We start from the raw sequence: 43,991 nt of genomic DNA on the forward strand, positions 1-43,991 counted from the left end.
ATACCCCCCCCGCGGGCCCGCGTGTGACAGGGGGGGGGGGTTTCCCTGCAAAGGGGGGGGGCCCCTACAAATACCCCGGCCCCCACGCCTTTGTCGAGCCGCTACGCGTTGACCGCGTCCTCCGCCTCGCTCGCGTCCTGCGCCCCCTCCTCCGCCGCGTCCTCGGACGCGGACCGCGGGGAAGGGATCTCGGCCGCGAGGCGCGACTCCATGCGCACCCGCCGCTCGTCGGCCTTCGTGCACAGGTCGTCGATCGCCCCGTTGAAGCGGGCCATCGACGGCGGGTCGGACGGGCCGAGCAGGTGCTCCTTCAGCGCGGCACGGGCCGCCGTGAACTGGTCCTTCTCGGGACGGCGTACCGACTCCAGGAGCGCCGCCACACCCTCCGCGCCCGGCGCCAGCACCACACCCGCCGACACCGTCGGGAACCCCGTGCGGAACGCCGCCTCGGTCATCCCCGACGTGTTCGCCACCGCGTACGGCTTCTCGCTCGACAGCCAGTCGGAGACGACCGACGAGACGTCGCTGACCAGCAGGTCCGCCTGGTTGAAGCACGCGAAGATACCCGGCCGCGCGTCCGTGATGATCTGGTGCTCCCACTCCGGGAAGGACGCCCAGTACGCCTTCTCCCAGGCCAGCGTGGCCTCGGCGATGGCGGCCTCACGGTCGCCCCGGGGCGCGCCCTGGAGCAGCATGCGCTCCATTTCGTCGGCGCTGTTGCGGAAGTCGGTGGACGTCAGCTTGTCCAGCTCGGCCGTGCGGCGCGTCAGTTCGGCCGCGGCACCGGCGTCGGGACGGGCGCCGGAGCGCAGCGCGGCGGCCTCGCGGATCATCGCCTTGATGCGTTCGTTCGCGGCGCCCGCGCGCAGGTCGACGGAGCCGGTCATCGGGTGCGGCTTGTAGAGGAGCCGTACACCCTCGTCGGCCAGGAGCTGCCGGACGATGTTCTCGCCGGCCAGGACCACGGACGTGTTGCCGGGGTTGCCGTCCCAGCCCTCCCACGTGGGGGCGTACAGCACGGTCGTGAACGCGCCCGTCGGCGCCCCCGAGTAGGGGCGGATCGGTGCGAGCTGCGGGCGGCCGACCTCGACGATGTCCTTGTCCTCGACGCCGACCTCGGCCAGCGCGTACCGCTCGCGGGCCGCGGGACCGGCCACCCACACCTCGTCGTACGCCTTCGCGTACGGGTTGCAGGAGGAGAGCTTGTCGCTCTCGCCGTGGTTGATGAAGGCGTGCTTGACGGTGGGGATGCGCAGGACCTGCGAGGTCTTCGCGGCGTTCGCCGGGTGGAGCATCATCTTCAGCGTCGAGTTCTCCAGCGAGAACATCGTCGAGACCTTCGGGAAGCAGATCACCGGTACGTCGGTGGCGTCGATCTTCTGCACCATGAACCGCTCGCGCAGCACGATCAGCGGCTTCGCGTCGACCGCGGAGACCGTGGAGAGCCACATGTTCGCCTGGTACGCGGAGGTCGTGCCGCCGGAGAAGTACATGGCGACCGTCGGCCGGTAGTCGGCCAGCCACGCGTCCAGCCACTCCATGACCTTCTGCTCGCTCAGGGCGCGCTTCTTCGGCAGCAGCCAGGTGGCGAGCCATGCCGTGCCGCCGCCGATCAGCACGAGGGCGACACCGAGGCCGATGGCGCCCCACAGGGCGTCCTCGGTGGCTGCGGTGACCATCAGGCCGATCGTGGTCGGGACGGAGAAGGTGAGCAGCCGGTGACCGGGGCGCCGGGCCAGGATGCGCGGCGGCGCGGTGGTCAGGCGCAGCGCGGACGCGTCGATGTTCCGGGTGACGATCGGCAGCGTACGGGTGCGGCGGACCATGACGGCGGCGGCCTGGCAGGCGAAGTGCAGGGCGTAGAAGACGCACAGCCCGACCATCAGCGGCGCCTGCTCGTGCGTCGGGCTGATGCCGTCGATCCGCAGGAGCCCCACCAGGATGATCATGTCGCGCAGCAGCTGCCGGACCGTGGCGTCGAAGCGGACCTTGCCGAGCAGCGAGAGCAGCCCGGGGTCCCGGTACTGCAGGAACACGTCGAGGGCGAGGCCGGCGGCGCTCGCGGCGACGAACACCGGGACGTTCGGCAGCAGAGCGGAGACGATCTGAGCCGTGAAGAGCGCGAACATCGAGAGCAGCGCGGAGAGCTGCACGATGCGGCGGGTGGCGAGTCCGGCGGAGGGCACGGAATGGGCTCCTGCGAGGGGTGCGGCGGATGGGGGGAGGCGTGGAGGTCGGGCCTCGCCGTACCTCCCTGAAGCTCGTACGGGAGAGGCCGATCCCTGACCGTATGACCTCTGCGGGTCGCCTAGCAATCTTGCGTGAGAACTATCACCGGATTTGGGTTTAAAACGACGAGAAGCTGTGACGCTCCCTTCCCGCTCTCGGCGCGCGCCCCCGCCGGCCCGCCTCCCCGCGTCCGCCCCTCGAAACACGGGGGCGTCGGCCGCCCCCCGTCCCGTAGATTGCACGAACCGGACAGGTCGCGGGTCGGGCCATGGGAATGTTGGGAACATCGGGGTGCAGCGTGTCAGCGGCTAGGCGGGCGGCAAGCAGGCAGGGCGTCGTGGACGCCCGCAGGATCGTCGTCAAGGTGGGCTCCTCGTCCCTGACCACCGCGGCCGGAGGCCTCGACGCCGACCGCGTGGACGCCCTCGTCGACGTACTCGCCAAGAGCCGCGGCGGCGGCGAGCACGAGGTCGTCCTCGTCTCGTCCGGCGCCATCGCCGCCGGTCTCGCCCCGCTGGGCCTGCGCCGCCGCCCCAAGGACCTGGCCCGCCAGCAGGCCGCCGCCAGCGTCGGCCAGGGCCTTCTGGTCGCCCGCTACACCGCCTCCTTCGCCCGGTACGGCGTCCGGGTCGGCCAGGTGCTGCTCACCTCCGACGACATGAGCCGCCGCGCCCACCACCGCAACGCCTCCCGCACCCTCGACAAGCTCCTCGCGATGGGCGCCCTGCCGGTCGTCAACGAGAACGACACCGTCGCCACGGACGAGATCCGCTTCGGCGACAACGACCGCCTCGCGGCCCTCGTCGCCCATCTCGTCCGCGCGGACCTGCTCGTCCTGCTCTCCGACGTGGACGGCGTGTACGACGGCGACCCCAGCCGACCCGGTACGTCGCGGATAGCGGAAGTACGCACTCCGGCCGACCTCGCCCACGTCGACATCGGCAGTACGGGCAAGGCGGGCGTCGGCACCGGAGGCATGGTCACCAAGGTCGAGGCGGCCCGGATCGCCGCCGCGGCCGGCATCCCGGTGGTGCTGACGAGCGCCGTGCACGCCGCGGACGCCCTCGCCGGACGGGACACCGGCACGTACTTCCACGCCACCGGCCGCCGCTCCGCCGACCGGCTGCTCTGGCTCCAGCACGCGTCGACCCCGCAGGGCGCCCTCGTCCTGGACGACGGGGCCGTGCGCGCGGTCGTCGAGCGGCGCACGTCCCTGCTGCCCGCGGGCATCGCGGCCGTCGAGGGCGACTTCACCGCCGGTGACCCCGTCGAACTGCGCGACGGCACGGGGCGGGCGGTCGCCCGGGGCCTGGTCAACTTCGACGCCAAGGAGATCCCCCAGCTGATCGGGCGCTCCACGCACGACCTGGCCCGCGAGCTGGGCCCCGCGTACGAACGCGAGGTCGTGCACCGGGACGACCTGGTGCTGCTGAATCAGTGAACGGGACGGCCCGAAGGGGTCCGCGGGGGCCCGGAGGGGCCCGGAGCGGTGTTCACCGGACGTCCACCGGCGTACGCCCGGCGCTCCGCACGTCAACAGGGCCCCGGCCGAAAAGGGTGGGGAACGGTGGACAAAGCCCCTGCCCGGAGGTGGACCTTCGGTAAAAGTGCCACGCGGCGCCTTCCCACCTGCTCAACTTTGTCTCAGGGAGACCCCCTCAGTCCGATCAGTCGACAGTCCGAGCGGACCCACTGCGTGAAGGAGGCCGTCGTGAGACGAGTGCGCCCTGGGGCGGCGGCGTCCCGCAGTCTTGGCGGCTCGCGCGCGGCCGGCGAGGAGCGTGCGCTCACCAGCGTCGCCGCCGGTGAGATGTACGAGGCGGAGGAGCCGCAGGACCTGCCGCGGCTGTGGCACGTCACGCTCAGCGTCTCGGGCGGCGAGGCCCCGCTGAAAGAGGTCAGGCGCGGCCTGGAACAGCTCGCCCACGACCACCCCTTTCTGCTGACCAGCCGGTACGCCAACGACCATGCGGAGATCCGCTACTGGGAGGAGGCCCGCGACCTGCACGACGCTGCCGCGGTCGCGCTGCGGCTGTGGGGCGAGCACCGCCAGACCGCGAAGCTGCCGCCGTGGGAGATCGTCGGCCTGGAGGTCATCGACCGCGAGACCTACCACCAGCGGATCGCGGAGGGCTACGGGCCGCTGCCGGCCACCCCGGTCGGCGTCCACCCGTTCTGACCGCGGTGGCGCCTGCCCCCTTGGCCCCAGCCCCCGTGGCCGCTGCCTCTGTGGTTCCTGGGGCACACGCTTTCTACGGCCATTTCGGGACCTGTCTCGCGGTGTGGGACAACGGCTGAACAGCTCTCGCGGGCGCACTACCCTGCGGGTTATGACCACGCTCTCGCCGTACGACTCGATGTCCCCGGTCACCCAGGCCGCCTACCGTGCCAAGGGCGCCGCCGCCGACCTCGCTCCGCTGCCGCGCGCGGAGAAGGACGACGCGCTGCTCGCGATCGCGGACGCCCTCGAAGTGCGTACGAGCGACGTCGTCGAGGCCAACGCCAAGGACATCGAGCGCGCCCGCGCGGCCGGCACCAGCGAGACCGTCATCGACCGGCTCACGCTCACCCCCGAGCGGATCCGCGCCATCGCCTCCGACGTACGCGACGTGGTGGCGCTGCCCGACCCGGTCGGCGAGGTCGTCCGCGGCTCGACCCTCCCGAACGGCATCGACCTGCGCCAGGTCCGCGTCCCGCTCGGCGTCGTCGGCATCATCTACGAGGCCCGCCCGAACGTGACGGTCGACGCCGCCGCCCTGTGCCTGAAGTCCGGCAACGCGGTGCTGCTGCGCGGCTCGTCCTCGGCGTACGAGTCCAACTCCGCCCTCGTCCGCGTCCTGCGCGACGCCGTCGGCGGCTCGGGCCTGCCCGCCGACGCCGTCCAGCTCGTACCGGGCGACAGCCGCGAGTCCGTACGGGAGCTGATGCGCGCCCGGGGCCTCGTCGACGTGCTCATCCCGCGCGGCGGCGCCTCGTTGATCCGCACGGTCGTCCAGGAGTCCACCGTCCCGGTCATCGAGACCGGCACCGGCAACTGCCATGTCTACGTCGACGCGCACGCCGACCTCGACATGGCGATCGACATCCTCATCAACTCCAAGGCGCAGCGGCCCAGCGTCTGCAACGCCGCCGAGACGCTCCTCGTCCACCAGGACATCGCGCCCCGGTTCCTGCCGCTCGCCCTCGACGCCCTCGCGGAGGCCGGCGTCACCGTGCACGGCGACGAGCGCGTCCTCGCGTACGGCCAGGGCTCCAAGGCCACCGTCGTCGAGGCGACGACCGAGGACTGGGAGACCGAGTACCTGTCGTACGACATCGCGGCGGCCGTCGTCGACTCGCTGGAGCGGGCCGTCGACCACATCCGGCTGTGGACCTCCGGGCACACCGAGGCGATCGTCACCACCTCGCAGCAGGCGGCCCGCCGCTTCACCCAGCTGGTCGATTCGACGACGGTGGCCGTGAACGCGTCCACGCGCTTCACCGACGGCGGCCAGTTCGGCTTCGGCGCCGAGATCGGCATCTCCACGCAGAAGCTGCACGCGCGGGGGCCCATGGGCCTGCCGGAGCTGACGAGCACCAAGTACATCGTCACGGGCGACGGACACATCCGGCGCTGACCGCGTCCGGCGCCGGGCACCTCGGACCGCCCCGGCGCCGGCCGTCTCGCCAGCCGGGAGAATTTCCTTACGGTCTGCCCAAATTGACCACCCCGGTCTACTCTGGATCCGTGCCGGAGGACGTGGGGGGCACGCCGTTCCCTGACGGCTGGGAGCCCGACGACGACCGTGACCGCGGAGGTGCGGACGAAGAGTTCGCCTCCGTGGTCTTCGACGAGGCCTTCGTGCGGGCGGCGACCGTGCACGAGCCGACCGCCGTGGAGCGCCTCCTGGCCGCCGCGCAGGCGAGAGCGGAGGCCTCCGAGGCCGAGGCCCGCCGAGCGCGCACCCGGGGCCTGCGAGGGGACGACGAGCTCTACGAGGACGGGTTCGGCCCCGACGGACCGGGTGATTTCGGCCACGACCCCGATCTGGACGACCTCGACGACCGTGACGTCCTGCACGGCCGCTACGGCCACCCCGGCGCCTATGGCAAGCAGGCCCGCTGGCATCGCCCCGTGGCCTGGATGCTCGCCCTCGTGATGGGCATCGGCATGGTCGCGCTGGCGTTCGCGGCGGTCTACCGGGGAGCCTCGTCGAGCAGCGGGGACCAGGTCCCGCCACCCGCCTCCACCGGCCTCGAACAGGGCGGCGGTGTGGGCCCCTCGGCCTCCGCCGACTACTCGCCGCCGGCCGCCTCGGCGGTGCCTCGCACGCCGTGACGGTTCTGGCCGGGACAAGGGCCGGAACAGGTTTGAAACGGCTCTCCCGCAGCGTGCCGGGCTGCTCCGGGAGCTGATGGCGAATGTGGTGAGAACCTGTCAGAACTTGTCGTGTAGCAGGGCGTTTACCTGAGGTCCAGGAGACCTACTCTGAAAGTATGGGCAGTCCTGGAGACCCACCGGAGGGGACATCCGAGGGTGTACCCGGCGGTGGCGAGGAGGAGTACCGGTCCGTCGTCTTCGACGAATCGTTCGTCCGCGCTGCCCGCCTCCAGGAGTTCTCCGCGCAGGAGCGGATCGGCGACCACACCCCGGCCGTCCGCCGCCGCCCCCCGATGCGACGGGGTCTCTCCCGGCAGGCCCTGGTCCTCGTCGTCCTGATCGCCGTGGCGTTCGGCACGGCGATCTACATGGGCGTACGCCATCCGTACCAGACCCCCGTCGCGAAGCATCCCGAACCACTGCGCATGACGGTGATCCCGCTCGCGCCGCAGAGCCGCGTGCCCGGTTCGGCCGATGTGGAGGACCTGTACGCGCACAGCCCCGCCGACCAGTTCCCTATAGGCGCCGACGGCATCACGCTGCCCGCCTCGCGGCGCACCGCGCACTTCTCCGACAGCCAGATCGTCACCGCGCTGACCACGGCGAAGGACTACCTCGTCGAGTCAGCGCTCGACCCGGACGTCCTCACCGGGGGTGCCAGCCGGTCGGTGCGGATCCTGCTCGACCCGCAGCAGCTCGACCAGTTCGACCAGAGCTTCCGCAGCCCCACCGCGGACGGGCGGCACGCGCCCACCGGGTGGCTGGTGCGCTTCGACCCGGCGCAGGCCGAGCTGGCCGACACGAAGATCCGGGTGCAGGGCACGCTGGCCGCGGCGGAGACGGACTCCGACACGCTCGAGGTCAGCGCCGACCACACGTTCGTGTACGCGCTGCGGCCCACCGGGTCCGACGAGAAGGCCGCGGCCTCGCTGTTCACCGTCCGGCGTGAGCTGCACTTCCGGTTCGACCGGGACGATCTGCGGATGCACCAGGCCGAACTGCTCGTCTCCTACGTCCAGGCCGGGCCGCTGGCCTGTGCGGAGGACGCGACGAACCAGTTGCATCCGCTGCTGGCGGGGGAGACGGCCAAGGCCGGCGGGCCCGCCGGGACGGATCCGTTCGCCACGGGGAGTGCCACGTCGTTGTGCGGGTCGTTGGCGGCCAGCGCGCAACCCAAGCTGTGAGCTCCGCTGATCGGGGTGCGTGGTGAGCTGCGGGTCCGGTGGGGGCTTGTCGCGCCGTTCCCCGCGCCCCTGAGGGGGTGGGGGTGCGGTGGTGTTGTGACCTGTTGGCCCGGTGGGGGCTGGGTGCGCCGTTCCCCGCGCCCCTGACGGGCGGGGCGGCGGGGCGGCGTTTTGACCTGCGGGTTCGTCAGGTGTTGTCTGCCGGCGGGGTGTCCTCCGGGTCGTCCGTGCGTGGGCGGTCCTTCGTGGTGCTGCTCGTGCTGCTGCCGGTCGCGAAGCCGCCGAAGCCGCGTCGTACCCGGCCGCCGAGGTCGCCCGCGCCGCCCGCGATGTCGCTGACCAGCTTCATCAGCGGGTCCTTGGAGTTCTTCACGTCCGTGGCGTAGCTGGCCGCCGACTGGCGGAAGGAGTCCGTGACCGACGTGTCGCCGTCCTCGTCGCGCCGCGGGTAGTGGCCGTCCATGATCCGCTGGTGGTCGCGGGACTCCGCCCACTTCTTCAGCTCGGCCGCCCGGACCGTGGTGAAGGGGTGGGAGCGGGGCATCACGTTCAGGATCTTGAGCACGGAGTCGCGGAGGTCGCCGCCGGCCTCGTACTCCTCGGCCTGGGCGAGGAACGCGTCCACGTTCATCTCGTGCAGGTGGTTGCCGCCCGCGATCTTCATCAGGCCGCGCATCGAGGCCTGCAGGTCCTGGCCGACCAGCAGTCCCGCCCGGTCGGCGGACAGCTCGGACTTGCGGAACCACTCGCGCAGGGCGGTCACGATCGCCATGATCGCGAGGTTGCCGAGGGGGATCCACGCCACGCGCAGGGCGAGGCTGGTGAGGAAGAGCAGGATCGTGCGGTAGACGGAGTGGCCGGACAGCGCGTGGCCCACCTCGTGGCCGATGACCGCCCGCATCTCCTCCTCGTCGAGCAGCTCGACGAGTCCGGTGGTGACGACGATGATCGGCTCGTCCAGGCCGATGCACATCGCGTTCGGCTGGGGGTCCTGGTTCACGTACATCGGCGGGACCTTGTCGAGGTCCAGGATGTAGCACGCGTCGCGCAGCATCACGTTCAGGTGGGCGAACTGGGCGTCCGAGACACGCACCGAGTCCGACAGGAACAGCAGCCGCAGGCTGCGCTCCGGGAGCAGGCCGCTGAGCGCTTTGAAGACCGTGTCGAAGCCGGTGAGCTTGCGCAGGGCGACCAGGGCCGAGCGGTCCGCGGGGTGCTCGTACGCCCGGGAGGAGATTCCCTCGAAGCGCCTGCGCTGCCTGCTCGGTACGTTCTCGTGGCTTTCTTCTGGCATGTGGTCCCCCATGCGTTTGGTTGCCTTCTGTGCCCCCAAGGCGGGGACCAGCCTAGGCGGAGATACCTTGGACGGGCAGTACAGCGAAGGAGCAGTACGTCAAGGAGTAGTACGTCATGGAGCATTCCCCCGGATCGTGGCTCGTCGAGGCCGCGAGTGCCGCCCAGGAGCAAGGGGCGGGCAATCTCCTCCGCATCGTGCTGATCGTGATGGTCGTCGGATGTGGGCTGGCCGCCTGGTTCCTTTTGCGCGGCTACAAACGGGACGACTGAGACCCCGCGGAAGGTTCCCGGCCCGCCGGAGCCGAACTCCCCAACGGCGGAGTCGGAGTGATGGCGCGGAGGCCCGCCGCTTACGATGTGCGGAAGTCTTTATCCCGCCCTCCCCCACTCTCGACTGCGCTCGGGCGGGGGGACCCCCATGGATAGGTCCTGCTGAAGATGAGCTTCCACAGCACCGCTGCCCAGTTGGTCACACTTGCCGCCGAGGGCGAGGAGCACGGTGGCAACCACGAGAGCCTGAACCCCCTGTTCGTCGGCGGTGGAGCCTTTCTCGTCCTCCTGCTGCTGCTGTGGATCACCACCCGCTTCAACCGGGACCGCTGACGGCCGCGCGACAGAGCCCGTCGTCCGGGCCGGTAGGGTCTGCACGCATGGGAGAGCAGGACATGCCTACCGGTCCGGCGGGCGTCGTGGCACACGACGCACGGCGTGGCACGGGTAACGGACCGTCGAACCCGGGCAAGCGCCGCCTCGGTGTCATGGGCGGAACGTTCGACCCGATCCACCACGGACACCTCGTGGCCGCCAGTGAGGTCGCCGCGCGGTTCCACCTCGACGAGGTGGTGTTCGTACCGACCGGACAGCCGTGGCAGAAGACCGACCGCAAGGTCTCGCCAGCCGAGGACCGCTATCTGATGACGGTCATCTCGACGGCCGAGAACCCGCAGTTCTCCGTGAGCCGCATCGACATCGACCGCGGTGGTCCCACCTACACCACGGACACGCTGCGCGACCTGCGCATGCTCAACCCCGACACGGATCTGTTCTTCATCACCGGCGCCGACGCGCTCGGCCAGATCCTCACCTGGCGCGACCACGACGAACTGTTCTCCCTCGCGCACTTCATCGGGGTCACCCGGCCCGGCCACATACTGACCGACACCGGTCTGCCCGAGGGCGGTGTCTCGCTGGTCGAGGTCCCCGCGCTCGCCATCTCGTCCACGGACTGCCGGGTCCGGGTCGCGAAGGGTGACCCGGTCTGGTACCTGGTGCCGGACGGTGTCGTGCGCTACATCGACAAGCGTGAGCTGTACCGCGGCGAGTGAGCCGAGAGGGGCACCGGTGAACGACCGATACGACGCTGGGTACGGAGGCGACCAGTACGAACTCGTCGGCTACGACGAGTTCGGGCAGCCCGTGTACCGGCAGGTACCGCAGCCGGGGCAGTCTCCGCAGCACCCTCAGTACTCTCCGCAACAGGACGAGTACGGCTCGTACGACCCCTACGGCGGACAGGCGCAGGGACAGACGCAGGGCCAGGTTCCGGGGCAGGCGCCCGCGCAGGACTACGGGCAGCAGGACTACAGCCAGGACTACGGGCAGCAGCAGGGGTACGGGCAGGGCTACGGCTACGACCCGTACGCGACGGGTCAGCAGACAGGACATCACGCAGGGCAGCAGGCGGCGCCCGTGGTGTCGTACGACACCGGTCAGCAGCAACCTGTGGCGCCCCATGACACAGGCCGGCAGCAGCCCCAGATGGCCGAGCAGACCGCCTACATCCCGCAGCAGGCGGGCCCCGCGAAGGACGCGGCCCCCGCCCCCGTACCGCCGGAGGGCGACGAGGGGGCGGGCGAACCCGACTACCGCACCGAGCAGTTCGCGTTCGTCGAGGAGCAGCCCGAGCAGTCCGAGGACGTCATCGACTGGCTCAAGTTCACCGAGAACCGCACCGAGCGGCGCGAGGAGGCCAAGCGCCGCGCGCGCGGCCGGGTGGTCGCCCTCGTCGTCGTCCTCGCGATGGTCGTGGTGGGCGGGGCGGGCTACCTCTGGTTCGCCGGGAAGCTGCCCGGGTCCTCGTCGGAGGCGAAGGGCGGCACGACCACCGCCGCGGGCGCCCAGAAGCGCGACGTGATCGTCGTCCATCTGCACAACACCAAGGGCAGCGGCACCTCGACGGCCCTCCTTGTCAACAACACCACCACGAAGCAGGGCACCACGGTCCTGCTGCCCAACTCCCTCGCCCTGACGGACGACGACGGCGGCGCGACCACCCTCTCCAAGTCGGTCGACGACGACGGTTCCTCGGGGACGCGCGACGAGCTCGACACCGTGCTCGGCACGGACATCGAGGGCACCTGGCGCCTGGACACCCCGTACCTCAACAACCTGGTCGAGCTCGTCGGCAACATCGACATCGACACCGACGCGGACGTGCCGGACCCCGAGGCGAAGAAGAAGGGCGAGGCACCCCTCGTCAAGAAGGGCGAGCAGCAGACGCTCAGCGGCAAGATGGCCGTCGCGTACGCCACGTACCGCGCCTCCGGGGAGTCGCAGAACGCGCAGCTGCAGCGGTTCGGGCAGGTCATGCAGGGCGTGCTGCGCAAGCTGTCGTCCGACGAGCAGGCCGCCACGACCACCGTGCAGACGCTCGCGCAGATCCTCGACCCCTCGCTCACCGACAAGGACCTGGGCGCGTTCCTCGCCAAGCTCGCGGACCGCGCCAAGGAGGGTGACTTCAAGACCGCCCTGCTGCCCGTCCAGACGGACGGCCGGCTCAGCACGCAGGCGAGCGACAGCGTGGTCAAGGACGTCCTCGGCGGTGCCGCCAGGAGCCCCGAGGAGGGCGCCGCCGTCCAGGTCGGCATCCGCAACGCCACGGCCGACAAGGACGCCACCGAGAAGGCCAGGGTCGTGCTGCTCAACGGCGGCTACACCTTCGTCGACGGCGGTACGGCCGACGTCGCGCAGGCGGTGTCCGAGATCACATACGCCGACGCCGCCAAGAAGGAGGACGCGACGGAGGTCGCCAAGACACTCGGCCTGCCGACGACCTCCGTGAAGAAGGGCAAGGCCACCTCGAACGCGGACGTCTCGGTGGTGCTGGGCCAGGACTACAAGGTGGGCGAGTAGTCCCCGTCCCCACGGGCTCGCGGGCCCGTGGGCCCGTGGGGACGCGTTCCCCGGGCCCGCGGGATGATCCATTCGACGGGTGGGGTGCCGTCGGCGGTCCGTGAGACCCTTGGGGTATGACCCCCCGGGGTTCCTGACCGCCTACGGAAAGCCTTGTAGTGACCGCCACTGACCGTTCTGTCGAGCTCATCACCACCGCCGCGCAGGCGGCCGCCGACAAGCTCGCGCACGACATCATCGCGTACGACGTCAGCGACGTGCTGTCGATCACGGACGCCTTCCTGCTGGCCTCCGCGCCCAACGACCGCCAGGTCAAGTCGATCGTCGACGAGATCGAGGAGCGCCTGAACAAGGAGCTCGGCACGAAGCCGGTGCGCCGTGAGGGCGACCGCGACGCCCGCTGGATCCTGCTGGACTACGTCGACATCGTCGTGCACGTCCAGCACAGCGAGGAGCGCGTGTTCTACGCGCTGGAGCGGCTCTGGAAGGACTGCCCCGAGCTGGACCTGCCCGCCGACGCCAAGGCCACGCGGGGCAAGGCCGCCGAGCACGCCGAGCTCCAGGACGCGGAGGACGCCGCAGAGCTGCGCGGAGAACTTCGATGACCGCCGGCACGGAACGTGCGGCGACGGACGACGAGCCGCTGTCCGACGACAAGCCGCTGTCCGACGCCGGACGCAGGGCGGGCCGGGGCCGCCGCGTCATCCTGTGGCGCCACGGCCAGACGCTGTGGAACGTGGAGCGCCGCTTCCAGGGCACCACGGACGTCGAGCTGACCGAGACCGGTGTGGGCCAGGCCCGCCGCGCCGCCCGGCTGCTCGCGTCCCTGAAGCCCGACGCGATCGTCGCCTCGGACCTGAAGCGGGCGGCGAACACCGCGGCCGAGCTGTCCGCGCTCACCGGCCTCGACGTGACGCACGACGAGGGCCTGCGCGAGACCTACGCGGGCCTCTGGCAGGGCCTGACGCACGAGGAGATCATCGCGCGGTACGGCGACCAGTACGCGGGCTGGAAGCGCGGCGAGCCGGTCCGCAGGGGCGGCGGCGAACTGGAGACCGAGGTCGCCGACCGGGCGGCCCCCGTGGTGCTCCGGCACGCCGAGAAGCTGCCCGACGACGGCACCCTCGTGGTCGTCAGCCACGGCGGCACCATCCGCACCACCATCGGCCGCCTCCTCGGTCTGGAGTCGCAGCACTGGGAAAGCCTCGGCGGCCTCTCCAACTGCTGCTGGTCCGTCCTCGGCGAGGGCGCCCGCGGCTGGCGCCTCCTGGAGCACAACGCGGGAACCCTGCCGGAGCCGGTACTGGGCGACGACGACTAGAACCTCCGGCCGGCACGCGTGGGTCCGCCCGCGCAGGCCGGAGGATCTTGTGCCGGTGCCCCTCGGCACCGGATTTCACTTTCCGGCTGGTCGCAGGCTAAAGTTTCTCTTGTTCCGCCGCCGGGAAAGCGGCCGGGACACCGCAAGGGGCTATAGCTCAGTTGGTAGAGCGCCTGCATGGCATGCAGGAGGTCAGGAGTTCAATTCTCCTTAGCTCCACAGGTAGACGATCCCGTCCCCGTCAGGGGGCGGGATCTTTCGTTGACCTGTCTTCGCAGCGTGTTGAGTCACTTGGGCCTTCCCGGGCGTATAGCTCTTCGAACGCACTACTCGTCGTTTGCGCTGGCCGCGCCCACTGCGGCAGGTGCCGTGTCCGGACTGGTACGAAGGCGTCGCTGACCGTATTGCTCCGGCCGTGGCAGAATCAAACGGCCGGAAGGGGGCGCGACCCGACGGGAGGGAGTGGCGATGCCTGCGAGCATCCTCGGGAAGGTCGACGACCTTTCCGAATCCGAGGTGGTACGGGACCCGATCACGCGCCTCGACCGCCCTTCCTGCCCTTCGGCCCACGTTGCCCAAGTCCTCGGCGACAACGGAGGAGTTCCCTACGTGTGCACGGCCTGCGGCCACAGCTGGAGCTGATCGATGGGTGCGCACAGGCGAAAGTGCGATTGGTGCGGCAGTGGCACGCCGATCGTCCGCGACATGGAACCGGTCAACCACGACTACCAGTACTGGTGCGAGGAATGCGCACGGGCGCTGATCATAAAAGGCGACCCCATCGAGACGTACCGCGAGCTGGAGGGCGAGCCGATCTACGGCCGGCTCCTCGACGAGCACTGCACGCTCAAGCGCTTCTACTCGTTCGCCACGGCCTGATCCGACCGGGGCGTCCCCGGCCCGGGCCGCGGCCGGGAAACGATTTGGTGGTGCGCGGAGGGACCGGTAATGTTGGCGTCGCCGCCGGGGAGACCCGGTGGGACACCGCAAGGGGCTATAGCTCAGTTGGTAGAGCGCCTGCATGGCATGCAGGAGGTCAGGAGTTCAATTCTCCTTAGCTCCACAGCAGATGAAGCGGGCCATCCGATCAGGATGGCCCGCTTCTTTGTGTAGTGATGCCTCCGCGGACCGGCGTACAGAGGTCTGCGGGTGCGGCGGCCCGGGCTGCCGGGCCGCCGGTGGGTCAGGTCGTCAGCGGCCGCGGCCCAGTGCGCGACGGCCGCCCCCGCCGCCCTCGCGTACCGCGGGCAGGTTCTGCCGGGGGGCCGCTCCGCGGGTGTCCTCCTCCAGGCGCAGGGCGAGCGCCGGGCAGCGTCGTACGGCCCGCAGCGCCTTCGCCTCCGCGTACCGGGGCACGCCCGCCTGCGCGACCGTCGGGAAGCCGTCGGCGCCCAGCTGGAAGACCTCCGGGAGGATGTCCGCGCACAGGCCGTGCCCGCGGCAGAGCGTCCAGTCGACGTAGATCTTCTGGCGGCTGGCGCCCTGCTCCTCCTCGGGCTGCGCGGCGCCCGGGATGCCGGTGGGCAGCTGGCCGCCCTCGAAGAGCGGCAGAACGCCCTCCACGGGCCGTCCGCAGCCGTTGCCGAGGACATGGGCGGCCAGGTCGTCCGTGAAGGCCTTGATGGTCGACTCCAGGAACATCGCGGAGCCGTCCGGATGCGAGCAAGCACCGCGCCGCTTCACGGCGTTGGCGACCTGCTTGAGCGCCTCCAGGGCGGCCGGACCGCCGCCGTTGAGGATGTCTTCCATGCCGCGGGCCGCCGCCGGCAGGCCGAGGTAGCAGGGGCCGCACTGGCCGGCGCTCTCCTCGGCCAGCCACTGGGCCACGCGCAGCGACTCGCCCAGCGGGCAGGTCGACTGGCTGATCGGGAGGATCGCGCCGGCGCCGAGGGCGCCGCCCACCGCGGCCAGCGAGTCGCGCGAGACGATCGCCTCGTTGACCGTCGCGGAGTCCAGCCACTTGCCGTGGTATCCGCCGGTCAGCACACCCTGCGGGACGGGCGGGGCACCGGCCAGCTGCAGGATGTAGCGCAGCGGAACACCGGTCGGGGCCTCGATCACCATGGGCCGGGCGACCGCCCCGGAGACGGTGAGCATGACGGTGCCGGGCTCGTCGTACAGGCCGGTGTTGCCGTAGCGCTCCGCGCCGATGCGGGCACCGATCGCCAGCTGGGCGAAGGTCTCGGCGTTCGACAGCAGCGTGGGAGCGCCGCCGACGCCGTTCTGCGAGGCGCTGGTCTTGCGGCCCGGCGGGATCGCGGGGCCGCCGTCGATGGAGCGGACCAGGGAGGCGGCCGCTCCGGTCACCATCCGCACCGGGTTGCGCTGCACCCGCGCGCGGATGGTTGCGTTGCGCCGGTTGGTCAGCCCGCGCTCGGCGAGCGCCGCCTCCATCGACCGCTGGCAGGATTCACGTGTCACTCCGATGACCAGGGTGCGGGCGCCCAGGGCCTCCGCGACCAGCAGGGCACCGTCCAGGATCAGATGCGGGGCACGGTTGATCATCACCGTGTCCTTGCGGCAGGCGGGCTCGTCCTCGCTGCCGTTGACGACGACCACAGGGCGTACGCCCCGGCGGATCGCCGCCTCGGCGACCGACCGGAGCTTCTTGTGGAACGGGAAGCCCGCGCCGCCACGGCCCTTCAGGTTGATCCGTTCGGAGAGCTGCGCGAGTTGCTCCCCGCCCATGGGCTCAAGCGGCCCGTGCACCTTCAGGTGCATGGGCAGGTCGAGTCTCTCGACGAGATCGAAACCGGAGGTGAGCTGGGGAAGGCCCACCACTCGGACTTCGGGGACGTCGGGAAGGGCCTCGTTCACTAAAAGCCTCCGGAAGGCGCGTTCCAGGGTTCGCCGTTGCTCGGTGCCTCGTAGGAACCGGGCAGCGTTTCAGTGGCGGGACCGCTGTTGTACGTGTCATTCGGGTTGTACGTACCGAGGGGGTCGTTCGTCTCACCGGTGTTGTACAAGTCACTTCCGCCGTACGAGGCGCCCGGCGGAGGAGTGTCGTACGAAACGGGAGTGAACGTGCCCGTGTCGTAGTTGGGCCCGTCGGTGCGCGGCGGGGCCTCGTAGAGCGGCGGCGAGGGGGACGGCCAGCGGGGACCGCCGCTGTCGTCGGTGCGGGGCATCGCCTGCGTGGGCTGCATGTCCATCGGGACCTGCATGGGCCGGGTCGGGTCGACGGCCAGCGGGTCCTGCGCGCGTGGGCTGGACGTGGCCCGGTAGGCGGCCGCGAAGCCGCCGGTGTCGGTGAGCGACCCGGTGTCGGTGAAGGACCCGGAGTCCGGGAAGCCGGCGCGCTGGGGAGAGGCGCTCCGCTGCTGGGGGACCGGCTGGTCGGGGAAGCCGGGCCGGCCGCCGCCGCGCGGAGCCTCGCGCGAGGGCTCCTGGGCACGGCGTGCCGGGGGCTCCTCGCGGAAGCCCCTGTTGTTGCCGTTGTCGAGCAGGGCCAGGACGCGCTTGGCGAACTTGCGCTTGAACGACAGGGGGGCCGCGCGAAGGGCCAGCGCTCCCATCACGGCGACCAGGGCGAGGCTGTAGAGGATCACGAAGACCGGCTTCGCCTCGCGGCCCGCGAACAGGCCGTGGACCAGGGCCGCGCACCAGGCGGGGTAGGCCAGCATGTGCACCGCGCGCCAGCGGGCGGCGACCTCCGCGGGGGACGCGAACCTGCTGCGCAGCGCGCCCGTGAGAGCGGTGAAGATCATCAGGAGGCCGGCCAGGGAACCGAATCCGATGAGCTGGCCGGTGCCGGTGACACCCAGGCCGAAGGGGACGAAGACCGCGATCGCGTCGACGTGGTCGAGGAAGAGCTTCACCGTGACGTGCAGCACCAGGAAGCCGACCGAACTGACCGCGGTCGTCCGGTGCACGGCCTGGGCTATCAGCCGCTGGCGGGTGTTGAGGAAGACCCGGTCGGTGGCGACCAGTCCCCAGAGGACCGAGCAGGTCAGGGCGACGAGGGACAGCACGCCCGCGCCGAAGTTGATGAAGTCGCGGAACGCGTCACCTCCGACCACGACGCTGACGGGTATGAGCAGCAGAACGGCAGCCATCACTCCGCCCTGGACCGAGCGACTCGGCCGGGAGAGCGTGCTGTTGTTGCGGCGAGAGTTCATGGGGCAACTCCGAACAGTTCGGGAAAGCGGTCCCGCTGCCGCACTCTAGGTCGACGCATACCGAGGAGTACGAGGTTTGAGTTATATCGCTGTTATCAAAGGGCGGCGAGGGAGTTGTGATGTCCCTTAGCGGCCCTTACGCGAAGTAACCTTTGACCTTTGTCCAGCGTTTGCCGGTGCGGCGCGGGGAGCGACACTCAGTGCCGGAGCGTAGCCGAAAGCGCGTCGCGCCCCGCTCGGCCGCTGCGGTACCCTGACGCCATGCGTGCCGTACGCCTTCTGCTTAGTGAGCCGCGCTGATCACACCCGGTCGTCGGAAATCCGCGACCGGCATCGGCGCGGCGCCCCCTCCTGTGCGAGGGGTTTTTTCATTTCCTGAGCCGCTGGCAGAGACGATCGATGGAGCTTTGAGGATCATGAGCGAGACGAACACCGCTGCCTCCGAGGTGGCAGCGCCGCACCGCTACACGGCCGCCATGGCCGAGCAGATCGAGGCACGCTGGCAGGACGTATGGGACGCCGAGAACACGTATGCGGCGCCCAACCCGAAGGGTGATCTGGCCGGCGACCCCGAGCTGGCGGCCAGGCCCAAGAAGTTCATCATGGACATGTTCCCGTACCCCTCCGGTTCGGGCCTGCACGTCGGCCACCCGCTGGGCTACATCGCCACCGATGTCTACGCCCGCTACCAGCGCATGACCGGCCACAACGTCCTGCACACGCTGGGCTTCGACGCCTTCGGCCTGCCCGCCGAGCAGTACGCCGTGCAGACCGGCACGCACCCGCGGGTGTCCACCGAGGCCAACATGGCGAACATGAAGGTCCAGCTGCGCCGCCTGGGCCTGGGCCACGACCAGCGCCGGTCCTTCGCGACGATCGACCCGGAGTACTACAAGTGGACCCAGTGGATCTTCCTGCAGATCTTCAACTCCTGGTACGACACCGAGGCCGGCCGGGCCCGTCCGATCGCCGAACTGGTGGCGAAGTTCGAGAGCGGTGAACGCGCGCTGCCCGGCGCACGTATCTGGAGTGAGCTGTCTCACGCCGAACGGGCCGACGTCCTGGGCGACCACCGCCTGGCGTACGCCTCCGAGGCGCCCGTCAACTGGTGTCCCGGCCTGGGCACCGTCCTGGCGAACGAGGAGGTGACCGCGGACGGCCGCTCCGAGCGCGGCAACTTCCCCGTCTTCAAGGCCAAGCTGCGCCAGTGGAACATGCGCATCACCGCGTACGCCGACCGGCTGCTGGACGACCTGGACGCGCTGGACTGGCCCGAGGCCATCAAGCTGCAGCAGCGCAACTGGATCGGCCGCTCCGAGGGCGCACGCGTCGACTTCCCCATCGACGGCGACGCCATCTCCGTCTTCACCACCCGCCCGGACACCCTGTTCGGCGCGACCTACATGGTGCTGGCCCCCGAGCACCCGCTGGTCGAGAAGTTCACCCCGGCCGCCTGGCCCGAGGGCACCCACGACGTCTGGACGGGCGGCCACGCCACCCCGTCCGAGGCCGTCGCCGCCTACCGCGCGCAGGCCGCCTCCAAGTCGGACGTCGAGCGGCAGGCCGAGGCCAAGGACAAGACGGGCGTCTTCACCGGCTCGTACGCGACCAATCCGGTCAACGGCGAGCAGATCCCCGTCTTCATCGCCGACTACGTACTGATGGGCTACGGCACCGGCGCGATCATGGCGGTCCCCGCGGGCGACCAGCGAGACTTCGAGTTCGCGCGCGCCTTCGAGCTGCCGATCCGCTGCGTGATCGAGCCCACCGACGGCCGGGGCACCGACACGTCGACGTGGGACGGCGCCTTCGGCTCGCACGACGCGAAGATCATCAACTCCGCGAACGGCGACATCTCGCTGGACGGCCTGGGCGTCACCGAGGCCAAGGCGCGCATCACCGAGTGGCTGGAGGGCAAGGACGTCGGCCGCGGCACCGTCAACTTCCGGCTGCGCGACTGGCTGTTCAGCCGCCAGCGCTACTGGGGCGAGCCCTTCCCGATCGTCTACGACGAGGACGGCATCGCCCACCCGCTGCCCGAGTCGATGCTGCCCCTGGAGCTGCCGGAGGTCGAGGACTACTCGCCGCGCACCTTCGACCCCGACGACGCGAACACGTCCCCGGAGACCCCGCTGTCCCGCAACGAGGACTGGGTCGACGTGGAGCTGGACCTGGGTGACGGCCGCGGTACGCGCGCGTACCGCCGCGAGACCAACACCATGCCCAACTGGGCCGGTTCCTGCTGGTACGAGCTGCGCTACCTGGACCCGCACAACTCCGAGAAGCTGGTCGACCCGGAGGTCGAGCAGTACTGGATGGGCCCGCGCGAGGGCCAGCCGCACGGCGGCGTCGACCTGTACGTCGGCGGCGCCGAGCACGCCGTGCTGCACCTGCTGTACGCGCGCTTCTGGTCCAAGGTGCTGTTCGACCTGGGGCACGTCTCCTCCGCGGAGCCGTTCCACAAGCTGTACAACCAGGGCATGATCCAGGCCTTCGTGTACCGCGACAGCCGTGGCATCGCCGTACCGGCCGCCGAGGTGGAGGAGCGCGACGGCGCCTACTACTTCGAGGGCGAGAAGGTCTCCCGGCTGCTGGGCAAGATGGGCAAGTCCCTGAAGAACGCGGTCACTCCGGACGAGATCTGCGCCGAGTACGGGGCGGACACCCTGCGCCTGTACGAGATGGCGATGGGCCCCCTGGACGTGTCGCGGCCGTGGGACACGCGCGCGGTGGTGGGCCAGTTCAGGCTGCTGCAGCGGCTGTGGCGCAACGTGATCGACGAGACCACCGGTGACGTCACCGTCGTCGACGTCCCGGACGCCGACATCGACGCGGACACGCTGCGTGCCCTGCACAAGGCGATCGACGGCGTGCGCCAGGACCTGGAGGGCCTGCGCTTCAACACCGCCATCGCCAAGGTCACCGAGCTGAACAACCACCTGACGAAGGCGGGCGGCCCCATCCCGCGGAGCGTGGCCGATTCGCTGGTGCTGCTGGTCGCGCCGCTGGCCCCGCACATCGCCGAGGAACTGTGGCGCAAGCTGGGCCACACCGACTCGGTCGTCCACCGGGACTTCCCGGTCGCCGACCCGGCGTACGCCGTCGACGAGAGCGTGACCTGCGTCGTGCAGATCAAGGGCAAGGTCAAGGCACGCCTGGAGGTCTCCCCGTCGATCTCGGACGAGGAGCTGGAGAAGGTGGCGCTGGCCGACGACAAGGTGGTCGCGGCGCTGGACGGGGCGGGCATCCGCAAGGTGATCGTGCGGGCGCCGAAGCTGGTGAACATCGTTCCGGCGTAGGTGACGGAACGTCGTTCCGCGGTGTTCCGGGGTAATTCGGCGTAGGTGACGTCCGGGCGGCGGCCGGTGGTGTGCGGCTCGGGGTCTTCCCCTACGGGCAGGTTGGGGGTTCCGCTGGAACCCTCGGCCTGCTTTTTCCGTTTACGGTGAAAGAGCCCACAAGTGCGTGGAAGAGCCCGCATGCACTGGACGCAGCACCCGAGAGGACCGTCATGGAAGCCGTGGTCGCCATCGTGGCGCTGATCTTCTTGCTGTTCGTGACACTGGGCATCTACGCCACGGTGAAGGTGGTCGGCGCCGCGAAGCGGGGCGTGGACCGCACCGTCGCACAGGCCCGCCGCACGGTGGAGGACTCCACGCTCAAGGCGAAGACCTTCGCCCAGCCGGGTTCCCTCGGGCAGCTCGCCCAACTGCGTCTCTCCCTGCGCACATCGATGCGGGCCACCCAGGAAGCGCTGCAGGCGGGCGTGAGCGAGGACGAGTCGCTGAAGGAGTCACTCGCGCTCTTCGACCGGCTCAGTGCGCACGGCCATGAGCTGGACGGCGAGTTGAAGCGGCTGGAGCGCGAACCGGACAGGGCGCGCCTCGCCGAGCGGCTGCCCGCGCTGCGGGAGCGCACCGAGCAGATAACGAAATCGGCCGACGCGCTGCGCTGGGCGGCGCGCGACCGCGCCCAGCGGTTCGGTGGCGACGACCTGGAGTCGCTGAGCACGCAGATCGACATGGAGGCGGGCGCGCTACGGCACTGGACGACGGAACCGTCGCCCACGCGGACGACGGGTCCTGCGACCGGATCCGGCTCGTCGGCCACCTCGTCGACGGGCTCTTCGGCCGGTTCGTCCGCCGGTTCCCCGACCGGCCCGTCTCCCCGGCCGGCGACGGAGCCCGCGTCCGCGCCGCCGTGGCCGGAGGCACCGAGCGCCGCCGCCGACCAGCAGACCTGGCCGGACAACGCCGAAGCACGCCGGGCCGAGGAGCCCACCCGGGCCGCGATCGACGCACCCAGGCAGCGGGCCGCCTACCCTTGGGAGAAGAAGCCCCGCCCGGAGAGCACGACTTGATACCGCCGGTCCGGCAGCGGGCGGCAGGGGCCGGGCTGCCTTCCACGTCCACTGACAGGTAATCTCCAGCTCATGTCCCGCCATGTCGCGATCGTCACCGATTCAACGGCCTACCTGCCGCCGCGGACGATGGAGCGCCACGGCATCACCGCGGTGCCCCTGACCGTGGTCCTCGGCGACCAGGCGCTCGAAGAGGGCACCGAGATCTCGGCCCGCTCCCTCGCCCTTGCCCTGCAGAAGCGGCGGTCCGTCACGACCTCCCGGCCCAGCCCCGAGGTCTTCGCCGAGACCTACCGCCGCGTCGCCGAGTCCGGCGCCACCGGCATCGTCTCGCTGCACCTGTCCTCCGAGTTCTCGGGCACCTACGACGCCGCGGTCCTCGCCGCACGCGAGGCGCCCGTGCCCGTGCGGGTGGTGGACACCGGGATGGTCGCCATGGCCCTCGGCTTCTGCGCCCTGGCCGCCGCCGAGTCCGCGGAGGCGGGCGGCACGGTCGACGAAGCGGTCACGGCCGCGGAGAAACGGGCCGCGGGCACGTACGCGTACTTCTACGTCGACACCCTCGACTATCTCCGCAGGGGCGGCCGGATCGGGGCGGCGCAGGCGCTGCTCGGCTCCGCGCTGGCCGTCAAACCACTGCTCGAACTGGACGGCGGGCGCATCGAGCTGCGGGAGAAGGTGCGCACCGCCACCAAGGCGATCGCCCGTCTCGAAGAGATCGTGGCCGACCGGGCCGGGAGCGCCCAGGTCGACATCGCCGTCCACCATCTCGCCGCCCCCGACCGCGCCTCGGCGCTCGCGGAACGGCTGAGGGTACGGGTTCCCGGGCTGGCCGACCTGCATGTGAGCGAGGTCGGAGCGGTGATCGGGGCGCACACGGGGCCGGGGCTGCTGGGGGCGGTCGTCTCGCCCCGGTGAGGGGCGGCCCGGCGGCCCGGCGGTCCGGAGCGGCTGAGCGGACCCTGACGGGTGACGGAGTTGTCCACAACCGGGTGGTAATCCCCGGGAATTGAGCAAGATCATCGGGGATGTGGCTTCGTGCCGGATTCTCGTGCCATGCCACTTCGATCTGTTTCACGGACCACGACATCCGCCAGTGGACCGGGCCGCGGCCCGGCCTCCGACGTCCGTACGCGACACCGCCGCCGGCCCCACCGGGCCCGGTCCCGGCGCCGAGAGGCCTCGGCGCAGACGCTGCGCCTGCGCGCGGAGACACTCTTCGCGCCTGAACGGGGCAGGACGCGCGGGGAGTTGCGGCACGGGCCGCCGGGGGAGTGGAGGGACGGGGGCCCTCGGGGGCACGAGGAGTCCCCACCGCCGGTTGGCCGACATGACACTTCGCCGGGTGTGGGGTTGCGGCAGGGGCCGTCGGCGGAGTGGAGTGGCGGCGCCCTTCAGGGGCGCGAGGAACTGCGCGACCAGCCCCCACCGTCCGGCAGTCGACATCACTCCCCCTCGGGGGCGGGGCGGAGCCCCGAGGCCGGGGTGCTTGGGGACGGCGACGGGGGCGCCGACGAGACCCGGCCCGTCCCCGCGTGGCGGGCGCGGGCCGGGCTCGCCGTCCGGGAGCGGATGCCGCTGTGGCTCCAGTCCAGGTGCGGCCTGGAACGCAGGAGCGTGGCCGCGCTCGCCGTCGTGCTGGTCGTCGCCGCGGCCTTGGCCGCACAGCACTTCTGGTCGGGGCGGACCCAGCCGGTGCGGGCCCCGGAGATCGTACGGGCCGCGGTTCCCTACGGGGAGGAGGCGAACGCGGCCGGGCAGAGGACGCCGGACGGAACCTCCGCCACCACTCCCGCGGGCGCGGTCCCGACCGCACTCGTGGTGGACGTCAGCGGCAAGGTGCGTGAGCCGGGTGTCCATCGGCTGCCGGCCGGTTCCCGGGTCGCCGACGCGCTCAAAGCCGCGGGCGGAGTGCGTCCGGGCACGAACACCGAGGGCCTCAACCGCGCCCGGTTCCTGGTGGACGGTGAGCAGGTGGTGGTCGGGACACCGTCGGCGATGGGGCCGGGAGCGCCGGGGGTACCGGGGGTGTCAGGGGCGCTGGGAGGTACGGGGGGTGCGGGTGCTTCGGGTGTCGTGGGGCCCGGTGGGGCCGCCCCGGCCCCCGTCACTCCGGTCGCGCTCAACACGGCCACCCTGGAGCAGTTGGACACGCTGCCCGGCGTCGGCCCCGTGCTGGCGCAGCACATCATCGACTACCGCGGTCGGCACGGCGGCTTCCGCTCGGTCGACGAGCTCCGCGAGGTGAACGGAATCGGCGACCGCCGTTTCGCCGATCTGCGGAATCTCGTACGGCCATGAGGGGCCCGACCCCGACGAGCAGGCCGCCCGTGCACGCGGTCTCCGGCAGTCCGCTCGGGGCCGCGCACCCCCGGCAGGAGGGCCCGGCGGATCTGCGGCTGGTCCCTCCGGCGCTGGCGGCGTGGGCGACGGCGGCGGTGACGTCGGACGCACCGCCGGGGTGGGTCGCGGGTCTGGTCGTGCTCTGCGTGACGGTGGCCGGGCTGCTCCTGCTCGCGGGACGCGACCGGCTGCGGGGCGCACCACCGCTCCGGTTGCTGCGGTCGCCCTGGTCGAAGGCCTCCGTCGCGGCCGTGCTGCTCTGTGTCGCGGCTGCGGCGGCCTCGGGTGGGCTGCACGGCGCCGATCTGCGCAGGGGCCCGATCCCGGAGGCCGCGCGGCAGTACGACCGGGTGACCGCCGAGGTGGAGGTCACCTCGGACCCACGGCTCACCCGTCCCCGGATCAAGGGGAACCACGCCGCCCCGACCGCGATCCTGCTCGACGCGGAAGTCAGGCACGTCGAGAGGCCGGACGGAACGGTGGCGCGGACCCGTACGCCGGTGCTGCTGATCGTGGACGCGGGGAGGGGAACGGGGGCGACGCACGGATCGGGGTCTGAGTCTGGGGTGAGGCCGGGGCTCAGGGCGGAGTCGGGGCCGGGGGAGGGGCGTGACGGGGCCGGTTCGCGCTGGCTCTCCCTTCTCCCCTCCACCCGGCTCAGGGTGCCCGCGCAGGTCGCGCCCGCGCTCGGTGGCGGAGACCGGATCGCGGCGGTGCTCCGGGTACGCGGCAGCGGGCCACCGGTGGTGGTCGGGCAGCCGTCCGCCACACAGCGGTTCGCCGGGGAGCTGCGGGGCAGGTTGCGGGCGGCGACCGACGGGCTGGAGCCGGACGCGCGGGCGCTGCTGCCGGGACTGGTGGTCGGGGACACCTCCCGGATCACACCGGAGCTGGACGAGGCGTTCAGGGCGACCGATCTCACACACATCCTCGCCGTCAGCGGGGCCAACTTCACGCTCGTGCTCGCCCTGCTCATCGGGCCGCCGGGCCGGGCCCAGCGGATCGAGCGCCGGGGTCTGGCGCCCCGGCTCGGTCTGCCGTTGCGGGCGACCGCTCTGTGCGGGGGTGCGCTCACACTCGGCTTCGTGATCGTGTGCCGGCCGGACCCGAGTGTGCTGCGGGCCGCCGCCTGCGGATCGATCGCGCTGCTGGCCATCGCCACCGGGCGCCGCAGATCACTGATCCCGGCGCTGGCCACCGCGGTGCTCGTGCTGGTGCTGTACGACCCGTGGCTGGCCCGGAGTTACGGCTTCCTGCTCTCCGTGCTCGCCACCGGCGCGCTGCTCACGCTGGCCCCGCGGTGGAGTGCGGCGCTCCGCGGGCGCGGGGTGCCGCCGAGGTGGGCCGAGGCGTTGGCGGCCGCGGGCGCCGCGCAGGCGGTGTGTGCGCCGGTCGTCGCCGTCCTTTCGGCGCGGGTCAGTCTGGTGGCGGTGCCGTGCAACCTGCTCGTGGAGTTCGCGGTCGCGCCGGCCACGGTACTGGGCTTCGCGACGCTGACCACGGCTCCCTGGGCGATGCCGGTCGCGAGAGTGCTGGCATGGTGCGCGAGTTGGCCCGCCGGCTGGATCGCGGACATCGCCCGGGCGGGTGCGGCCCTGCCGGGCGCAGGCATGGACTGGCCGGGAAGCTGGATGGGGGCGCTGCTGCTCGCCGGTGCGATCGCCGCCGTCGTGTGCGTCGGGCGCAGGCTGCTGCGGCATCCCTGGCTGAGCGGTGCCTGCGGAGTGCTGCTCCTGCTCGTGCTGGTGCAGCCGCCGCCTCTCACCCGGGTGATCACAGGATGGCCGCCGCCGGAGTGGCGGTTCGCGATGTGCGACGTGGGTCAAGGCGACGCGACGGTACTCGCGGCGGGCGACGGCAGTGGGGTGGTGGTGGACGCGGGCCCCGACCCGATACTCGTCGACCGGTGTCTGAAGGCACTCGGCGTCACCCGGGTCCCCCTCGTCGTGCTGACCCACTTCCACGCGGACCATGTGGCGGGGCTGCCGGGTGTGCTGCGCGGGCGTTCGGTGGGCGCGATCGAGACGACGGGCCTGGAGGAGCCACTGGACCAGGCCGATTTCGTGCACCGGCAGGCCGCGGTCCGGCACATCCCGGTGACGCGGGCGGTGGCGGGCGAGCGTCGTCGTACGGGCGGACTCGACTGGCAGGTGCTGTGGCCGCCGCCGAGCCCCACACCGGGGGCCGCACCGGTGCCGGGGGCGATGCCGGTGCCTGAGCCGGAGGGGCCGAACGACGCGAGTGTCACCCTGCTCGTGAGGTCTGCCGGGCTGACCATGCTGATGCTCGGGGATCTCGAACCACCCGCTCAGCAAGCCCTGTTGAGGTCACCGGCCGGGACCGCTCTGAAAGCCGTGGACGTTCTCAAAGTCGCCCATCATGGTTCGGCTTATCAGGATCCGGACCTCATACGACGGGTGGCGCCACGCCTCGCGCTCATCTCGTGCGGCGCCGACAACCCCTACGGACATCCGGCACCGAGCACGATGGCAGCACTGGAAGCAGGGGGCGCGCAGGTGCTGCGCACCGATGTGGACGGGGCGGTAACCGTGGGAGGAGGAGACGATCACCTGCTGATCACGCGAGACTGAGGGTATGAAACCCGCACAGGTCGATGCCTACCTCCGCCGGATCGGTGTCACCCACCCCGCCTGGCCCACCGCCGACGTACTCCGTGAACTGCAGTTGCGACACCTGCTGACCGTGCCGTTCGAGAACCTGTCGATCCACCTCGGTGAGGAGATCGTCCTGGAGGAGAAACCGCTCCTGGACAAGCTGGTGGGCGCCCGCAGGGGTGGCTTCTGCTACGAACTGAACGGGGCGTTCGGCGCGCTGCTCAAGGCGCTGGGCTTCGATGTGACGCTGCTCGCGGGGCGGGTCTACGGGGACGGGGATCGGCTCGGGATTCCGTACGACCATCTGGCGCTGCGGGTGCGGACGGTGGACGGGGGCGACTGGCTGGCCGACGTCGGGTTCGGGGCGCACAGCCACTACCCGCTGGCCTTCGGGGAGCGGGGGGAGCAGACGGATCCGGCGGGTGCGTTCCGGGTGATCGTGGCCGGGGCGGATCCGGCCGGGGTGCGGGGCAGCGCCGGGGAGTTCGGGGATCTGGAGGTGGTGCGGGACGGCAGGTCCCAGTACCGGCTGGAGACACGGCCGCGGGTGCTCGGGGACTTCGTGGCCGGGGCCTGGTGGCACAGCACCTCGCCGGCGTCGCACTTCGCCCGGTCACTGGTCTGCTCGCGGGTCACGGAGGACGGCGGGCGGGTCACGCTCAGCGGGCGCACGCTCACGGTCACGGACCCCGACGGCGGGAAGACGACGGCGGAGCTGGTCTCGGACGAGGAGGTGCTGGAGGCGTACAGGAAGAGGTTCGGGATCGTGCTGGAGCGCGTCCCGGTTGTCCGGAAGAGCGGCGACTGAGGGGAAAAACGTAAGCGGAACGGCTAATTCGGGCTACTCGTGCGTAGTACCAGCACATGCGCTGGTTCCCTGCGATGTAGTCGTCTGTTGCCTCGAAAGTCGCATCGGTGGTCGAATACCTCTCCGACGACGAGTGTTTTCACAGTGTGTGTTGACGCGAGGGTGGGTCGCAGATGGCCGGCAGCTGGTTGGGGAACCGTTCGAACCGGGCACAGGCGGGCAATCTCGCCTCGGTGCCGTTGCCGGAGGGGGCCGGTGTGCTCGGCTGCCGGGTGCTGGATCCGGTGAACCAGCCGGTGCCGGACGCGGAGTTCCTGGTCACGGACGCCGCGGGGCGCAGAGTGGTCGGCGGGGAGCTGGATCCGTTCGGGTCGTTTCTGGTGACGGTCCCGGCCGGTGAGTACCGCCTCGCGGTGTCCGCCGAGGGGCACGCCCCGTACCGGGCGAATGTCACGGTGCCGGCGAACGAGGTGGCCGCGCTCGGCGACGTGACGCTGAACACCGCGCAACCACCCGCGTTACCGGCGCCGGGGGACTGGGAGATCGAGCCGACCCACTCCTCGATCGGCTTCACGGCCCGGCACATCGGGATGGCTCGGGTACGGGGGAGGTTCAACACCTTCGCGGGGATCGTGCGGGTGGCCGAGAACGTGGAGCAGTCGGCGATGCACGTGGTGATCGACGCGGGGTCGATCGACACCAACGTCAGGACGCGGGACGGGCATCTGAAGTCGGCGGACTTCCTGGACGTGGACCGGTTTCCGACGGTGGAGTTCTACAGCGACCGGTTCACGCACCGGGGTGGCAGCCGGTGGGGGGTCACCGGGGCGCTGTCCTTGCACGGGGTGACGCGGACGGTCACGCTCGACACGGAGTATCTGGGGGTGGGCAACGGCACGGAGGGCGAGGTGCGGGCGGCCTGCCGCGCCGGCGCCGAGTTGCGGCGCGACGACTTCACGATGAGCTGGCAGTCGATGCTCGCGCGGGGCATCGCCATGGTCGGGACGAGCATCACGATCGACCTGGACATACAGATCGTCCCCAAGGGCTGAGCCGGGACCAGGGGTGGGCCCTTCGGCTGCCGGTCGCCGGTCGTCGGTCGCTGATCGCCGGTCGACGGGTGGCCCCCGGTGCGAGGCGTTGTGCCGGTGCCGGAAAATGGCCGGGTGAGCGACGTGAGACATGTACTGGTGCTGCCCGACCGCGATGCCGCGCAGGAGGCGGCGGAGGCGCTCGGTGAGCAGTTCGCACTGGACGAGGAGCCCCAGCTCGTCCGGGACGCCCTCGCCGGCGAGGACGATGCCGAGGACGCGCAGTGGCTGCTCGTGCTGCGCGACGAGAACGGGCGGCTGGACGCGCGGGAGCTGGACGAGTTCGTGAGGGAGTGGGACGGCTGGCGCGAGGAACCGTAGGAGCGCCGTAGGGGTGCCGTAGGGGCGGCACACGCTTCGGTGGTCGCGGACCCGTCGTTGTCGGTGGTGCGTGGGATGCTTGGCCGCGATGGCCAGGAACTCTGCACAAGACAACCCGCTCGCTCCCGTCACGATCGCCGTGGGGCAGGAGGACCTCCTGCTCGACCGCGCCGTGCAGGAGGTGGTGGCCGCCGCGCGCGCCGCCGACGCGGACACCGATGTACGGGACCTCACGTCGGACCAGCTGCAGCCGGGCACGCTCGCCGAGCTGACGAGCCCGTCGCTCTTCGCCGAGCGCAAGGTCGTCGTGGTGCGGAACGCGCAGGATCTGTCGGCGGACACGATCAAGGACGTGAAGGCGTACCTGGGCGGCCCGGCCGAGGAGATCACGCTCGTGCTGCTGCACGCGGGGGGTGCCAAGGGCAAGGGGCTGCTCGACGCGGCACGCAAGGCGGGGGCGCGGGAGATCGCGTGCCCCAAGATGACGAAGCCGGCGGACCGGCTGTCGTTCGTGCGCGCGGAGTTCCGGGCGCTGGGGCGGTCGGCGACGCCCGAGGCGTGCCAGGCGCTCGTCGACTCGATCGGCAGCGATCTGCGGGAGCTGGCCTCCGCGACGACGCAGCTGGTCGCGGATGTCGAGGGGACGATCGACGAGGCTGTCGTCGGGCGGTACTACACCGGCCGGGCGGAGGCCTCCAGCTTCACGGTGGCGGACCGGGCGGTCGAGGGACGGGCGGCGGAGGCGTTGGAGGCGCTGCGGTGGTCGTTGTCGACCGGGGTCGCGCCCGTGCTGATCACCAGCGCGCTGGCGCAGGGGGTGCGGGCCATCGGGAAGCTCTCCTCCGCGCGGGGTGGGCGGCCGGCCGATCTGGCGCGGGAGCTGGGGATGCCGCCGTGGAAGATCGATCGGGTTCGGCAGCAGATGCGGGGGTGGACGCCGGACGGTGTCGCTGTCGCGCTGTCGGCGGTTGCTGAGGCGGATGCGGGGGTGAAGGGGGGTGGGGATGATCCCGAGTACGCGCTGGAGAAGGCGGTCGTCACGATCGCCCGGGCCGCGCGGATGCGGCGGGGTTAGCTTCTCTCCCTCCGGGGGCTGCGCCCCCAGACCCCCATCGGCCTGGCCCTACGGCTGCGGGCTCGGTGGGGGCCGGTCGCGCAGTTCCCCGCGCCCCTGAAAGACGGGGCTGCGCCCCTGCCTTTCGTTTTTGGGGCCACGACGGCGTCGGGCGGGCTGAAAAGCTACGGGCCCCGGTTCTCGCCCCTTTCAGGGCAAGGGCCGGGGCCCGGTTCATGCTGGGGACTCGTACCCGCGTGGCGAACGCAGTCGCGTACGAGTCGGGGTGCCGGTCGGGAGCGGATGAGAGAGGGCCCGCTCAGGTCTTTCCGGCGTTCGAATCACTTCGAATCAAGTGAGTGCGGGGCCGTGGCCCAGTACTCGGCAGAGGTTCAGCCCTTGAGGGAGGCGACCTTCGAAGCAAGCGCCGACTTCTTGTTGGCGGCCTGGTTCTTGTGGATGACGCCCTTGGAGACGGCCTTGTCCAGCTTGCGCGAGGCTTCGCGCTGCGCGGCCGTGGCCTTCTCGACGTCACCCGCGGCAGCGGCCTCGCGGGCCTTGCGGATCGCGGTCTTCAGCGAAGACTTGACGGCCTTGTTGCGCAGCCGAGCCTTCTCGTTGGTCTTGATCCGCTTGATCTGGGACTTGATGTTCGCCACGAATGAGCCTTCTCAGGTTCAGGCGCACGAGACGGGGCGTCTCACGACGGTGAGTCTCATGCGCCGGTGATTTCTCTTCTGAATTTCCTGCGTTTCCTGCGCGTCCCCTGCAGAGAGGGCAGGAGACACAGCTGCCCAGATTAGCAGTCGCCCCGCGGACGGCCCAAACCGGTCGCACCTCGCCGCCCGTGGGACCATGGAGCCTACGTATCGATCCGACCCGAGGCGACAGGCGCCTCAAGAGACAGGACCCTGCGTGCCCGCGATCCCTAACAATGTGCCCGAGCCGAGCCGTACCGCCCCGGCTCAGATCCGCAATTTCTGCATCATCGCGCACATCGACCACGGCAAGTCCACGCTCGCCGACCGGATGCTCCAGCTGACCGGGGTGGTCGACCAGCGGCAGATGCGTGCTCAGTACCTCGACCGCATGGACATCGAGCGCGAGCGCGGCATCACCATCAAGTCCCAGGCGGTGCGGCTGCCCTGGGCGCCGACCGAGGATCCGGGCAACACCCACATCCTCAACATGATCGACACCCCCGGGCACGTCGACTTCACGTACGAGGTCTCGCGGTCGCTCGCGGCCTGTGAGGGCACCGTCCTGCTCGTGGACGCGGCTCAGGGCATCGAGGCCCAGACCCTCGCGAACCTCTACCTGGCGATGGAGAACGACCTCACCATCGTCCCGGTGCTGAACAAGATCGACCTGCCGGCCGCGCAGCCCGAGAAGTTCTCCGAGGAGCTGGCCAATCTCATCGGCTGCCAGCCGGAGGACGTGCTGAAGGTCTCGGCGAAGACCGGCGTCGGCGTGGACGCGCTCCTGGACCGGGTGGTCCGGGACGTGCCCGCCCCGGTCGGTGTCGCGGACGCGCCCGCCCGCGCGATGATCTTCGACTCGGTCTACGACTCGTACCGGGGCGTGGTCACCTACGTCCGTGTCATCGACGGCCAGCTCAACAAGCGCGAGCGCATCAAGATGATGTCGACCGGCGCCACGCACGAGCTGCTGGAGATCGGTGTCTCGTCCCCCGAGATGACGCCGTCCGACGGCATCGGCGTCGGCGAGGTGGGCTACATCATCACCGGCGTGAAGGACGTCCGTCAGTCCAAGGTCGGTGACACGATCACCAGCAAGGACAAGGGCGCCACCGAGGCCCTCGGCGGGTACAAGGACCCGAAGCCGATGGTCTTCTCCGGTCTGTATCCGCTGGACGGGTCCGACTACCCCGACCTGCGTGAGGCGCTGGACAAGCTCCAGCTCAACGACGCGGCCCTGGTCTACGAGCCGGAGACCTCCGCGGCCCTCGGCTTCGGTTTCCGCGTCGGCTTCCTGGGTCTGCTGCACCTCGACGTCATCCGTGAGCGCCTGGAGCGCGAGTTCAACCTCGAACTCATCGCCACCGCGCCCAACGTGGTCTACCGCGTGATCATGGAGGACGGGAAGGAGCACACGGTCACCAACCCGAGCGAGTTCCCCGAGGGCAAGATCGACAAGGTCTTCGAGCCGGTCGTCCGGGCCACGATCCTCGCCCCCAGCGAGTTCATCGGTTCGATCATGGAGCTGTGCCAGACCCGCCGCGGCACCCTCCTCGGGATGGACTACCTCTCCGAGGACCGCGTCGAGATCCGCTACACGCTGCCCCTCGCCGAGATCGTCTTCGACTTCTTCGACAACCTGAAGTCCAAGACCCGCGGCTACGCCTCGCTGGACTACGAGCCCACCGGCGAGCAGGACGCCTCGCTGGTCAAGGTCGACATCCTGCTCCACGGCGACCGCGTCGACGCCTTCTCGGCCGTCACGCACAAGGACGCGGCGTACGCGTACGGGGTGCGGCTCGTCGCCAAGCTGCGCGAGCTCATCCCGCGCCAGGCCTTCGAGATCCCCATCCAGGCGGCCATCGGCTCCCGGGTCATCGCCCGCGAGACCATCCGCGCCATCCGCAAGGACGTCCTCGCCAAGTGTTACGGCGGTGACATCTCCCGTAAGCGGAAGCTCCTTGAGAAGCAGAAGGAGGGCAAGAAGCGGATGAAGATGGTGGGCTCTGTGGAGGTTCCGCAAGAGGCCTTCATCGCCGTGCTGTCCAGCGACGAGAACGCCGGCAGCGGCAAGGGGAAGAAGTAGCCGCCAGCAACCATCGGGCCAGGCCCGAGAACATGGGCCCGTCGTGCTGTCGCGCGGCGGGCCCGCGTCGTCCACGGACTGCCGAATTCCGCCCACGCTCTGTAGGAAGTGACAGGCCGCCGCCTCTTACGCGCCGGGCGGACGGGCTTTACTCTGATCACCACTCGACGTTACTCGCGAGTTAAACAACGACCGCTACTGAGCTAACCGCTACGAGCCAGTCACGCACTGTCGCGGGCCCCGGAGGATGTCGTGAGCGACACACAGACCCTGATCGAGAACCGTCCGCCGTCCGTGGCGGCCCTCTTCCTGGAGCGCGTGGCGGCCACGCCGGACGCCGAGGCGTACCGCTACCCGGTACCGGCGGCCTCGGGCGAGGGGCCGGACGAGTGGAGGTCGCTGAGCTGGGCGCAGGCGGCCGAGCGGGTCTACGCGATCGCGGCCGGCCTGATCGAGCTGGGCGTGCGGCCGGAGCAGCGCGTCGCGCTCGCCTCCTCCACCCGCGTCGAGTGGATCCTCGTCGACCTCGGCATCATGTGTGCCGGCGCGGCGACGACGACCGTGTATCCGTCGACCAAGTCCGACGAGTCGGCGTTCATCCTCTCCGACTCCGAGAGCCGGGTGCTCGTCGCCGAGGACGCCGAGCAGCTCGCCAAGGCGCGGGAGAAGCGCGCCGAGCTGCCCGAGCTCAGCCATGTCATCGTGATCGACTCCGCGGGCGTCGAGTCCGCCGCCGACGAGGGCGACTGGGTGATCGGCCTCGCCGAGCTGGAGAAGCGCGGTGCCGCGTACCTGGAGAAGAACCCCGACCTGATCAAGGAGAAGGTCGGGGCGATCACCAAGGACCAGCTCGCCACCCTCATCTACACCTCCGGCACCACCGGCCGCCCCAAGGGTGTACGGCTGCCGCACGACAACTGGTCGTACATGGCCAAGGCCATCGCCGCGACCGGTCTCGTCGGCAAGGACGACGTCCAGTACCTGTGGCTGCCGCTCGCGCATGTCTTCGGCAAGGTGCTCACCTCCGGCCAGATCGAGGTCGGGCACGTCACCGCCGTCGACGGCCGCGTGGACAAGATCATCGAGAATCTGCCGGTCGTGCAGCCGACGTACATGGCCGCCGTGCCGCGGATCTTCGAGAAGGTCTACAACGGGGTCGCGGCCAAGGCGCGGGCCGGCGGCGGCGCCAAGTACAAGATCTTCCAGTGGGCGGCCGAGGTCTCCCGCGAATACGCGAAGGCCACGCAGGACAACTTCCGCCGTACCGGTGTCGCCTCCGCGCCCTTCGGCCTCTCGGCCAAGCACAAGGTCGCGGACACGCTCGTCTTCGCCAAGATCCGTGAGGCCTTCGGCGGCAACCTCCGCGCCTGCGTCTCCGGCAGCGCCGCCCTCGCACCCGACATCGGCTACTTCTTCGCGGGCGCCGGCATCCACATCCTGGAGGGTTACGGGCTCACGGAGTCGTCCGCGGCCTCCTTCGTGAACCCCGGTGAGGCGTACCGCACGGGCACGGTCGGCAAGCCGCTGCCCGGCACCGAGGTGCGCATCGCGGACGACGGCGAGATCCTGCTGCGCGGCCCCGGCATCATGGAGGGCTATCAGGGGCTGCCGGAGAAGACCGCCGAGGTCCTGGAGTCCGACGGCTGGTTCCACACCGGTGACATCGGCGAGCTGTCCCCGGACGGCTATCTGCGTATCACCGACCGCAAGAAGGATCTGATCAAGACGTCCGGCGGCAAGTACATCGCGCCCGCCGAGGTCGAGGGCCAGTTCAAGGCCGTCTGCCCGTACGTCTCCAACATCCTCGTGCACGGCGCGGACCGGAACTTCTGCACCGCGCTCATCGCCCTCGACGAGCCGTCGATCCTCGCCTGGGCCGCGGACAACGGCCTCGGCGGCAAGTCGTACGCCGACGTGGTCGCCGCACCCGCGACGGTCGAGCTGATCGACGAGCACGTCAGGACGCTGAACGAGGGTCTTCAGCGCTGGCAGACCATCAAGAAGTTCAAGCTCCTCCCGCGCGACCTCGACATCGAGCACGGCGAACTGACCCCGAGCCTCAAGCTGAAGCGCCCGGTCGTCGAGCGTGAGTACAAGTACTTGATCGACGAGATGTACGCGGGGACGCGCGAGGCGTAGTCGCCGCTGCGGTTCCACGGGGGCGGGGCGGGGTCACAGGCCCCGCCCCCTCCGCATCTCGCGCAGCAGGTCCTCCATGTGCCGTATGTGCCGGCGCAGTTCCGCCGTGTCGGTGAGGCCGCCGTCCGACATGCTGGTCTCGATCGCGTGCAGCCGCCGGGCGAGTTCGTCGAACTGCGCCTGCTCGTGCGCGAGCATCCGCTCCAGCTGCTGGTTCTTGCGGTGCAGATCGAGGAAGACGGTGACCTTGGCGCGCAGCACCCAGGGGTCGAACGGCTTGGTGAGATAGTCGGCGGCTCCGGTGGCGTACCCGCGGAACGCGTAGCCCGCGTCGGAGTCCGTGCCGGTCAGGAAGATGATCGGTACGTCCTTCGTCTGGTCGAGCCGCTTGATGTTCGCGGCGGTCTCGAACCCGTCCATGCCCGGCATCCGGATGTCGAGCAGGACGACCGCGAACCGCTGCCGCAGCAGAGCCTTCATCGCCTCCTCGCCCGAACGGGCGCGTACGAGCGGCTCGTTGAGGGACCCCAGGACGGCCTCCAGCGCGATCAGATTGTCCTCCATGTCGTCCACGAGGAGAATGCTGGCGCGCTCGTCGGTCGATGCCTCAGTGCTCATGGTGATCGATTGCCTGCCTCATTCGGTCGTCGGCGGGACGGCGGGTTCGTCCGATGTGCCGGTTCCCGCGGTGACGGTGGTGACAGTGGTGGCGGTGGAGTCCGCCCGCTCCTGGTCGTCCGCGCCCTCGGGGTCCAGGAGGGCACAGACGACGGTCAGCAACTGGTCGACGTCCACCGGCTTGGGTACGTAGTCGTTCGCACCGCGCGCGATGGACTTCTCACGGTCGCCCGGCATCGCCTTGGCGGTGAGGGCGACGATGGGAAGTCCGGCCCAGCGCGGGGTGCGGCGGATGACGGAGATGGTCTCGTAACCATCCATCTCCGGCATCATGATGTCCATCAGGACGAGTGCTACATCGGGATTGCGCTCCAGTGCCTCGATGCCCTCGCGGCCGTTCTCCGCGTACAGGACGGGCATGCCGACCCGGCCCAGTACGTGGGTCAGCGCGAAGACGTTACGGATGTCGTCGTCCACGATCAGTACGCGCCGACCCGGCAGGACCTGGCCCGCCCGGCCCGACTTCCATGCCTCCAGTTTGGTGGGCGCGGGCCAGCTGTCGTCCTGGTCGTGGACGGTGAAGGGTTCGACGGACAACTGCTCGGGCAGGGTGAGGTCCTGGTCCTCGACGCCGGGCCCGGCCGGCAGATGCCCGGGGCTGACGACCGGCACGTACAGGGTGAAGGTGGACCCCTGTCCCGGCACGCTCTCGGCGATGATGCGGCCGCCCAGCAGACCTGCGATCTCCCGGCTGATGGACAGCCCGAGGCCCGTGCCGCCGTACTTGCGGTTCGTCGTGCCGTCGGCCTGCTGGAACGCCTCGAAGATCACGGGGAGTTTCTCCGCCGCGATGCCGATACCGGTGTCGGAGACCGCGAACGCGACGACGTTGTCGCTGCTCTCCCGGGTGAAGTGGGGCTCGGGGTTCTCGACGCGACTGACGCGCAGTTCGACCCGGCCGGACGCGGTGAACTTGATCGCGTTCGACAGGAGGTTGCGCAGGATCTGCTGCAGCCGCTGCTCGTCCGAGAACATCTCGCGCGGTACGTCCTCGCCGACCTCCACCTCGAAGGTGAGACCCCGGTCGAGGGTGAGCGGGCGGAACGTGGCGTGCACGTAGTCGAGCAGCTTGATCAGCGGCAGCTTCTTGGGGCGTACGTCCATCCGGCCGGCCTCGATCTTCGAGAGGTCGAGGATGTCGTTGATGAGCTGGAGGAGGTCCGAGCCCGAGCGGTGGATCGTCGCCGCGAACTGCACCTCCTGGTCGGAGAGATGGCCGTCCGGGTTGTCGGAGAGCAGCCGGGCGAGGATCAGCAGCGAGTTGAGCGGGGTCCGCAGCTCGTGCGACATGTTCGCCAGGAACTCCGACTTGTACTGCGAGGAGGTCGCCAGCAGCGCCGCCTTCTCCTCCAGTTCGGCGTTCGAGCGGCGCAACTCCGCCTGCTGGGACTGGAGTTCGTCGGACCGGTCCTGGAGCTGGATCGCCAGCCGCTGGGACTCGCCGAGCAGCGACTCCGTACGGGAGTTGGCGATGATGGTGTTGATCGCGACGCCGATGGTGTTCACGAACTGGTCGAAGAACGCCAGGTGGACGTCGGAGAAGCGGGAGAACGAGGCGAGTTCGATGACACCGAGCAGCTTGTCCTCGAAGAGGATCGGAATGATGACCACACTCGCGGGCGCCGCCTCCCCGAGCCCACTGTTGATCTTGATGTAGTCCGGCGGGGCCTCCTCCATCAGGATCCGCTTCTTCTCCCGTGCGGCCTGCCGTACGAGCCCGTGCACCGGCATGCTGACCGTGTCGACCGTCGCGCTCTGCGCCGAGCCGTACCCGGCGATGAAGGCGAGCCCCTTGATGGGCACGGCCGTCTGCAGGGTCGCCTTGTCCTCCTCCGGGTCGGCCAGGAAGAAGGCGCCGAACTGCGCGTTCACCAGCGGGGTCAGCTCGCGCAGGATCAGGTCCGCGACCTCCATCAGGTCGCGGTGGCCCTGCATCAGGGCGGCGAGACGGGCGAGGTTCGACTCCAGCCAGTCCTTGGCGCGGGTGGTCTCGCGGAGGTTGGCCACCATGAGGTTGATGTTGTCCTTGAGCTCGTCGACCTCGCCCTGCGTCTCCACCGTGATGGAGCGGGACATGTCTCCCTGGGCCACCGCGGACGCCACCTCGGCGATCGCGCGGACCTGGGTGGTGAGGTTCGACGCCAGCTCGTTCACGTTCGTCGTCAGACGCTTCCAGGTGCCGTACACGCCCTCGACCCGCGCCTGACCGCCGAGTTGCCCCTCGGAGCCCACCTCGCGGGCCACGCGGGTGACCTCGGAGGAGAACGACGACAGCGTGTCCACCATCGTGTTGATGGTGGACTTCAGCTCCAGGATCTCGCCGCGCGCGTCGACGTCGATCTTCTTCGACAGGTCGCCCTGGGCCACCGCGGTCGCGACCTGCGCGATGTTGCGGACCTGTGAAGTCAGGTTGTCCGCCATGTAGTTGACGTTGTCGGTGAGGTCGCGCCACACACCGGAGACGCCGAGCACCTGGGCCCGGCCGCCGAGACGACCGTCGGTGCCGACCTCGCGGGCGACCCTCGTCACCTCGTCGGCGAAGGCGCGCAGCTGCTCCACCATCGTGTTGACGGTGTCCTTCAGCTCCAGGATCTCGCCGCGCGCGTCGACGGTGATCTTCTTGGAGAGGTCGCCGTTGGCGACGGCCGTGGTCACCTGGGCGATGTTGCGGACCTGGGAGGTGAGGTTCAGGGCCATGAAGTTGACGTTGTCGGTGAGGTCCTTCCACACCCCTGATACGCCACGCACCTGGGCCTGACCGCCGAGGTTGCCCTCGGTGCCGACCTCGCGGGCGACGCGGGTGACCTCGTCGGCGAAGGCGGAGAGCTGGTCGACCATCGTGTTGATCGTCGACTTCAGCTCCAGGATCTCGCCCTTCGCCTCGACCGTGATCTTCTTGCCGAGGTCGCCCTGGGCCACGGCGGTGGACACGAGCGCGATGTTGCGGACCTGCGAAGTCAGGTTGTCCGCCATGAAGTTGACGTTGTCGGTGAGGTCCTTCCAGACGCCGGAGACGCCGCGGACCTGGGCCCGGCCGCCGAGGTTGCCCTCGGTGCCGACCTCGCGGGCGACGCGGGTGACCTCGTCGGCGAAGGCGGAGAGCTGGTCGACCATCGTGTTGATGGTGCTCTTCAGCTCCAGGATCTCGCCCTGGGCGCTGACGGTGATCTTCTGGCTCAGGTCGCCGTTGGCGACGGCCGTGGTCACCTGGGCGATGTTGCGCACCTGGGAGGTGAGGTTCGAGGCCATGAAGTTGACGTTGTCGGTGAGGTCCTTCCACACCCCCGACACACCGCGCACCTGGGCCCGGCCGCCCAGCTCGCCCATCGTGCCGACCTCGCGCGCCACGCGGGTGACCTCGTCGGCGAAGGCGGAGAGCTGTTCGACCATCGTGTTCACGGTCAGCTTCAGTTCGAGCAGCTCACCGGTCGCCTCGACCGTCACCGTGCGGGTCAGATCACCGCGCGCCACCGCCGTGGTCACCAGGGCGATGTCACGGACCTGCGCGGTCAGCCGGGACGCCATCGTGTTGACCGCCTCGGTCACGTCCCGCCAACTGCCCGACAGACCGGTCACCTTCGCCCGGCCGCCGAGCCTGCCCTCGGTGCCGACCTCACGCGCGACCCGGGTCACCTCACCGGTGAAGAGGGACAGCTGATCGACCATCTTGTTGACGGCCCGCCCGAGGCGGCGCAGATCGCCCCGCAGCTGCCGGTTGCCGTCGTGCAGATCGACCCGCTGGGTCAGATCGCCGCCCGCCACCGCGTCCAGGACCCGGGTCGCGTTGGCGGCCGGGGCCACCAGGGCGTCGAGCAGCTGGTTCACGTCGTTGATCCTGGTCGTCCAGTGGCCCTGGCCCGGGCTCGCGGCGAGCCGCTCGTCCAGCCGGCCGTGCCGCACGATCTCGCGGCGGACACGCTGGGCCTCCGCGTTGAAGTGCGTACTCCGGTCCACGATCTGGTTGAACACCATGCCCAGCTCGGCCACGATGCCGTGCCCCGTCGTCTCGGGCACCTTGCTGAAGTCGCCGTCCCGGGCGGACGTCATCGCGGCCAGGAGGGGGCGCAGATCCGATACGCGAATCTGTGTGTCTCCGAGCACATGCATAGCACTGTTCTCACTCATGGAGGCCCACTTCGGTAACTCGGTGCTTATGGGCGTAGCCAGTCTGTCACTCTGTCTGCATCGCTTGGGGCGTATTCGTCCGAACTGCTCAGGGAGACGCACAGTGGGGGCCATTCCGACGCAACGGGAGTCAGCGTCCCGTGCTCCTGGGGCTGTGGCACGCCCGCACACGGTGGCCCGTACATCCTTCCCGGGCAACTCCCTCGCACCGGGCGCGGCCCGCAGGTTCGTCCGTGCGACGCTCGCGGGCTGGGCCGAACTCGGCCTGCCAGGAGCGGAGTTGGTCACCGATCAGCTCGTCGGGGACGCGATGGTGGTCGTCAGCGAACTGGTCACGAACGCCGTCGTACACGCGGGCACGGACGTGGAACTGCTGTGCCGCCTCGACAACTGCACGGAGGACTGCGCGGCGGGCATCCCGGGCGACTCGAATCCTCTGACGGCGGCGGCGGTACGGGTACTGGTGCCGGGTACGGAGTCGGCGCAGGGTGCTGCGCCCGGCGCGGGGTCGGTGAACGGGTCGGGCGACGCGCCGGGCAACGGTTCGGGCTCGGCGCCCGTCGCCGTGCCGGACGGCCGACCGGGCCCGACGTCGGGTGGCGCGGCGGGAACTGCGCCCGGCGTGGTGCCGGACGCCGTACCGGGAGCCTCGTCCGAGGCCGCGCCGGGCCCCGTGCCGGACGGCGTGCCCGGCCTCACGCCGGGTACCGAGCCGGTCCTCGCACCAGGCGCCGTGCCGGAGGCTGCCGCGGGGCTCCGGCAGGCGGCGGCGCCTGGCGGCGCGGCGGCCGTCACGTCGGACGCGTCGCACGTCGTGCCGGAGGCCGCGCCGGACAGCGGGCCGGGCCCCACGTCCGGCCTGGTGCCGGCCCCGGCGCCGGGGCCCGTGCCGGACAGCGGGCCGGGCTCCACGCCGGGCCTCACGTCGGTCCCCGAACCGAGCCCCGTGCCGAGCGCCCCGCCGAGCCCGGCGGCAGGCGCCGCGGCAAGCGCCGCCGCGGGTGTCAACGGTGGGAGCCGGGACCCGGGGCCCGTCGTGGAGCGTCAGCGTGCCCTCGTCATAGAAGTGTCCGATCATCATCCCGAGCGGGTCGTGCGGGACGACAGTGCCGGGCGGCCGTACGACGCCATCGAGTACGGCCGTGGCCTGCGGCTCGTCTCCGCGCTCTCCGACGCCTGGGGCATCACGTACCGCACCGGCACCAAGACCGTGTGGGCGCGGCTGCCCGCGGAGACGATCCCGACCGCCGAGGCGGCGGAGGCCTACGAGGGCGAGCGCGCGCTGCGGCGCGGGCAGCGGGCCGCCGAGATCCTCGCCCCCGCGCCCCGGCGCAGCGTCCAGGACCAGGACTGGCTCAACCGCGGCGCCCTCTCGTTCCTCGCCGAGGCCTCCGACCTGCTCGGCGGGCAGCTCGACGAGGACCTGGTCGCCGCCCTCACCGGACAGCTGGTCGTGCCGCGACTCGCCGACTGGTGCGCGGTGTGGCTGGAGGACGAGGCGCCGGGCCGCTCCGACGGAGGCCTCGTCGGCGGACCGCGTCTCGCCCGCGTCTGGCACGGCAGCGAGAACCGCATGGAGGAGCTGCGCCGGCTGCTGGAGAAGGACCCGCCCGAACTGCCCGAGTCGGCGCGCTCCGGGCCCGTACCGATGCCCTGGCCCGCCGATGCCCTGGGCGCGAAGGCGGAGGACGGCTCGGCCCTCGCGTTCCGGCTGATCGCGGGCGGCAGACCGCTCGGCGCCCTCGTCATCGGACGGGCCGGACAGGACCACTTCCCCGACGAGATCACCGGACTCGTCGAGGACCTCAGCCGCCGCGTCGCGCTGGCCATCGGGGCGGCCCGCCAGTACGCCCGCCAGGCCACCATCAGCCGCGTACTGCAGCGCGGCCTGCTGCCCGGGGCGGTCGCCGAGATCCCCGGGGTACGCAGCGCGCTCGTCTACGAGCCCTGTGACAAGGGCGGCCCGAGCGGCGACTTCTACGACCTCTTCCCCGCGGGCGACGGACGCTGGTGCTTCGCCCTCGGTGACGTCCAGGGCAAGGGCCCTGAGGCGGCCGTCGTCATCGGCCTCGCCCGGCCCTGGCTGCGGCTGCTGGCCCGCGAGGGGTACGCGGTGCCGGACGTCCTGGACCGGCTCAACCAGCTCCTCCTCGACGACGCCACCGAGACCGCGGACGCGGCGGCCCGCGCCCTGGTGGCGGAGGGCGGCCGGGGGCTCCCCGACGAGGGCCCGCAGAACCGGTTTCTCTCCCTCCTCTACGGCGAGCTCGTCCCCGTCGAGGGCGGCGTGCGCTGCACCCTGGCCTCCGCCGGACACCCGCTGCCGCTGCTCCTCCAGCCCTCCGGAGAGGTCCGCGAGGTGGCCCAGCCGCAGACCCTCCTCGGGGTCTTCGAGGACGCCAGCTACGGCTGCGGGACCTTCGAGCTGCGGCCCGGCGACAGCATCCTGTGCGTCACGGACGGCGTCACGGAGCGCCGCAACGGACACCGCCAGTTCGACGACGAGGACGGACTCGCCGCCGCACTCACCGGCTGCGCCGGACTGAACGCCGGGCTGATCGCCGAGCGCATCCGCCGACTGGTGCACGAGTTCGGCGGAAAGCCGCCGGAGGACGACCTGGCACTGCTGGTGCTGCAGGCCGAGTGACGGCCCTCCGGCCGGGCGGAGGGGGCACATGCGTGCGTGCGGGACAATGGAGGACATGCCTTCCGCACTCCCCGACGGCGAGCCCGTCCCCGACGACGGGGCGCTGCCCGCGCACGTCCTGGCCGACGCGGCCGACCGCCCGCTCGGGTTCTATCTGCACGTCCCGTACTGCGCGACCCGCTGCGGCTACTGCGACTTCAACACGTACACGGCGACGGAGCTGCGCGGCTCGGGGGGCGTGCTCGCCTCCCGCGACAACTACGCCTCGACCCTGATCGACGAGGTCCGTCTCGCCCGCAAGGTCCTCGGCGACGACCCGCGGCCCGTCCGCACGGTCTTCGTCGGCGGCGGTACGCCCACCCTGCTGGCCGCCGACGATCTCGTACGGATGCTGGGGGCCGTCCGGGACGAGTTCGGGCTCGCGGACGACGCGGAGATCACCACGGAGGCGAATCCGGAGTCGGTGGACCCCGGGTATCTGGCCACGCTCCGGGCCGGCGGGTTCAACCGGATCTCCTTCGGGATGCAGAGCGCGCGCAAGCACGTGCTGCAGATCCTCGACCGCACCCACACCCCCGGCCGGCCCGAGGCCTGCGTCGCCGAGGCCCGCGCGGCCGGCTTCGACCATGTGAACCTCGACCTCATCTACGGCACCCCCGGCGAGAGCGACGACGACTGGCGGGCCTCGCTCGACGCGGCGATCGGCGCCGGGCCCGACCACGTGTCGGCGTACGCGCTCATCGTCGAGGAGGGGACGCAGCTCGCCCGGCGCATCCGGCGCGGCGAGGTGCCGATGACCGACGACGACGTCCACGCGGACCGTTACCTGATGGCCGAGGATCGACTGTCGCAGGCGGGGTTCTCCTGGTACGAGGTCTCCAACTGGGCCACCTCGGAGGCCGGGCGGTGCCTCCACAACGAGCTGTACTGGCGCGGGGCCGACTGGTGGGGGGCCGGGCCCGGGGCGCACAGCCATGTGGGCGGGGTGCGGTGGTGGAACGTCAAGCATCCGGGCGCGTACGCGGGGGCGTTGGCGGGTGGGCGGTCGCCCGGCGCCGGGCGTGAGCTGTTGTCCGAGGAGGACCGGCGGGTCGAGCGGATTCTGCTGGAGCTGCGGCTGGTGACGGGGTGTCCGCTGTCGCTGCTGCGGGCGGATGGGCTGGCGGCGGCTTCGCGTGCGCTGGCCGGGGGGTTGTTGGAGGCGGGGCCCTTCGGGGAGGGGCGGGCCGTGCTCACCCTCCGGGGGCGGTTGCTGGCGGACGGGGTGGTCCGGGACCTGGTGGATTAGCGGGCTTTCCCTCGCCCCCGCCGCCCCTACCCGTCCCGTCACTGACTCCGGGGGGGGGGGGGGGGGCCGGCGCGGGGCGCGGAACCCCCACACCCAGC

32 protein-coding genes and 2 tRNA genes are annotated in these 43,991 nt (G+C 70.8%); 27 read left to right on the forward strand and 7 right to left on the reverse strand.

Annotated features, from left to right (window positions below; all coding sequences use genetic code 11):
- Positions 1–101: 101 nt before the first annotated feature.
- Positions 102–2,186, reverse strand: a complete 2,085-nt coding sequence (locus tag ACFVH5_RS28500; RefSeq protein WP_385836595.1) for a hypothetical protein — start codon at positions 2,184–2,186, stop codon at positions 102–104.
- Between the two features lie 317 nt (positions 2,187–2,503).
- Between ACFVH5_RS28500 and proB the strand changes: the two genes are divergently transcribed.
- From proB to ACFVH5_RS28525, 5 genes are all read left to right on the forward strand, one after another.
- Positions 2,504–3,670, forward strand: coding sequence for a glutamate 5-kinase (gene proB, locus ACFVH5_RS28505; RefSeq protein ID WP_385836612.1), 1,167 nt, complete (start codon positions 2,504–2,506; stop codon positions 3,668–3,670).
- A 279-nt stretch (positions 3,671–3,949) separates the two neighbouring features.
- Positions 3,950–4,408, forward strand: a complete 459-nt coding sequence (locus ACFVH5_RS28510) for a hypothetical protein (RefSeq protein WP_107016291.1) — start codon at positions 3,950–3,952, stop codon at positions 4,406–4,408.
- 151 nt (positions 4,409–4,559) lie between these two features.
- Positions 4,560–5,846, forward strand: coding sequence for a glutamate-5-semialdehyde dehydrogenase (locus ACFVH5_RS28515; protein WP_385836596.1), 1,287 nt, complete (start codon positions 4,560–4,562; stop codon positions 5,844–5,846).
- 83 nt (positions 5,847–5,929) lie between these two features.
- Entirely contained in the window at positions 5,930–6,547 is a 618-nt protein-coding gene (locus ACFVH5_RS28520; RefSeq protein ID WP_385836597.1) for a hypothetical protein, read from the forward strand.
- A gap of 158 nt (positions 6,548–6,705) precedes the next feature.
- On the forward strand, positions 6,706–7,773 hold the full coding sequence (locus ACFVH5_RS28525) for a hypothetical protein (RefSeq protein ID WP_385836598.1): 1,068 nt from the start codon (positions 6,706–6,708) through the stop codon (positions 7,771–7,773).
- A 187-nt stretch (positions 7,774–7,960) separates the two neighbouring features.
- Here ACFVH5_RS28525 and ACFVH5_RS28530 read toward each other — a convergent pair whose 3' ends face one another.
- The gene (locus ACFVH5_RS28530; protein ID WP_384809253.1) at positions 7,961–9,067 is read right to left on the reverse strand and encodes a M48 family metallopeptidase; all 1,107 of its coding nucleotides are present in this window, start codon (positions 9,065–9,067) and stop codon (positions 7,961–7,963) included.
- Between the two features lie 116 nt (positions 9,068–9,183).
- Here ACFVH5_RS28530 and ACFVH5_RS28535 point away from each other — a divergent pair, with 116 nt between their 5' ends.
- The 9 genes from ACFVH5_RS28535 (at position 9,184) to ACFVH5_RS28575 (ending at position 14,585) form a co-directional block, all read left to right on the forward strand.
- Entirely contained in the window at positions 9,184–9,339 is a 156-nt protein-coding gene (locus tag ACFVH5_RS28535) for a hypothetical protein (RefSeq protein ID WP_210882676.1), read from the forward strand.
- Positions 9,340–9,507: 168 nt separating this feature from the next.
- Positions 9,508–9,672 carry a hypothetical protein gene (locus ACFVH5_RS28540; protein WP_385836599.1) on the forward strand — a complete coding sequence of 55 codons (165 nt, stop codon included), beginning with the start codon at positions 9,508–9,510 and terminating at the stop codon, positions 9,670–9,672.
- Between the two features lie 47 nt (positions 9,673–9,719).
- Positions 9,720–10,394 (forward strand): nicotinate-nucleotide adenylyltransferase, encoded by a 675-nt coding sequence (gene nadD / locus ACFVH5_RS28545; protein ID WP_210882678.1) that lies wholly within the window; start codon positions 9,720–9,722, stop codon positions 10,392–10,394.
- 16 nt (positions 10,395–10,410) lie between these two features.
- Positions 10,411–12,201 (forward strand): LytR C-terminal domain-containing protein, encoded by a 1,791-nt coding sequence (locus tag ACFVH5_RS28550; RefSeq protein WP_385836600.1) that lies wholly within the window; start codon positions 10,411–10,413, stop codon positions 12,199–12,201.
- 158 nt (positions 12,202–12,359) lie between these two features.
- Positions 12,360–12,806, forward strand: a complete 447-nt coding sequence (gene rsfS / locus ACFVH5_RS28555; protein ID WP_189775933.1) for a ribosome silencing factor — start codon at positions 12,360–12,362, stop codon at positions 12,804–12,806.
- Complete coding sequence (locus ACFVH5_RS28560) at positions 12,803–13,522, forward strand: histidine phosphatase family protein (RefSeq protein WP_385836601.1); 720 nt, start codon at positions 12,803–12,805, stop codon at positions 13,520–13,522. Before rsfS ends, ACFVH5_RS28560 begins: the two co-directional genes overlap by 4 nt.
- 146 nt (positions 13,523–13,668) lie before the next feature.
- Positions 13,669–13,741, forward strand: a tRNA-Ala gene (locus tag ACFVH5_RS28565).
- A gap of 426 nt (positions 13,742–14,167) precedes the next feature.
- Positions 14,168–14,401, forward strand: a complete 234-nt coding sequence (locus ACFVH5_RS28570; RefSeq protein WP_010986886.1) for a hypothetical protein — start codon at positions 14,168–14,170, stop codon at positions 14,399–14,401.
- A gap of 111 nt (positions 14,402–14,512) precedes the next feature.
- Positions 14,513–14,585, forward strand: a tRNA-Ala gene (locus ACFVH5_RS28575).
- Between the two features lie 128 nt (positions 14,586–14,713).
- Here the strand turns inward: ACFVH5_RS28575 and ACFVH5_RS28580 are convergent.
- Together ACFVH5_RS28580 and ACFVH5_RS28585 are read right to left on the reverse strand one after the other, a co-directional pair.
- Positions 14,714–16,339, reverse strand: a complete 1,626-nt coding sequence (locus ACFVH5_RS28580; RefSeq protein WP_384809264.1) for an NADH-ubiquinone oxidoreductase-F iron-sulfur binding region domain-containing protein — start codon at positions 16,337–16,339, stop codon at positions 14,714–14,716.
- A complete protein-coding gene (locus tag ACFVH5_RS28585; RefSeq protein ID WP_385836602.1) occupies positions 16,339–17,640 on the reverse strand; it encodes a cytochrome b/b6 domain-containing protein in 1,302 nt (433 codons plus the stop codon). Before ACFVH5_RS28585 ends, ACFVH5_RS28580 begins: the two co-directional genes overlap by 1 nt.
- A 416-nt stretch (positions 17,641–18,056) precedes the next feature.
- Between ACFVH5_RS28585 and leuS the strand changes: the two genes are divergently transcribed.
- From leuS to holA, 9 genes are all read left to right on the forward strand, one after another.
- Complete coding sequence (leuS, locus tag ACFVH5_RS28590) at positions 18,057–20,939, forward strand: leucine--tRNA ligase (protein WP_385836603.1); 2,883 nt, start codon at positions 18,057–18,059, stop codon at positions 20,937–20,939.
- Between the two features lie 212 nt (positions 20,940–21,151).
- On the forward strand, positions 21,152–22,000 hold the full coding sequence (locus ACFVH5_RS28595) for a hypothetical protein (protein WP_385836604.1): 849 nt from the start codon (positions 21,152–21,154) through the stop codon (positions 21,998–22,000).
- 72 nt (positions 22,001–22,072) lie between these two features.
- The gene (locus ACFVH5_RS28600; protein WP_384809272.1) at positions 22,073–22,918 is read left to right on the forward strand and encodes a DegV family protein; all 846 of its coding nucleotides are present in this window, start codon (positions 22,073–22,075) and stop codon (positions 22,916–22,918) included.
- Positions 22,919–23,056: 138 nt separating this feature from the next.
- Complete coding sequence (locus ACFVH5_RS28605; protein WP_385836605.1) at positions 23,057–24,301, forward strand: helix-hairpin-helix domain-containing protein; 1,245 nt, start codon at positions 23,057–23,059, stop codon at positions 24,299–24,301.
- Positions 24,298–26,934, forward strand: coding sequence for a ComEC/Rec2 family competence protein (locus ACFVH5_RS28610; protein WP_385836606.1), 2,637 nt, complete (start codon positions 24,298–24,300; stop codon positions 26,932–26,934). The genes ACFVH5_RS28605 and ACFVH5_RS28610 overlap by 4 nt, the downstream gene beginning before the upstream one ends.
- A 4-nt stretch (positions 26,935–26,938) precedes the next feature.
- A complete protein-coding gene (locus ACFVH5_RS28615) occupies positions 26,939–27,766 on the forward strand; it encodes an arylamine N-acetyltransferase (protein WP_385836607.1) in 828 nt (275 codons plus the stop codon).
- A gap of 173 nt (positions 27,767–27,939) precedes the next feature.
- Complete coding sequence (locus tag ACFVH5_RS28620; RefSeq protein ID WP_385836608.1) at positions 27,940–28,818, forward strand: YceI family protein; 879 nt, start codon at positions 27,940–27,942, stop codon at positions 28,816–28,818.
- Positions 28,819–28,932: 114 nt separating this feature from the next.
- A complete protein-coding gene (locus tag ACFVH5_RS28625) occupies positions 28,933–29,178 on the forward strand; it encodes a hypothetical protein (RefSeq protein WP_107016307.1) in 246 nt (81 codons plus the stop codon).
- An 88-nt stretch (positions 29,179–29,266) separates the two neighbouring features.
- Entirely contained in the window at positions 29,267–30,253 is a 987-nt protein-coding gene (gene holA, locus ACFVH5_RS28630) for a DNA polymerase III subunit delta (RefSeq protein ID WP_384809282.1), read from the forward strand.
- A gap of 371 nt (positions 30,254–30,624) precedes the next feature.
- Here holA and rpsT read toward each other — a convergent pair whose 3' ends face one another.
- Positions 30,625–30,891: a 30S ribosomal protein S20 gene (gene rpsT / locus ACFVH5_RS28635; protein ID WP_107016309.1), complete on the reverse strand. Its 267-nt coding sequence runs from the start codon at positions 30,889–30,891 to the stop codon at positions 30,625–30,627.
- Positions 30,892–31,147: 256 nt separating this feature from the next.
- On the opposite strand from rpsT, the gene lepA reads away from it, so the two are divergent.
- Positions 31,148–33,016 (forward strand): translation elongation factor 4, encoded by a 1,869-nt coding sequence (lepA, locus tag ACFVH5_RS28640; RefSeq protein ID WP_384816248.1) that lies wholly within the window; start codon positions 31,148–31,150, stop codon positions 33,014–33,016.
- A 252-nt stretch (positions 33,017–33,268) separates the two neighbouring features.
- Positions 33,269–35,155 carry an AMP-dependent synthetase/ligase gene (locus ACFVH5_RS28645; RefSeq protein WP_384816245.1) on the forward strand — a complete coding sequence of 629 codons (1,887 nt, stop codon included), beginning with the start codon at positions 33,269–33,271 and terminating at the stop codon, positions 35,153–35,155.
- Between the two features lie 33 nt (positions 35,156–35,188).
- Here ACFVH5_RS28645 and ACFVH5_RS28650 read toward each other — a convergent pair whose 3' ends face one another.
- Positions 35,189–35,773, reverse strand: coding sequence for a two-component system response regulator (locus ACFVH5_RS28650; RefSeq protein ID WP_385836609.1), 585 nt, complete (start codon positions 35,771–35,773; stop codon positions 35,189–35,191).
- Between the two features lie 18 nt (positions 35,774–35,791).
- On the reverse strand, positions 35,792–39,958 hold the full coding sequence (locus ACFVH5_RS28655; protein ID WP_385836610.1) for a HAMP domain-containing protein: 4,167 nt from the start codon (positions 39,956–39,958) through the stop codon (positions 35,792–35,794).
- An 814-nt stretch (positions 39,959–40,772) separates the two neighbouring features.
- Between ACFVH5_RS28655 and ACFVH5_RS28660 the strand changes: the two genes are divergently transcribed.
- Positions 40,773–42,605 carry a SpoIIE family protein phosphatase gene (locus tag ACFVH5_RS28660; protein WP_385836613.1) on the forward strand — a complete coding sequence of 611 codons (1,833 nt, stop codon included), beginning with the start codon at positions 40,773–40,775 and terminating at the stop codon, positions 42,603–42,605.
- 55 nt (positions 42,606–42,660) lie between these two features.
- Positions 42,661–43,893 (forward strand): radical SAM family heme chaperone HemW, encoded by a 1,233-nt coding sequence (hemW, locus tag ACFVH5_RS28665; RefSeq protein WP_385836611.1) that lies wholly within the window; start codon positions 42,661–42,663, stop codon positions 43,891–43,893.
- Positions 43,894–43,991: the final 98 nt, after the last annotated feature.

The sequence above is a fragment of the Streptomyces sp. NPDC127119 genome, from assembly GCF_042677425.1.
In the GTDB taxonomy this organism is placed as follows: Bacteria; Actinomycetota; Actinomycetes; order Streptomycetales; family Streptomycetaceae; genus Streptomyces.

Coding starts and splice junctions, on each gene's coding strand:
- ACFVH5_RS28540 (WP_385836599.1), top strand. CDS start 9,508: ATGAGCTTCCACAGCACCGCTGCCCAGTTGGTCACACTTGCCGCCGAG.
- hemW (WP_385836611.1), top strand. CDS start 42,661: ATGCCTTCCGCACTCCCCGACGGCGAGCCCGTCCCCGACGACGGGGCG.
- ACFVH5_RS28515 (WP_385836596.1), top strand. CDS start 4,560: ATGACCACGCTCTCGCCGTACGACTCGATGTCCCCGGTCACCCAGGCC.
- proB (WP_385836612.1), top strand. CDS start 2,504: ATGTTGGGAACATCGGGGTGCAGCGTGTCAGCGGCTAGGCGGGCGGCA.
- leuS (WP_385836603.1), top strand. CDS start 18,057: ATGAGCGAGACGAACACCGCTGCCTCCGAGGTGGCAGCGCCGCACCGC.
- holA (WP_384809282.1), top strand. CDS start 29,267: ATGGCCAGGAACTCTGCACAAGACAACCCGCTCGCTCCCGTCACGATC.
- nadD (WP_210882678.1), top strand. CDS start 9,720: ATGGGAGAGCAGGACATGCCTACCGGTCCGGCGGGCGTCGTGGCACAC.
- ACFVH5_RS28595 (WP_385836604.1), top strand. CDS start 21,152: ATGGAAGCCGTGGTCGCCATCGTGGCGCTGATCTTCTTGCTGTTCGTG.
- ACFVH5_RS28655 (WP_385836610.1), bottom strand. CDS start 39,958: ATGAGTGAGAACAGTGCTATGCATGTGCTCGGAGACACACAGATTCGC.
- ACFVH5_RS28605 (WP_385836605.1), top strand. CDS start 23,057: ATGCCACTTCGATCTGTTTCACGGACCACGACATCCGCCAGTGGACCG.
- ACFVH5_RS28585 (WP_385836602.1), bottom strand. CDS start 17,640: ATGAACTCTCGCCGCAACAACAGCACGCTCTCCCGGCCGAGTCGCTCG.
- ACFVH5_RS28530 (WP_384809253.1), bottom strand. CDS start 9,067: ATGCCAGAAGAAAGCCACGAGAACGTACCGAGCAGGCAGCGCAGGCGC.
- ACFVH5_RS28535 (WP_210882676.1), top strand. CDS start 9,184: ATGGAGCATTCCCCCGGATCGTGGCTCGTCGAGGCCGCGAGTGCCGCC.
- ACFVH5_RS28615 (WP_385836607.1), top strand. CDS start 26,939: ATGAAACCCGCACAGGTCGATGCCTACCTCCGCCGGATCGGTGTCACC.
- ACFVH5_RS28560 (WP_385836601.1), top strand. CDS start 12,803: ATGACCGCCGGCACGGAACGTGCGGCGACGGACGACGAGCCGCTGTCC.
- ACFVH5_RS28650 (WP_385836609.1), bottom strand. CDS start 35,773: ATGAGCACTGAGGCATCGACCGACGAGCGCGCCAGCATTCTCCTCGTG.
- ACFVH5_RS28610 (WP_385836606.1), top strand. CDS start 24,298: ATGAGGGGCCCGACCCCGACGAGCAGGCCGCCCGTGCACGCGGTCTCC.
- ACFVH5_RS28620 (WP_385836608.1), top strand. CDS start 27,940: ATGGCCGGCAGCTGGTTGGGGAACCGTTCGAACCGGGCACAGGCGGGC.
- ACFVH5_RS28525 (WP_385836598.1), top strand. CDS start 6,706: ATGGGCAGTCCTGGAGACCCACCGGAGGGGACATCCGAGGGTGTACCC.
- ACFVH5_RS28570 (WP_010986886.1), top strand. CDS start 14,168: ATGGGTGCGCACAGGCGAAAGTGCGATTGGTGCGGCAGTGGCACGCCG.
- ACFVH5_RS28600 (WP_384809272.1), top strand. CDS start 22,073: ATGTCCCGCCATGTCGCGATCGTCACCGATTCAACGGCCTACCTGCCG.